Raw genomic sequence first — 57,671 nt, forward strand, 5'->3', positions numbered from 1 at the left:
CTTTATTTTTTAGGGACTAAGCCCAATTAAAATTGATTTTTCAATTCACGCAAAGCAGCGAAGACTTCGAGTTCGCTGTTTAATTTTCGTCCGCTCAATTCTTCGGCGCGTACCTGAACTTTGGGCAGGTGTATGCGGAAAAACGGGTTGACTTTGCGTTCGTGCGCCAGGCTGACAGGTAATGTCGGCGTGTGTTTGGCTGCGGTCAAGGCCGTCTGAATGTCGGCGTTGTCCGGCTCGATATGCAGGGCGAAGCGCAGATTGGAGGCTGTATATTCGTGCGCCGGATAAAACAGCGTTTCTTCGGGCAGCTGGTTGAATCGGTGGAAGCTGTCGTAAAGCTGCTCGATTGTGCCGGTAAATACGCGGCCGCAACCAGCGGAGAACAAGGTATCACCGCAGAAAACGTGCAGGCCGTCTGAGTTTTCCAGCAGATAGCTGATGTGGCGGTCGGTATGGCCGGGGGTTGCCCAAACGGTAACCAAGCCTTCGCCAAACGGGAACTGCGTACCTGCGGTGACGGTATGCGTTGCTACGTCGATGTCGCTTTCGCCATAGATTGGGGATTCCAAAAAGCCGTGGAACAGGCTTTTTGCGCCGCCGGTATGGTCGGGGTGCGGATGGGTAATCCATGTTTGCGCCAGCATCAGGCGGTTGTGGACGAGGAATTTCAAAACGGGCGTGGCATCGGACGGATCGACGCAGGCGGCATGGTTGCCTTCTTGAATCATCCAGATGTAGTTGTCGTTTAGGGCTTGGATTGGCGTGATTTTCATATGCTTTCTTCTGGTTTGGGGTTTCAGACGGCCTCTAAATAATCTTTGATATTCGGGCTTTGGCCGAACACAGCTTCATGGGCTTGATAGATGCACAGTCGGTTGAACAGCAATCTTTGGGTTTGGTCGCCGTCGATAATCCGCACTTGGCCTTGCAGTTTGGGCGCGTCGTGATGAAAGGTATTCTTAAACGCGTGCCAACGGTCGGTTTGCAGATGGACGACGGCAAACATATCGTGCGAGATATTAACGCCGACGCTGAATAGCTTGGCCGAGGCTTGCAGGCAGAAACTGCTGTCGCCAAACAGGCACAGCCCCGTGTTTTCCGGATAGCGGAACAATTCGATTTTCACGGCTTCGGGTTCGGCAAAGATGTTGCAAAACAGCCGTTCAAACAACGACGGCTGCGCCACGCCTTCGCTCAACATACCGTAAAGTCCGCCCAGCCAATCGACATAGCCGAGAAAAGTGAAACGGTAGTCCTGCATAATGGCTTCGATGCGCTTGGGGTCGCGTTTGCTGATCAAGCGGACAAATTCAAAACCGACTTCCGGCAGCCGCGCCCGCAGTGTTTGGTGCAGGCGGTGGGCAAACAGGTTTTTATGGTTGTGCGGATTGCGCAGAATGCCGAGGAACTTCAGCCGCAATATCCGCCACAAGGCATCCGGTACTTTGACGGTATCGGCATTTGCCGTAGTTGTTTTCAGACGGCCTGCAGGTAAGGTGCGCAGATGATTGCAGGCCTCTTCGTAGCCGCTTTCATGACGGTTGAACCAGCTTTCCAGATTGTATTGGTTGGCGGAGTCTTCGACAAAGGTCAGCGTATAGAGGTTTTTCGCCGCCAAGTTGCCGATGATGTTGACGCTTATCGCTTCGCTGCGGTTTTGTTCTTTGCCACGGGCTTTTTCGCCAGTATGGAACATAGACAGCGGTAAGCGATAAACGTTTTGATTTTGCGGGCTGACCTGCGGATTATGCGAATGTTGCCGCTGCTCGGTTTGGGCGATGAAGTGGTGTTCCTTCGTCGGATTCGCGGTCAACAGGGCGTAAGGCTTTTCACCGCATTCGGAAAATTCGCAATCGCTGAGGATAAAGGCTTGTCGAGTCATAATGTCGGGAAAGGCCGTCTGAATATGTCGATTATAGTTTAAAAGTGGGAATTATACAGAATGACGGCGACGGGTTTGGTCTTTATACGCAAAAGGATGCAAAAAGGTCGTCTGAAAACAGATAGAGCGGGGTTCGCTAAATTATTTTCAGACAACCTTAAATAAACGGACTGTTCAACACTATCTATTCTTCTCTTTGGAAAACGTGGTTGCGGTGATACTCGAAATATTTTTGGCTTTCAGGTTCGATTTTTAATTTCATATCGGGAGAAATCCCAAGCCGCTTTTGATTTTCCAGATCGATTTTCGGACTGATTTTTATCGTACCGTCGGCATCAAACGTAATCAGTCCACTATCGAATAATGCGTCGATATTGGGGGCGAGCATCAGACCATTGAAGGGATCTAACCTCTCTTCATTATTGCACTTGCTCCAAGGTTTGATATGGCTGGCAATAAGTAAAGACCGAACATCTAGATCTGTCAGTGGGCAGCTCGAATACAGTTCGAGTAGTTTTTGCCGGAATCTGCCTTGCCCTTGACGGGCTTTTATTAAGGTTTCGATTTCGGTTCGTTTTTCTGGTTCAATTTCAGATGCTAATTGTTCTTTGAGTTTACCGAGATCTTGTTCCAAAGATTGGGTTGAGTTTATTTGAAAATTTGTTGGTTTGTATAATTCAAATATTCCTCCTTTTTTCCACCATAAAAAGTCTTGGTGCATTGATTCGTGATAATGCTTCCTTGAGTTTGAATTAACACTAAGTACATACAAAGAAGCACGTGTATCATCATTATAGTCAGGAGTAATCTGCCATTGGTTTTTTAGTTCTTCAATCTGTTCATCTACATCTTTTACCTTAAATTGTGTTTTGCCCATATCATGCAGATGTAAGACGATTCTTTTTATAATTTCTATTGTCCCATCAATATGTTCTCCATTGATCCGTGCGGAATATTTTGTTTTTGCCATTTAAGTCTTCCTACCAAAGTTAAGTTTTCTAATTTAATTATTTGGGGTAATGCATTGATTTTCCTATGACCGTCATTCCCGCGTAGGTGGGAATCCAGAAGCTTGAATTTACAGTAGTCTTTGAGTATTTCTGAAATGCAGGGGGCTGGATTTCCGCCTGCGCGGGAATGACGGCGGTTGGTTCGGTATTATGCGCAAAAGAACATATAAAGGTCGTCTGAAAATAGATATAGCAGAATCCGCTAAATCGTTTTCAGACGACCTTTCTCTTTAAAGCCTAATCAAATCAGCCTGTCGGTTAACCCAACGCCTTCCTCGCTCCGGCGAAGAGGCGGTACCAGCCGGACAGTTCCGTCCAGTCTTCCGGTTTCCAGCTCATTTGCACGGCACGGTATACGCGTTCCGGATGCGGCATCATGATGGTCACGCGGCCGTCGGTGTTGGTCACGCCGGCAATACCTTGCGGCGAGCCGTTAGGGTTGAGCGGATAAGTTTGGGTCACTTGGTTTTGACCGTCTACATATTGCAACGCAATACCCAAATCGGCAGAAATGTTGCCGCCGTGAAGCGCGAAGTCGGCGCGGCCTTCGCCGTGGCTGACGACGACGGGCAGGCTGGAGCCTTGCATTTCGTTCAGAATCAGGGAGGCTGATTTGGGGACGTGAACCATGCTCAGGCGCGCTTCGAACTGTTCGCTCAGGTTGCGTTTGAACTTCGGCCAGCCTGCCGTGCCGGGGATGATTTCGGCAAGGTTGCTGACCATTTGACAGCCGTTGCACACGCCCAATGTCAGCGTGTTCGGATCGGCAAAAAAGGCGGCAAATTGGTCGCGCAGAGCAGGGTGGAACAGAATCGATTTCGCCCAGCCTTCGCCTGCACCGAGTACGTCGCCGTAGCTGAAGCCGCCGCACGCCGCCAGCATTTTGAAGTCGGCAAGGTGGACGCGGCCTGCCATCAGGTCGGACATATGCACGTCGTAGGCATCGAAACCGGCTCGGGTAAACGCGGCGGCCATTTCGATTTGTCCGTTTACACCCTGTTCGCGCAGGATGGCGATTTTGGGTTTCGCGCCGCTGTTGATGAATGGCGCGGCGATGTCTTCATTCACGTCAAACTTCACGTCGGCAAACAATGCGCTGCGTTCGTTGTCGCCAATCAGGGCGAACTCGCTGTCGGCGCAGGCAGGATTGTCGCGCAGTTTTTGGATGGCGTGGCTGGTTTCTTGCCATGCCCGTTGCAGGTCAATCAAACTGAAAGTTTCTATTTTTTCATAATTTTTGTCAGCTTTATGAGGGTGCAGATTAACATCCCTATATAAATTTATTTTGTCAGAATTATTAATTGTTCCAATAATATGGACAGATTGTTTCCTTAAAAAATCCTCTCGTATTATGTTAAATGGGCTTTTTAATAAACCTGATTGATTCAGCAACCTTTCAACATCTTGATAATCGGATTTCTTAATTTGTAAAACAGCACCTAATTCTTCATTAAATAATACTCTATTGATAATATTTTTTTCCAAATTAGAGTTTGGGAGTGAGTAGCCAGGCCAACGTTCATCTATACAGACTTCTGATAAAGTAGTCTCAAATATACTAGTCAAATCAATATCTAAACCTAAACGGCTGGCAAACGCCATTTCTACCAAAGTGGCAAACAAGCCGCCATCGCTGCGGTCATGGTATGCCAAGAGTTTGTCTTCGGCAACAAGCTGTTGAATCACGCTGTAAAAGGCTTTCAGACGGCCTGTATCGTCCAAATCAGGTGCATCGCCTGTCATGTTGTTGTAAACCTGACCGAATGCAGAGCCGCCCATGCGCGCTTTGCCGTTGCCCAAGTCAACCAGCAGTAATACGCTGTCTTCGACGTTTTTCAACTCGGGCGTAACGGTTTTGCGTACGTCTTCCACTGGCGCAAACGCAGAAATAATCAGGCTTAAAGGTGAAACGACGGATTTTTGTTCGCCATCCTGCCAAACGGTTTTCATCGACAGGCTGTCTTTACCCACGGGAATGCTCAAATCCAATGCCTGACAGGCTTTGGAAACCGCTTCGACGGTGCGGTAGAGTTTTTCGTCTTCGCCCTCGTTGCCACACGCCGCCATCCAGTTGGCGGAAAGTTTGATGTTGCCGATGTCGCCGATGTTGACCGCCGCGATGTTGGTAATGGCTTCGCCGACGCACATTCTGCCCGAAGCAGGCGCGTCAAACAGGGCGACGGTCGGTTTTTCGCCCATAGACATCGCTTCGCCGCGATAGGTGTTGAAGCCCATCATGGTAACGGCGCAGTCGGCTACGGGGGTTTGGTATTTGCCGACCATTTGGTCGCGGTGGGTCATGCCGCCGACGCTGCGGTCGCCGATGGTAATCAGGAAGTTTTTGGCGGCTACTGTAGGCAGACGCAAAACGCGGTAGGCGGCTTCGGTAATATCGATATTGCCCGCGTTAAACGGTTTTTCAGACGGCGTAACCGTTTTGTCGGTACGCGTGGTTTTGGGCGGTTTGCCGAGCAAGACGTTCAGCGGCAAATCGACGGGATTGTTGGAGAACAAGTCGTCGCGTACTTTCAAATGGCCGTCGTCGGTCGCCGTGCCGACTACGGCAAACGGGCAGCGTTCGCGTTCGCAGATGGCGCGGAAGGTCTCCAAATCTTTTTCCAAAATCGACAACACATAACGCTCTTGTGATTCGTTACACCAAATCTGCAATGGATTGAGGCCGTGTTCTTCCAGAGGCACTTCGCGCAACTTGAATACCGCGCCGCGTCCGGCATCATTAACCAATTCGGGGAAGGCGTTGGACAAGCCGCCTGCGCCGACGTCGTGGATGGAGATAATCGGGTTTTGGTCGCCGAGCTGCCAGCAACGGTCGATGACTTCTTGCGCGCGTCGTTCGATTTCAGGGTTGCCGCGTTGTACGGAGTTGAAGTCCAAAGACGCGTCATTTGTACCGGTATTCATGGAAGAAGCCGCGCCACCGCCTAAACCGATAAGCATACCCGGGCCGCCCAGTTGGATCAGCAATGCGCCTTCGGGGATTTCGTCTTTGTGTGTTTGTTGTGCCTGAATGCTACCCAAACCGCCTGCAATCATAATTGGTTTGTGATAGCCGCGAACCTGACCGTCGAACTTCTCTTCAAAAGTGCGGAAGTAGCCCAAGAGGTTCGGACGGCCGAATTCGTTGTTGAACGCTGCGCCGCCGATCGGGCCTTCAATCATGATGTCTAAAGGGGAAGCAATATGGCCGGGTTTGCCATAGGCTTGTTCCCAAGGCTGCTCCAAGCCAGGGATATTCAGGTTGGAGACGGTAAAACCGGTCAAGCCCGCTTTCGGACGTGAGCCTTTGCCCGTTGCGCCTTCGTCGCGGATTTCGCCGCCCGCACCCGTTGCCGCGCCTGCAAACGGCGCGATGGCGGTCGGATGGTTGTGCGTTTCCACTTTCATGATGATATGGGTGTCTTCTTCGTGGAAACGGTAGCCTTGGTTTTCCGCCGCATTCGGATAGAAACGCTCGACTTTTGCGCCTTTGATTACGGACGAATTGTCTTTATAGGCAACGACTGTGCCTTCGGGATGTGCGTTGTGTGTATCGCGAATCATGCCGAAAAGGGATTTCGGTTGTTTTTCGCCGTTGAGGATGAAGTCGGCGTTGAAGATTTTGTGGCGGCAGTGTTCGCTGTTTGCCTGAGCGAACATCATCAATTCAACATCGGACGGATTGCGGTTTAAAGCCTGATAGTTTTCAACCAGATAATCGATTTCGTCGGCTGAAAGCGCCAAACCCATTTCGGTATTGGCTTTGACCAATGCCTCTTTACCGCCGCCCAATACATCTACGCTGGAGAAGGTTTCCGATTGGATGTGGTGGAACAGTTGCGCCGCTGCATCGATGTCGGTCAACACGCTTTCGGTCATGCGGTCGTGCAACAGGGCTGCCCATTGTTGTTTTTGCCCGTCGGTAAGCGCACCTTCCAACCATACGGCTATGCCGCGTTCAATACGCTCAATGCCTTCTAAGCCGCAGTTTTCGGCGATATTGGTTGCTTTGGAAGCCCAAGGCGAAATGGTGCCTAAACGGGGCGTTACCAAAAATAAATGCAAGCCCTCGCGCGCTTTGGGCGTTTGTTCAACGCTTTGCGCTGCCAGTAAGGCTTGCAGTTTTTCGACTGTCGCGGCATCAAGTGTTTTTTCGCTACCGACAAAATACCAAAATTCGCTGCTTAATTTGACTTCGGGCAGGCCGAGGGCGGCTGCTTTTTGGAAGAGTTTTTCAACACGGAAATCGGAAAGGGCGGTTACACCGCGCAAGGGCAGAACAACAGACATGGATTCAGCTCACAAAATGCAGTTGGGGAATCCATTATTATACCTGAAAAATGCAATTTTGCTTGTGAATTTATACTTCAAGTGTTGACAATTTTTGCTTGTAAATTGAAGGGGAATAAGGCAATCGTGCCGCCTAGTTTTTTATTTTGTACCTGATTATTAGATTATTTTTGTTTATTTTTGAAGAATCGGGAGGAATGGGAATAGATGGGTGTAAAGGGATAAAGTAAAAATTATTTGATTGTTGTCTTTGACATTTTGCTGACAATAAGGCCGTCTGAAACCTTACTTTCAGACGGCCTTGCTTTATCCTTTTCTTTTGTTTCCCAGCATATCCAGCAATCCTGCTAAATTACTTTTTCCTTCTTCCTTGCTCACAATCGGCTCGCCGCCTTTGCGGCCTAGGATTTTGATGTCTTCCTGCGGCATTTCGTCTATGAAGCGGCTCGGTTCGGGGAATTGCCATGTGCCTTGCTTTTTACGTTTGAGGCAGTGGGTCAGTGTAAGTTGGCGTTTGGCGCGGGTAATGCCGACGTACATCAGGCGGCGTTCTTCTTCGACATTGTCTTCTTCGATGCTGTCATTATGCGGCAAGATACCTTCTTCGCAACCGACAAGGAAAACGTAGGGGTATTCCAAACCTTTGGAAGCGTGCAGGGTGGAGAGTTTGACGGCATCGACTTCTTCTTCGCTTTTGCCTTCCAAAAGCGTCATCAGGGCGATGGTTTGGGCAAGCTCGATGATGTTTTTGCCGTCCTGCTCGCCTTTGCGTTCCAGCCAGCCGGTCAGGTCGGTAACGTTACGCCATTTGATTTCGCCTGCTTTGCCTTCTTCGTTGGCCAATAGGTGGTTTTCGTAGTCGATTTCTTTCAGCAGGTTATGAATAAGCTCGCCTGCTTCGCTGGTTTCGGCTCTGGCGCGGTAGTTTTCAATCATATCCATGAAGGCTTGCAGGTGTTGGCGGTTGGTATTGTTCAACAGGGCAAGCGCTTCTTCGGTTTGCGCGGCTTCATACAGGCTGCATTCGTGTTCGTTCGCGTAGGTGTTGAGCTTGCCTAGTGTGACGTCGCCGATGCCGCGTTTGGGCGTGGTGACGGCGCGTAGAAAAGCAGGATCGTCGTTGGGGTTGGCAAGCAGGCGCAAGTAGGACAAAACGTCTTTGATTTCAGCTTTGTCGAAAAAGCTTTGTCCACCGGAAAGCTGGTAGGGAACGCGTGCGCTGCGCAAGGCTTCTTCGAAAATCCGCGCCTGATGGTTGCCGCGGTATAACACGGCGAAATCGGCGTATTGGGTTTTGTCGCCGCCGACCAGCTTCTGCTTGACGATTTGGCTGACAACCCAGTCGGCTTCGTGCTGCTCGCTTTGACAAGCAACGACTTTGACGATTTCGCCTTCGCCGAACTGCGACCAAAGTTTTTTGGTAAAGAGTTTGGGGTTGTTTTCGATGACTTTGTTGGCGATTTTGAGAATCCGCGCGGTGGAGCGGTAGTTTTGCTCCAGCTTGATGATTTTCATTTGCGGATAGTCTTCCTGCATTTTACGCAGGTTTTCCATGTTCGCGCCGCGCCATGCGTAGATCGACTGGTCGTCGTCGCCGACAGCGGTAAACATGCCTTCCGCGCCGGTCAAGAGTTTCATCAGCGTAAATTGGCAGGTGTTGGTGTCCTGACATTCGTCAATCAACAGATAACGCAGCCGCCGCTGCCATTTGTTGCGCACTTCGCTGTTTTGCTGCAAGAGTACAGCTGGCAGGCGGATTAAGTCGTCAAAATCTACTGCTTGATAGCTTTGCAGGGTTTCCTGATAACTCGCATAGACGCGCGCTGTTTGTTGTTCCCATACATTAGCGGCCGTCTGAACGACATCTTCAGGCGTTTTTAAATCGTTTTTCCAAAGGGAAATTTGATGCTGCGCTTTGAATATGGCTTCTTTGCCCGTACCGCCCAAGAGCTCGCCGATGATTTTGGCGCTGTCGGTAGAGTCGAGGATGGAAAAGTTTTTTTTGTAACCGATTTGATTAGCTTCTTCACGCAAAATCTTCATGCCCAAAGAGTGGAACGTGCAAATCGTCAGCCCGCGCGTTTGCGATTTGGGCAGCATTTTGGCGACGCGCTCCTGCATTTCCGTGGCGGCTTTATTGGTGAAGGTAATCGCGGCAACGGTATGCGGCAGATAGCCGACATTGACAATCAAATGTTTGATTTTTTGCGTAATCACGCCGGTTTTACCGCTGCCAGCGCCGGCAAGCACGAGTAGGGGGCCGCCTAGATATTTGACTGCGGCTTGCTGTTGGGGGTTGAGTTTCATTGAAGGGGAAGACGGGTAATGTGGGGAGCAATTATACAACAAGGCCGTCTGAAATTTTCAGACGGCCTTGGGCGTTTTTTAGAGTAAACCTTATGAAAAATATTTCAATTTGCCTTTGAAGTCTTCCAGTTTTTCGTAGCCTTTTTGCGCCATGATGGCTTTTAATTCAAGGGAAACCCGTTCAAAAATGTCCACACCTTGCTGGTGTAGTGCCGTGCCGATCTGCACCATGCTTGCGCCGCACAAGATGTGTTCAAAAGCATCCCGGCCGCTGTAAACGCCGCCTGTGCCGATAATTTGGATAGATGGATCCAGTCTTTGATAGAACGCGTGGACATTGGCGAGCGCGGTCGGTTTAATGTATTGGCCGCCTATGCCGCCGAAGCCGTTTTTCGGGCGGATCACGACGGATTCGTCTTCGATATACATGCCGTTGCCGATGGAGTTGACACAGTTGACGAATTTTAGGGGATAGCGGTTGAACACTTTCGCCGCTTGATCGAAATGGGCAATATCGAAATACGGCGGCAATTTGATGCCCAAGGGCTTGTCGAAGTAGGTAAAGGCATTATCCAAAATCATCTCGGTGGTTTCAAAGTCGTAGGCAATTTGCGGTTTGCCGGCGACGTTTGGGCAGGATAGGTTGAGTTCGGTAATACCGTTAAACCCGCTATTTTGCACCTTTTCCAACAGGATATGTGTTTCGCCGGGCGACAGGCCGACCAGTGATAGGAAAAATGTCCGTTCCGGCTGAGACTCTTGAAGGGTAAGCAGGTAATCCAGATAGTAATCGATGCCTTGATTCGGCAAGCCCATCGAATTGATGCTGCCGAGAGGCACGTCCCGATAACGCGGCTCGGGGTTGCCTTGACGAGGGGTAAGCGTTGCGGTCTTGGTAATGAAAGTGCCTGCCGAAGACTGTCTGACCGCTTCCAATTCCTCAACAGTCATACATGACACACCTGCCGCATTCATCAGGCAGTTGTCAAAAGAAAAACCGGCGATTTGGGTTTTCAACGATACCATCTCCTGCTCCTTTTCTTCGTAAAATCAAATTGTTTGCCAAGCGTAACACGAAGAGGCGGTACGATTTTTAACAAACATCAAATGACAAAGCATGTAGGCGGATGTTGTTTTCAATATTGAAAAAGGCCGTCTGAAAAAACTCAAACGGTCTTTCAGACGTCCTTCACTATATGGCATCAATTAGGAACAAAAGCTGTCGGCTGATTTGGCTATTTGGTTTTAAAAATCAGGCCAACCATTCGGCCAAGGCTGCTTCAAAACGTTTCAAGCCTTCGGCCATGTCTTCATCGTTCAGCAGCAGGCTGGGGGCGAAACGCACCACATTGGCACCGGCAACCAGTACCATCAGGCCGTGTTTCAAAGCGGCGGCAGTAATTTCCGAAGCCTTGCCTTCGTATTCGTCTGCCAACACGCAGCCGAGCAGCAAGCCCATGCCGCGGACTTCTTTAAATACGCCGGTCTTTTCGCCTATTTCACGCAAGGCCGTCTGAAGTTTTTGGCCTTGTTGTTTAACGTGTGCCAATGTTTCGGGCGCATTGATGATGTCAAATGCACGGCTGCCGACCGCACACGCCATCGGATTGCCGCCGAAGGTTGAGCCATGTGTTCCGGGGCCGAAGGTTGGGGCGATTTTATCGGTGGTCAGAATCGCGCCAATCGGGAAGCCGCCGCCCAAGGCTTTGGCGGAGCTGAGAATATCGGGTGTTACGCCGTAATGCTCGTAGGCAAACAGTTTGCCCGTATGACCCATGCCAGTTTGTACTTCGTCCAAAATCAGCAAAGCACCATGTTTGTCGCATAAACGGCGTGCGGCTTGCAGATATTCTTGAGTGGCAGGCAGAATGCCGCTTTCACCTTGAATCGGCTCGATAATCACGGCGCAGGTTTTGTCGCTGACGGCTGCTTCCAATGCGGCAATATCATTAAATGGAACATGGGTAATATCTGACGGCAGCGGCGCGTAGTCTTTGCTGTATTTGGGCTGGCCGCCGACGGATACGGTAAACAGGGTGCGGCCGTGGAAGCTGTTGAGGCAGGAGATGATTTCGGTTTTGTGTTTGCCAAAATGATCGCGAGCGTATTTGCGCGCCAGTTTTAGCGCGGCTTCATTGGCTTCTGCGCCGGAATTGCAGAAAAACACTTTGTCGGCAAAGGTGTTTTCGACCAATTTTTTGGCCAATTCTTGCGCCGGTTGGGTGGTATAGATATTAGAAATGTGCCAGAGTTTTTGCGATTGTTCGGCCAAGGCTGCGACCAAATCGGGATGGCAATGCCCCAGCGCGTTCACGGCAATACCGCCTGACAGGTCAATGTATTCTCGTCCTTCAGTATCCCAAACCCGGCTGCCGAGCGCACGTTCCGGAATCATGGGAGCGAATGAGAAATTGGGCGTCAGGTAGTTTTGCATGTTCTTTTCCTTTTGATATTGTCAACAATTTCTTGAATTATGCACCTATTGATTCAGAGATTCAATATGGCAATCAGGCCGTCTGAAAACTGGCTTTCAGACGGCCTGATGCTTATTTATGCTTGATTTCCCAACATTGATGGATTTTTTTGTTGCGGAAATCGTCGGGAACGGACTGTTTGGAAATGTCTTTGACAGCGTATTGTTCCGCGACCGAATCGTCCAACACAAAGCTGCGCAGGTTGTTGGAGAAATACAGAATGCCGTCTGAAGCGAGCAGGCTCATTGCACCATCAATCAGCTTTTTATGGTCGCGCTGGATGTCGAGGATGTCGAGCATCTTTTTGCTGTTGGAAAAGCTGGGTGGATCCATGACGATCAGGTCGAACTTTTTGCCTTCGTCTACGGCGTTTTGCAGGTATTGGAACACATCGGCACGGACGATTTTGTGTTGTTCGGGGTTGATGCCGTTGAGTTCGAAATTGCGTTTTGCCCATTCGAGATAAGTGTTGGACAAATCAACAGTTTCGCTGGATAACGCGCCGCCGGTTGCGGCATAGACGGTGAAGCTGCCTGTGTAGGAAAACAGGTTGAGGAAGCGTTTGCCCGCTGCGGTGTCGCCGACTTTTTTGCGCGTGTTGCGGTGATCGAGGAAAAGGCCGGTATCGAGGTATTTGTCGAGGTTGACCCAAAACTTGCGGCCGTTTTCAGTGATGACGAAATCGTCGCCGGTTTTGCCGGTTTTCTCGTATTGCTGTAAACCTTTTTGGCGTTCGCGGCGTTTGAGGTGGATTTGTTCGGGCGCAAAGCCGGTCACAAAACCAATAGCTTCCAATACATCGGCAAGCCATGCTTCGTATTCTTCGGGCTGCATCAGCCAGCCGGTATCGTATTCCTGAAGATGGATTTGGTCGCCGTAAACATCGACGGCAAAGGGAAATTGGGGAATATCGCGGTCGTAAATGCGCCAGGCTTCGATATTGTTGCGTTTGGCCCATTTCATAAGATGTTTGATGTTTTTGCCCAAGCGGTTGGCAAAGGGGGTAATGTCGGTCATGGTTTCAGACGGCCTTATTGGGGAAGTTTCCAGAATTGATCAGCAGGGACGTAGGCGTGGCGGTCAAGCATATAGAGAATTGTATCGTCAGGCGCAACCATGGTGGCACGGTCGGCCTTGCCTTTAAACGGGAACACGATTCGTGCTTCCGAGGCGTTTTTGATGTCGATGCCGTAGCTGGTTCTGCCGCTTTCTAATTTGTATTGGTTTTGAGTGTATTCGTAAACGGCTTCTTTGCCTTTTTCGTCTTTGACGGTAAAGCTTTTTTCGGCAAAAGTGATTTCGGCTTTGCTGCCGTCGGATGCAACGGCCTTCCATTCGCCGCGATAACTCTCCGAGCCACTGCACGCGCCAAGCAACAGGGCGGCAGCAAGTGCAGGTAATAAGGCGGTTTTGAAAAACTTCATGTCGGATTCATCCGTGCTGATTCAATAAAACGGCATTATAGCTTGATTTTGCACTCGCAGCCTGTTTTGCTTGACCTGGGCGGTTTTCTCCTTTATTATCCGCCGTTCGCCTTTTGATACGAAGCCATCGTCATCCAACCTAAACCGCCGTTTCGGGCGTGTTTCTTTTATTGCTTGCATATTTGCAAAGCCTTTTCTGTGCAGGTTGTCGTCGATGTTAACCACAAGCAAGATGCTTGCGACAACCCTGTAACTTCACATTCCCCGTATCGTTACTTTCCTTTGCTTCAGGTCGTCTGAAATTGTTCAGGCGTGCGCGTTGTTGTCTCTTAGGATAGATATGTCTATTAAATTTGCCGATTTGAACCTTGATAAAAACATTTTGTCTGCCGTACGCAGCGAGGGTTATGAAAGCCCGACCCCGATTCAGGCGCAAGCGATTCCGTTTGCTTTGGACGGTCGCGATATTATGGCTTCGGCACAAACCGGTTCAGGCAAAACCGCAGCCTTCCTGCTGCCGACTTTGCAAAAACTGACCAAGCGCAGCGAAAAACCGGGCAAAGGCCCGCGCGCTTTGGTGTTGACCCCGACCCGCGAACTGGCGGCGCAAGTGGAAAAAAACGCGCTGGCGTATGCTAAAAATATGCGTTGGTTCCGTACTGTCAGCATTGTCGGCGGCGCATCTTTCGGCTACCAAACCCGCGCCCTGAGCAAACCGGTTGACCTGATTGTCGCCACTCCGGGCCGTCTGATGGACTTGATGCAAAGCGGCAAGGTTGATTTTGAACGTTTGGAAGTTCTGATTTTGGACGAAGCCGACCGTATGTTGGACATGGGTTTTATCGACGACATCGAAACCATCGTAGAAGCAACGCCGACTGACCGTCAGACTTTGTTGTTCTCTGCCACTTGGGACGGAGCAGTGGGCAAACTGGCGCGCAAACTAACCAAAGACCCTGAAGTCGTCGAAGTCGAGCGCGTGGACGACCAAGGCAAAATCGAAGAGCAGCTGCTGTACTGCGACGATATGCGCCATAAAAACCGCCTGCTCGACCATATCTTGCGCGATGCCAATATCGATCAATGCGTGATTTTCACGTCCACCAAAGCCATGACCGAAGTCATCGCGGATGAATTGTACGAAAAAGGTTTTGCCGCCAACTGCCTGCACGGCGATATGCCGCAAGGCTGGCGTAACCGCACGCTGATGGACTTGCGCAAAGGCCGCTGCAAAATTTTGGTTGCCACCGACGTTGCCGCACGCGGTATCGACGTACCAACCATTACCCACGTTATCAACTACGACTTGCCCAAACAGGCTGAAGATTACGTTCACCGCATCGGCCGTACCGGCCGTGCAGGCCGTACCGGTATTGCGATTACTTTTGCCGAAGTGAACGAATACGTCAAAGTACACAAAATTGAAAAATACATCGGCCGTAAATTGCCTGAGCTGACCATCGAAGGCATGGAGCCGACACGCAAACGCAAATCTGCCGGCGGCAAACCGAAAGGCAAAGGAGGCTGGGGCGATCGTAAATCCGGCGGCTGGCGCGGCGATAAGAAACCGGCTAAAGAAGGCTTTAGCGGCAAATCACGCGGCGAAGGCCATAAAAAAGACGGTTTCAAGAAAGATGGCTTTAAGAAAGACAGTTTCAAGAAGTCTGACGGTTTCAAAAAAGGCGGCGAAGGCTTTAAAGGCAAGCGCAAGTCTAACGACAGCTTTGGCGGCAAACACAAAAGAGGTTGATTGCTTCAATCTTAAGGCCGTCTGAAAAGACATAAGGGCGTGTGAAGACACGCCCTTTTTTATGGTTTCAAGTTTTCGCATATAAAAAAAGCGTGGGATTGGTCCGATGCTTTTTTCAGACGGCCTCTTACAAAGCAGCCAATACGGCATCGCCCATTTCGGAGCAGGAAACCAGTTTGGTACCTTCTTCATAAATGTCGCCGGTACGCAAGCCTTGTTGCAGTACTTTTTGTACAGCGTTTTCAACTTGTTGAGCGCGTGCTTCGTCGTTCAGGCTGTAACGCAACAACATGGCAAGAGACAATACGGTCGCCAGCGGATTGGCTTTATTTTGACCGGCAATGTCAGGAGCGGAGCCGTGAGACGGTTCGTACAGGCCTTTGCCGTTTTCGTCCAAAGAAGCAGAAGGCAACATACCGATGGAGCCGGTCAGCATGGAGGCTTCGTCAGAGAGGATGTCGCCGAAGATGTTACCGGTGGCAATCACGTCAAATTGTTTGGGCGCGCGTACCAACTGCATGGCGGCATTGTCGACGTACATATGGGAAAGCTCGACGTCAGGGTATTGTTTGCCAACTTCTTCAAAGATTTCGCGCCACAGTTCGGTGGTTTCCAAAACGTTGGCTTTGCCTACGGAGCAGACTTTTTTGCTGCGTTTTTGGGCGGATTGGAAGGCAACGTGGGCAATACGGCGGATTTCGCTTTCGCTGTATTTCATGGTGTTGTAGCCTTCGCGTTCGCCGTTTTCTAACACACGGATGCCGCGCGGTTCGCCAAAGTAAATATCGCCGGTAAGTTCGCGTACGATGAGGATGTCGAGGCCGGCGACGATTTCCGGTTTCAGAGTGGAAGCATTGGCCAGCTCTTTATACAAAATGGCAGGGCGCAGGTTGGCAAACAAATTCAAGTCTTTGCGGATGGCCAACAAGCCACGCTCAGGGCGCAGCGGACGGTCGAGATTGTCGTATTGAGGAGAACCGACTGCACCAAGCAGGACCGCATCGGCTTTGCGGCAAAGGTTTTGCGTGAATTCTGGATAAGGATGGCCGTATTCGTCATAGGCTTCGCCGCCCAAAGGCGCGTATTCGTAGCTGACATCCAAACCTTGTTCGATAAGTTTGTCGAGTACACGGACGGTTTCTGCAACGATTTCAGGGCCGATGCCGTCGCCGCGCAAGATAGCGATATGTTTGGTCATTTCGGGTTTCCTTATGGGAAGGTTTTAGGTAAAGGGCAGGTCGTCTGTTTTTCAGACGGCCTTAAATCAATTTGCTCTGAAAACGCTGATTGTACCATTATGGTACTGGTAAAGCTGGGTAGAAATCGCGTAGGCAGAGTCTTCAAATGCCTGCAGGGCGATATTTGCCATTGCCTGCAAAGCCTCTTCATCGGACGGGCTGCAAAAGAGCAGGGCGTTGCGTGCCGGGACTGCAAAAACAGGGTTGGCCGGCAGCATAGGATCATCTTTAAGTACTTCGTCCAAAAGCAAAATCAAGGAAGCATCATAGTCGTTGTCCAAATGGATTTGGGTCAATGACCAACCTTCGGCATGATGAATTTGGACACGTCCATTCATCCGTTGGCGCAGATTATCCATGGCGGTACGATACAAGGCGTCCTCATCTTCAATACCGGCCTCTTTCATATGTTCACGATTGAGCGTATGCATGGATTCTTCCGTATCCACCATATAAAGCAACATGATATCGCCGGCAATCGGTTTGTATGCCAGGTAATCGGCAGGTTCGGCTTGGTCCGTATTTGTAATCAGTCTAGCGTTTTCCAGATAAATCGTATTTTTAATCGTCGGAAGAATTTGTTGTGCCGAAACACTGGCATCAGTGTCTTGAATCTTATAGATAACCGCTAAATTGGCTGCAACAATAGCCTCCAAGGCCTCGGGATTTTGCAGATAACTTGTGTAATGGTTGCTCAAATATGTACTGAACGATGCTTCATCGTCTTTGGAAAACTGGACAATGATGGGCGAAGAAGCAATATTTTCGCCCCAGTCGATTTTCGCCTCAAGATCCAATTCTTCTTGGATGCGACGGGCAAAGTATTCGACAAATTCCTGCCAAGTCATTAATTTAGGTTTGGAGCGGAACAACCTGCTGAAAAAAGACATATTGTGTCCTGAATAAGGGGATAAGGCCGTCTGAAATATTATAGACGTTCGGTTTCAATACGGATTTTAAAAACAACTTTGCGTATGTTCGGTCTGTCGCCGACCAATGGAGCATGCGCATCATTCGGGAAAAATAGCGCAAATTCGCCGGGCTCCAAGGTCAGCCAAGTTTCCGGCTCGCAGTCGAAAAACTCGATATCGCGCTTTTCGTTGTAGCCTAAACCGTTTTTCAGACGGCCTCTGTCTATCCAGCCATATATTTCGTTACCATCAATCGGCGTTTGAATATCAATATGTTTTAAGTGCGCTTCAGGCTGAACTTCGCCTTTAGTCCTCATCGGCTCACTGCCGATAAAAATACGGATATTGGGATTCTCGCATGGCACTTGGCCGTCTGGCAGCTTGGCAAAATCCAAGGTCTGCAACAGATGGAAGGCTTCGGCAAAGTCGGGATGCAAGGCAGCGTAGCGGGTGGCATTGCTTATGGTGTCGGTAATCATGGTGTGGTTAGGTAGAAATTAAACTTCAGGATGTGAAGAATACGTTTTAAGGACGCTTTATTGAGATTATGACAACAAGGCCGTCTGAAAGGGCTTTTTATGGAGTTGTGTTTTGCAGATTCAAAGTGGAAGCATAATGTTCAGCAATAGGAATACGCTTGAGGCTGACTTGGTTTATATCGCTGCCTTCTTCAGTCCATAAAAACGGAAAGAACGTGTAAACGCTGTCGCCATTCAAATCATGGATTTCTTCGCGCCAATTTTCCCAACGCAGGTTTTCGTAAAACAACTGTAAATCGCCGGTCAATGCCCAATTTAAGAAGTCGCCATAACCTTTACCGCAATCTTCCCATTCCAGTGTATCCGGTGGTAGGTAGAAAACATTACCTACTTTGCCATTCAATCCTCCGCCATTAATCGCAAAATAGCCTCCAGCAACATCATCGGCAAACAGATAATAGGGAGCAGGGCCTGCTGGCTCGGATTGTGTACGGCTTAGATTCCAACTTCCCAAGCCACGAGGTAGCTTCGCGCTGCCAGAACCAAGTATCCGTAACCAACCGTCATCGATAAGGATACCGCCGGTTTCATAAACGACAGCACCCATAAACGAACGTATCGTTACTTGGGTTTTGACAAGTTCTTCCTTTGCCTTTTCAAGCGTACGTGGCAGAACTTCAACGCTGTTTACCGCTTCTGTAAGCCACTCTTGAATCAATGGCCACGCAGGGTCTTGGGTTTGGATTAATTCGTCGAATGATCTCATGGTCTATCCCAATACATTCAGTAAAGGCCGTCTGAAACACTTAAATTTTTCAGACGGCCTTTTGTATATCAACCGTTAAACAGCCAAGGCTGGCTTTGGCGGCGTTTTTCTTCAAAGGCGTGAATTTCGTCAGCGTGTTGCAGGGTCAGGCCGATTTCGTCCAAGCCGTTTAAGAGGCAGTGTTTGCGGTGTTCGGTAATGTCGAATGTGAATGTTTCGCCGCTTGGTGTGGTCAGGGTTTGCTCGGCAAGGTCGATGGAGAGCTGATAGCCTTCATTAGCTTCAACTTCTTTGAAAAGCTGGTCAACCTGTTCTTCTGTCAAAACGATAGGTAAAAGGCCGTTTTTGTAGCAGTTGTTGAAGAAGATGTCAGCGAAGCTGGGGGCGATGACGGCGCGGAAGCCGTAGTCGTCCAATGCCCAAGGGGCGTGCTCGCGTGAAGAGCCGCAACCGAAGTTTTTACGCGTCAACAGGATTTGTGCGCCTTGATAGCGTGGCTGGTTCAGGGAGAAATCCGGATTCAACGGGCGTTTGCTGTTGTCCATGCCTGGTTCGCCGTGGTCGAGGTAACGCCATTCATCAAAGGCATTGGGGCCGAAGCCGCTGCGTTTGATGGATTTCAGAAATTGTTTGGGGATAATGGCATCGGTGTCGACGTTGCTGCGGTCGAGCGGGGCAACGATGGCGGTAATTTTGGTAAAGGCTTTCATGTCAGATTCTTATAGTAATAATGGGAAATTATTTTATGGCTATTCGGGTTAGCGTGTGCTGTGCAAACCGATTCGGTTGCCTTCTGTGTCTTCGATAAATGCTGCAAAGCCGTTGGCAATGCGGAATTTCTCTTGTAACAGTTTGCCGCCTGCTTCAACGGCTTTTTCTGCTGTTTCGGCGCAATTCGGGCAATTAAAGAAAATGGTTGTACCGCCGTGGCCGGGCTGGGCATTGCTGTCGTGCCAAATCATGCCGGCCGTACCGTGTTGGGTGTAATCGGCTGGGAAAATGATGAAACGGAATCCGTTGCCGCCAACGTCTTGTAGGGGCTTGCCGAATACGGATTCGTAAAAGGCTTTGGCGCGATCCAAATCATGAGCGTGAATACCAAACCAGCTTGACGGATTACTCATTGTTTCTTCCTTTGCTTGGATTCGTGAAAATGTCTGAAAAATTAATAATGTATCAGGCCGTCTGAAACGGAGTCAGGAGCTTCAGACGGCCTGATTTACCGAATTATTCGGTAGCGGCTTCGATTTTTTCTCCAACATGGCTCATGCCGCGGCCTACTGCATTACCGCCTTTTTTAACGGCTTCTCCGGTTTTATCGGCTACGCGCTCGGCAGTCTCTTTGGTTTTGTCCCAATTGCGGTTGGTATCGTCTTTTGCGCCGGACCAAGTGCTGGAACAAGCTGACAGGATAAGGGCTGCGGCAGCCAATGCAAACAGTTTTTTCATACTAGATTCCTTTCAAGTTATCAATGATTAAGAAGGTTTTCGGACGTTTTTCGCAATATAATAAGAAAACTTGCTTGAGCAAGGTATTGTTTCAGACGGCCTGATGAATAAAGGCCGTCTGAAAATACTTTAAGCCATAGTGCGGATGTCGGTAAAGTGGCCGGTAACCGCGGCTGCGGCTGCCATGGCAGGGCTGACGAGGTGGGTGCGTCCGCCGTTGCCTTGACGGCCTTCAAAGTTACGGTTGGAAGTGGAGGCGCAACGTTGTCCCGGGGTCAAGCGGTCGGCATTCATGGCGAGGCACATTGAGCAGCCCGGCTCGCGCCATTCAAAACCGGCTTCGATAAATACTTCGTGCAAGCCTTCTTTTTCTGCCTGCTCTTTAACCAAACCGGAGCCAGGGACAATCAATACGCGTTGTACATTGTCCGCTTTTTTGCGGCCTTTGGCGATAGCGGCAGCTTCGCGTAAGTCTTCAATACGGCTGTTGGTGCAAGAACCGATAAAGACGATATCGACAGGGATTTCGTTTAATGGCGTACCGGCTTCCAAGCCCATGTATTCAAGGGCGCGTTCCATGCCGCTGCGTTTGACCGGATCGGCTTCTTCGGCAGGATTAGGCACTTTGCCGCTGATGTCTAAAACCATTTCAGGCGAGGTGCCCCAAGTTACTTGAGGCTCGATGTCTTCGGCTTTGAAGTGGTATTCTTTATCAAATACGGCACCTTCGTCAGACACCAGCGTGCGCCAGTATTCGACGGCTTTGTCCCATGCTTCGCCTTTAGGTGCGAAAGGTTTGCCTTTTACATAGTCGATGGTGGTTTGGTCGACGGCAACCATGCCTGAGCGCGCACCGGCTTCAATCGCCATATTGCACAAGGTCATGCGGCCTTCCATGGAAAGGCTGCGGATGGCTTCGCCGCCAAATTCAATGGCGTAGCCTGTACCGCCTGCCGTACCGATTTGGCCGATGATATAAAGCGCCACGTCTTTGGCGGTAACGCCGGGTTTCAGACGGCCTTCAACGGAAATCAGCATGGATTTGGATTTTTTAGCGGTAATACATTGGGTCGCCATGGTGTGCTCGACTTCGGAAGTGCCGATACCGTGCGCCAATGCGCCGAATGCGCCGTGAGTAGAAGTGTGCGAGTCGCCGCAGACAACGGTCATGCCGGGCAGGGTAGCACCTTGCTCCGGGCCCATAACGTGCACAATGCCTTGACCTTTATCCATGAACGGGAAGTAGGCGAGTGCGCCAAACTCTTTAATGTTTTTGTCCAAAGTGTCGACTTGCAGTTTGGAAATCGGATCTTGGATACCTTTGTCCCAGTCGCCTGTCGGGGTGTTGTGGTCGGCTGTGGAGACTACGCTGTCAATACGCCAGAGTTTGCGGCCGGCCATTTTCAAGCCTTCAAATGCTTGCGGGCTGGTTACTTCGTGAACCAGGTGTCGGTCGATGTAAAGCAGGACAGTGCCGTCTTCTTCTTCGCGGACGACGTGGCTGTTCCAAAGTTTATCGTAAAGGGTTTGTGCGCTCATGATGAGTATTCTTTGCTATTGGTAGGTATGAATGATGGTTTGCGTTTATGGGCGGATTTTAGGCTTTTTATAGGGGCTGCGCAATAGGAATTTGTCCAATTTTTAAAATTTGTTGCAAAGTTTCAAAAACACTTGTCAAAAATTAGACAAATTGTAGAATTGTTGACAAAAAGATGCATCTTATCTGAAAGAATACTTGTCGAAATGCACTAAAAAGTTCTATCATTCTCACTCAACATCCACACTTACCAAGAGGTATAAAGAATGAAATTACCGGTAATGGCTCCTGAGCATCTGACTCAATTACGGGAATTTGAGAAAAAAGTCCTTGCCAATCATGCCAAAATCGAAGCATGGTTCCGTTCGCATTGGAACGAACACCGTCCACCATTTTATGGTTCGGTTGACATCCGTAATGCCGGTTACAAAATTTCATCTATCGATATGAACCTGTTTCCGGGCGGCTTCAATAATTTGAATCCCAACTTTATCCCGCTGGCGGCGGTTGCCGCGCAAGATGCGGTACAGCGTGCCTGTGAAACGGCAAAATCCGTATTGATTATTCCTGAAAACCACACACGCAACACATTCTATCTGCAAAACGTTTACGCACTCAGCGAGATTTTGCGTTCGGCAGGATACGAAGTGCGCTTGGGCAGTTTGAATCCTGAAGTGACTGAGCCAACCGAGTTTGAAACCGCGTTGGGCGACAAAATTTTGCTTGAGCCTTTATTGCGTACCCGTGAGCGTGTACATCTCGCAGACGGTTTCTCGCCTTGCGTTGTTTTGTTGAACAATGACTTGTCTGCGGGTGTTCCTGAAATCCTTAAAGACATCAGTCAAACCGTATTGCCTCCATTGCACGGCGGCTGGACGACTCGCCGTAAAACCGAACATTTCGGCGCGTACAACCAAGTTGCAGCCGACTTTGCCAAGTTGATTGACATCGACGAATGGCAAATCAATCCTTATTTTGAAAAAATCAGTGGTTTGGACTTCCAAGAGCGTGAAGGTGAGGATGCGTTAGCGGAAGCAGTAGAACGTGTGCTGGCGAAAATTCAAGCCAAATACGACGAGTTGGGCATTACCGACCAGCCTTTCGTTATTGTGAAAGCCGACGCAGGTACTTATGGCATGGGCGTAATGAGCGTTAAATCTGCAGATGAAGTACGCGGATTGAACCGTAAAAACCGCAATAAAATGGCGAAAGTCAAAGAAGGTTTGGAAGTCAGCGAAGTCATTGTCCAAGAAGGTATTTATACCTACGAAACCATGGATGGCGCCGTGTGCGAACCCGTTGTGTATATGATGGACCGTTTCGTAATCGGCGGTTTCTTCCGTGTACACGAAGGCCGTGGCGTGGACGAAAACCTCAACGCCGGCGGTATGGTATTTGTCCCGCTGTCCAACAGCATCCCCACCGGCAGCGGCGACAATTCCCAAGAAGCCCCCGAAGCCTGCAAGCGCGTATTTGAACAATGGGACTCGCTCGGCATGCCACGCTCTGAAAAAGACTGTGATGTGGACAACGAACACAACCGCCTCTACGTTTACGGCGTAATGGCGCGCCTGTCCTTGCTTGCCGCTGCATTGGAGTTGGAGAAAACCGCGCCCCAAGCCTAATAAAGCGTTGATCGATATTGTCAGGCCGTCTGAAAATTAGTTTTCAGACGGCCTTTTCTGTCTGTACAATTCATTCTAACTAAAAAAACATGATTTATTTTTATGAGCAAACCAGCCAATCCAGTTGAAATAACCGACAATCTGCAAGACCAAACCATGAAGCGCAGCAATACCGACAATGCGCCGCGTTCTGCTATCCATCAAACCTTGTATTCCGCCGATACCTTTGCTCAGCATGATTATCTTGCCGGAAAAAACTTGCCCGATATTGTCCGTCCGCAAGAAGGCCAAATCAACTGGCTACATTTTGTCGGTATCAATGATGTTGCCTTGCTCAAGCACGCGCTTGAGCCTTATGGCATTCATGAGCTGGTTATTGAAGATATTCTCAGTCGTAAGCAGCGTCCGAAAATTGAAGATTACGGCAACTATGTTTTTACTGCCGCACAGGTTTACCACTATACCTCTACGGGCAAACTCCATTCTGACCAAGTGTATGTGATTATCGGCAAAGATTTTGTGTTGTCTTTCCAACAAAAACCGCTGGGCTTATTCAGCCATCTTCGCCGGCAGATGCACGAGAATCCGCACAATATTTTGAACAAAAATACAGCGTTTCTTGCTTATTGCCTGCTCGACCGTATTGTGGACGACTATTTCATTGTTTTGGAGTCGTACAACAACCGTGTCGAAGTAATAGACAAGTCGCTGTTTAAAAATGAAAACAGCGATATTCTCAGTAAGATTCACCGACTCAAACGCGATGCCGTCCGTCTGCGGCGCACACTTTTGCCATTGCGCGATGTGTTCTACCAACTGGCCGTACGCGGCGATTTTGCCATTTTCAAAGGCGAATCGACCGTCTATCTGCGCGATGTGTACGACCACAATATGCAGCTTATCGAATCGCTTGATGCCTCGCGTGATATGGTGTTGAGCATGATGGACATTTATCTTTCCTTCCAATCCAACCGCATGAACCAGCAAATGCGCGTGTTGACGGTTATCACCATCATCTTTATGCCGCTGACCGTCATCACCGGTATCTACGGCATGAACTTCGACAATATGCCCGAGCTGCATTGGCATTACGGCTATTTCATGGTTTTGGGTGTGATGCTGTGCATTATTATCGGACTGCTGATTTTCTTCTCACGTAGAAAATGGCTGTAAACAGGAAGGCAATGGGTTGAAATTCAACGATTAAAAACGGTAGAATGATTTTGCACACGTGCAGTCTGAAGTTTTCAGACAATTTTAAAATAAATATCAAAAGGAGAATAAACGATGAAACCGGAACGCCAACTACCTTCCCATGAACTGATTATGTCCGAACTGATGATGCCTTATACGGCAAACTTCAGCGGAAATGTTCACGGCGGCGATCTTCTGCGCCTGCTCGACCAAGTAGCATATTCCTGCGCCTGCCGTTACAGCGGTACCTATTGCGTTACTCTGTCTGTTGATAAAGTATTGTTTAAAGAGCCTATTCATGTCGGTGAGTTGGTAACCTTTTACGCCAGTATCAACTATACCGGCCGTACTTCTATGGAAGTCGGTATCCGTGTGGAGGCGCAAAACATCCACACAGGCGAAGTGCGTCATACCAACAGCTGCTACTTCACCATGGTTGCCGTTGAAGACGGTAAGCCGGTTCCTGTACCACCTTTGGAAATCAATACACAGCGCCAACGCTGCCGTTATGAAAGGGCTAAAAAGCGTAAAGAGTTGAGTTTGCAGGCTGCGAACGAAGATTCTGGCTGCAACTAAATTAAATTTATTAAATAACGAAGGCCGTCTGAAATCCTGTTTCAGACGGCCTTCACGCAAAAGCCATAAACCGCTTGTTTTGTGGTAGAATCAACAAGATTTTTGCCATACGAAATTACAGATAATCATGACCGACGCAACCATCCGCAACGACCATAAATTTGCACTTGAAACCCTGCCTGTCAGCCTTGAAGACGAAATGCGCAAGAGCTACCTCGATTACGCCATGAGCGTGATTGTGGGACGAGCCCTGCCGGATGTCCGCGACGGTCTCAAGCCGGTACACCGCCGCGTGTTGTACGCGATGCACGAGTTGAAAAACAACTGGAATTCCGCCTATAAAAAATCGGCGCGTATCGTCGGCGACGTTATCGGTAAATATCACCCCCACGGTGATATAGCCGTTTACGACACCATCGTCCGCATGGCGCAAGACTTCTCCATGCGTTATGTACTGATTGACGGTCAGGGCAACTTCGGTTCTGTCGACGGCTTGGCCGCAGCAGCCATGCGTTATACCGAGATCCGCATGGAAAAAATTTCCCATGAAATGCTGGCGGATATTGAAGAAGAAACCGTCAACTTCGGCCCCAACTATGACGGCAGCGAACATGAGCCGCTGGTATTGCCGACCCGTTTCCCGGCTCTGTTGGTAAACGGTTCGTCCGGTATTGCCGTCGGTATGGCAACCAATATCCCGCCGCACAATTTGGGCGATACCATTAATGCCTGCCTGCGCTTGTTGGACGAGCCTGAAACTGAAATCGACGAGCTGATCAATATCATCCAAGCGCCCGATTTTCCAACAGGCGCAACTATTTACGGTTTGAGCGGCGTTCGCGAAGGCTATAAAACCGGCCGTGGCCGTGTAGTGATGCGCGGTAAAACCCATATCGAGCCTATCGGTAAAAATGGCGAACGCGAAGCCATCGTTATCGATGAAATCCCATATCAAGTAAACAAAGCCAAGCTGGTTGAGAAAATCGGCGAGTTGGTGCGCGAAAAAACGCTGGAAGGCGTATCCGACCTGCGCGACGAGTCCGACAAATCCGGTATGCGTGTCGTGATTGAATTGAAACGCAATGAAAATGCCGAAGTCGTTTTGAACCAACTCTACAAACTAACCCAGTTGCAAGACAGCTTCGGTATCAACATGGTGGCCTTGGTTGACGGCCAGCCGCGTTTGCTGAACCTGAAACAAATCCTGTTCGAATTCCTGCGCCATCGTCGCGAAGTCGTTACCCGTCGTACTTTGTTCCGCCTGAAAAAAGCGCGTCATGAAGGCCATATTGCCGAAGGTAAAGCAGTTGCCTTGTCTAATATCGACGAAATTATCCGCCTGATTAAGGAATCTGCCAATGCGCCGGAAGCCAAAGAAAAACTGCTGTCCCGCCCATGGCGCAGCAGCTTGGTTGAAGACATGCTCAGCCGTACGGATTTAGACCTGCACATGATGCGCCCTGAAGGTTTGCCAGAGAATTTGGGTCTGCACAGCCAAGGCTATTATCTAAGCGAATTGCAAGCCGATGCCATCCTGCGCATGAGCCTGCGCAACCTGACCGGCCTTGATCAGGAAGAAATTGTCGGCGAATATAAAAACCTGATGAGCAAAATCATTGATTTCGTGGATATTCTTTCCAAACCTGAACGCGTTACCCAAATCATCCGCGAAGAATTGGCAGACATCAAAGCCAACTTCGGCGATGAGCGTCGCAGCGAAATCAATCCGTTTGGTGGCGATATTGCAGATGAAGACCTGATTCCGCAACGCGAAATGGTCGTTACCCTGACTCATGGCGGCTACATCAAAACCCAGCCGACAACCGATTATCAGGCGCAACGTCGCGGCGGCCGCGGCAAACAGGCAGCGGCAACCAAAGACGAAGACTTTATCGAAACCCTGTTTGTTGCCAACACGCATGATTATTTGATGTGCTTCACCAATTTGGGCAAGTGCCATTGGATTAAAGTGTACAAACTGCCGGAAGGCGGCCGCAACAGCCGCGGACGTCCGATTAATAACGTTATCCAATTGGAAGAGGGCGAAAAAGTCAGCGCCATCTTGGCCGTGCGCGAGTTCCCGGAAGACCAATACGTTTTCTTCGCCACTGCACAAGGCATGGTGAAAAAAGTCCAGTTGTCTGCGTTTAAAAACGTCCGCAGCCAAGGCATCAAAGCCATCGCGCTTAAAGAAGGCGATTACTTGGTCGGCGCAGCGCAAACCGGCGGTGCGGACGACATTATGTTGTTCTCCAACTTGGGCAAAGCCATCCGCTTTAACGAATATTGGGAAAAATCCGGTAACGATGAAGCAGAAGATGCAGATATCGAAACCGAAAACGAAGATTCAGACGGCCTGGATGATGAAAATGCCGAAAACGCATTACCAAGCGGCAAACACGGTGTCCGTCCGTCCGGTCGCGGCAGCGGCGGTTTGCGCGGTATGCGCCTGCCAGCCAATGGCAAGATTGTCAGCCTGATTACCTTCGCCCCTGAAGCCGAACAAAGCGATTTGCAAGTATTGACCGCTACTGCCAACGGCTATGGCAAACGCACCCCGATTGCCGATTACAGCCGTAAAAACAAAGGCGGTCAAGGCAATATCGCCATCAATACCGGTGAGCGCAACGGCGATTTGGTTGCCGCCACTTTGGTTAGCGAAACCGATGACCTGATGCTGATTACCAGCGGCGGTGTCCTGATTCGTACCAAAGTTGAGCAAATCCGCGAGACTGGCCGTGCAGCTGCAGGTGTCCGCCTGATTAATCTGGATGAAGGCGAAACCTTGGTCAGCTTGGAGCGCGTGGCCGAAGAGGCTGAAGATGAAGCCGCTTTAGAAAGCGATGCAGCTGAAAACCAAGTGGTAGAAGCTGAAGATACTCTGTCTCAAGAATCTTAAACGTCAATGAAAAAGGCCGTCTGAAAAGTTTTCAGACGGCCTGCTTATTCCAAAAGAAAATCCCGTGAGCGCAACCGAACCGTTCGATTTACCTCTTTTTCTGAAAAATCTGCCCAATCTGCCGGGCGTGTACCGTTTTTTTGACGAAGACAACAATGTTTTATATGTCGGTAAAGCGGTCAATCTCAAGCGGCGCGTTTCCAGCTATTTCCAAAAAAACGACCATTCGCCGCGCATCGCATTGATGGTAAAACAGGTTCACCATATCGAAACCACCATCACGCGTTCCGAAGCCGAAGCGCTGATTCTCGAAAACAACTTCATCAAAGCCTTGTCGCCGAAATACAATATTCTTTTCCGCGATGACAAAAGCTATCCTTATTTGATGCTCAGCGGCCATCAATATCCGCAAATGGCGTATTACCGCGGCACGCTGAAGAAACCAAATCAATATTTCGGCCCGTATCCTAACAGCAATGCCGTGCGTGACAGCATTCAAGTATTGCAAAAAGTCTTTATGCTGCGTACCTGCGAAGACAGTGTATTCGAGCACCGCGATCGTCCTTGCCTGCTTTACCAAATCAAACGCTGCACCGCGCCTTGTGTCGGCCACATCAGCGAAGAAGATTACCGCGACAGCGTACGCGAAGCCGCGACTTTCCTCAATGGCAAAACCGATGAATTGACGCGTACCCTGCAACACAAAATGCAAACCGCCGCTGCCAATCTGCAATTTGAAGAAGCCGCGCGTTACCGCGATCAAATTCAAGCACTCGGCATCATGCAGAGTAATCAGTTTATCGACAGCAAAAATCCGAACAATCCCAACGATATCGATTTGCTTGCGCTGGCGGTTTCAGACGGCCTGGTTTGCGTACACTGGGTCAGCATCCGCGGCGGACGGCATGTAGGCGACAAAAGCTTTTTCCCCGACACCAAAAACGATCCCGAGCCAGACGGACAAGATTACGCAGAAGCCTTCGTCGCCCAACACTATCTGGGCAAAAGCAAACCCGACATCATCATCAGCAACTTTCCCGTTCCCGATGCGCTGAAAGAGGCTTTGGAAGGCGAACACGACAAACAAATGCAGTTTGTCACCAAGACCATAGGCGAACGCAAAGTCTGGTTGAAAATGGCGGAACAAAACGCACAAATGGCGATTGTACAACGCCGCCTGCAACAAAGCAGCCAGCAACACCGTATTGATGAACTGGCTAAAATCCTCGGCATGGATTCAGACGGCCTCAACCGCCTTGAATGTTTCGATATCAGCCATACACAAGGCGAGGCCACTATTGCGTCCTGTGTTGTGTACGATGAGCAAAACATCCAGCCTTCACAATACCGCCGCTACAACATCACGACTGCCAAACCCGGCGACGACTACGCCGCCATGCGCGAAGTGTTGACGCGCCGTTACGGCAAAATGCAGGAGGCCGAAGCCAACGGCGAAAGTGTCAAATGGCCAGATGTCGTGTTGATTGACGGCGGCAAAGGGCAAATCGGCGTAGCCGTATCAGTATGGGAAGAACTCGGGCTGCACATTCCTTTGGTCGGTATCGCCAAAGGCCCCGAGCGCAAAGCTGGTATGGAAGAACTCATACTGCCTTTTACCGGCGAAGTCTTCCGCCTGCCGCCCAACAGCCCGGCTTTGCATTTATTGCAAACCGTACGCGATGAGTCGCACCGCTTTGCGATTACAGGCCACCGCAAAAAACGCGACAAAGCACGCGTTACTTCCTCACTCAGCGAAATCCCCGGTATCGGTAGCAAACGCCGTCAAGCATTGCTTACCCGATTCGGCGGTCTGCGCGGCGTGATTGCGGCCAGCCGCGAGGACTTGGAAAAAGTGGAAGGCATCAGCAAAGCCTTGGCAGAAACCATTTATGAGCATCTGCACTGATTGGCTTGAAGAGCAAAAAGGAACAATATGAAACCTGTCATCATCAAAAATATCGAGATCGGCAAAGGCCTGCCTAAAATTGCCGTACCGCTGGTGGCCGCCAATACGCAGGAATTGGAACAGGCTTTGCGCGTATTGAAAGATACGGCTTTTGACATTATTGAATTTCGTGCGGATTTTTTTCAAAAAGCGCTTGATGCCGATTTTATTGCCGAACAATTAGGCATTGTCCGACAGGCTTTTCCTGACAAGCCTTTACTGTTTACGTTTAGAAGGGCGCAAGAGGGCGGCAACACGCCTTGTGCTGACGACTATTATTTTGAATTATTGGAAAAAATTATCTGTTCCAAACAAGCCGATATTATCGATATCGAGCTTTTTGCCGAGGAAAGCGGCGTAAAACAAACCATTGCTTTGGCGCATGAGTATCAAACTGCCGCCTTACTTTGCAATCACGATTTCCAAGCCACACCGCCTCTGGCAGACATTACAGGCCGTCTGAAAACAATGGCCGAGTGGGGCGCGGATATCTGCAAAATTGCCGTCATGCCGCAATCGCCGCAAGATGTATTGACTTTATTGCAGGCAACATATGATGTTTCACAAATTATCGACCGCCCGATTATTACTATGTCCATGGGTAAAACCGGAGCCGTCAGCCGCTTGGCCGGCTCGACTTTCGGCTCAGCTGTTACCTTTGGCGCGGCACAAAAAACGTCGGCACCCGGCCAAATTGATGCTAATGAATTGAGGAAAATCTTGGCAATTTTGGGATAGTTTAATTATTAATATTCAAGGCCGTCTGAAAAATATTTTTCAGACGGCCTGATTTTTTTAAATTTATTTCTTTTAATTTTAAATAAAACCTGTAACAATGGGTTTCCTATTTCTAATAACTAGAGGAGAAATAAAATGACTACTACTAAAGAAAACCTGGCGAACCCAGGTCCAGTAGGCCTGTGTGGCTTTGCATTGACAACTTGGTTGCTCAGTCTGATTAACGGCGGCTTTTTTACTGCTCAAGAGGGTGTCGGCTTAGTTTTGGGCATGGCTCTCGCCTTTGGTGGTATCGCCCAAGTTATTGCCGGTATGTTTGAATTCAAGAAAGGCAATACGTTTGGCTTTACCGCTTTTATCAGCTATGGCGCCTTCTGGTGGACATGGGCTTTGTTTACCATCTTTTTTAAAGGTGAAACAGCCCCGGCATTTATCGGCTGGTATCTTTGCGCATGGGGTATGTTTTCGCTGATGATGTTTGTGGCCACCTTGACTAAGCCTAAAGTATTGAGCGGTATTTTCTTTTTCTTGACACTGACTTTCTTTGCCCTGGGTATTGGCGATGGTATGGAAAATCATAGCATCGTCCATATCGGCGGTTTCTTAGGCTTGGTAACTGCACTTGGTGCGTTCTACTTGGCAGCGGCAGAGGTCATCAACGAATCTTTCGGCCGTACTGTTTTGCCGATTGGCGAACGTAAATAAGCTTGACCATACAAAATGCCGTCTGAATGGTGGAAATGAAATCAAAGATTTCGACCGCAATGTTCAGACGGCATTTTTTATTTGTCTTCAAATAAATCGACATCAAATAAATCCGGCTCTTTAATTCGCTCCCGACAATCAAGCTTGATGTCTTCGGTAACCCGACAGCAGCACGGCAAAATTTCTCCGGGCGCGACAAAAGCGAGCGGAAAATTATCATAAGAGACTTTCCCATCCAAGATTTTGACCCGGCATGAACCGCAATAGCCGCTGCGACATTGGTATTCAACCTCGTGTCCGGTGCGCTCCAAGCCCTCCAATAAGGTTTCGCCTTGTTGGAGTTGGAAGGTTTTGTCGTGTGTGCTGATGAGTGCCATATGATTTGTTTGGATTGGAAAGGCCGTCTGAAACGGTGTAAAGACGAAATCAAAGATTTCTGCCACACCGTTCAGACGGCCTTGATCATAAAACCGAATGTTCGATTACAGCTCGAAATCGCCTAAATCGTCGGCATTGACTTCCGAATCAATCTGACCAATCAGGTAAGAGGAAATTTCTACTTCCTGTGGCGCAACCTGTACATTGTCAGAAGACAACCATGCGTTGATCCAAGGAATCGGATTTTGAGTCGCACCTTCAAATCCGGCAGGAAGGCCAACCGCCTGCATACGCAGATTGGTAATGTATTCAACGTATTGAGCCAGAATTTCTTTATTCAGGCCAATCATTGAGCCGTCTTTAAACAGATAGGCAGCCCATTCTTTTTCCTGCTCGGCTGCTTTTTTGAAGAGGTTGAAGCACTCGTCCTGCAATTCATCGGCAATTTCAGCCATTTCAGAATCATCGGCACCGGCACGCATCAGGTTGAGCATATGCTGGGTACTGGTCAGGTGCAGGGCTTCGTCACGGGCAATCAGCTTGATGATTTTGGCGTTGCCTTCCATCAATTCGCGCTCGGCAAAGGCGAAAGAGCAGGCGAATGAAACGTAGAAGCGGATGGCTTCCAATACGTTGACGCACATCAGGCAGAGATAGAGCTTTTTCTTCAACTCACGCAAAGACACGGTAACAAGTTTGCCACCGATATTGTGCGAACCTTCGCCCAACAGATTGTAATACTGAGTGTATTCAATCAAATCATCGTAATAGCAGGCAATGTCTTCAGCACGGGCGATGATGTATTTGTTTTGCACAATATCATCGAACACGACTGAAGGATCATTCACGATATTACGGATGATATGAGTGTAGCTGCGTGAGTGGATGGTTTCGCTGAAGCTCCACGTTTCAATCCAAGTTTCCAGCTCGGGAATAGACACCAAAGGCAAGAACGCAACATTCGGGCTGCGGCCTTGGATCGAATCGAGCAGGGTTTGGTATTTCAGATTGCTGATGAAAATATGTTTTTCGTGTTCGGGCAGATTGGCGTAGTCGATACGGTCGCGCGATACGTCGATTTCTTCCGGGCGCCAGAAAAACGACAGTTGCTTTTCAATCAGTTTCTCAAATACTTCGTATTTCTGCTGGTCATAACGGGCGACATTTACCGGCTGACCAAAAAACATCGGCTCTTTAAGTGCGTCGTTTTTGGTTTTGGAAAAGGTGCTATATGACATGGTTAGGTGTTCGCAGGACATGGCTGTTTTCTCAGATTAATTTAAATTTAGCATTTTTGATTACAGACAACCTTTTAGATTTAATTGAAGGTCGTCTGAAAAAATTAGTACAGATCTGGGACTATATCTTAAAGTCTATTCATATCAATATCGAATCCTGCTGCTTTTAACTCTTTGGCAATTTTGTATTTCCATTGGTCAAAATCATTTGCTGGTATATAACCTAAACCTTGAATATCTGATGGAAATTCAACATTTTTACTGACTAAGCAGCAAACTCTTTTTCTCCCCAATTTCGCCATCAAATAACCATGTTCAAGCACTACATTTTGTCTTGCGCGGGGTTTAAGCTCTCCATCTTCTAATTTCAGACGACCTTCATCGCATGGCGTATAAAGAACAATACCAAAACCTACATCTGTACATTCTTCAATTTTTTCAATAATTGTTTTTCCGATATTGGCTTGCTCTTGCAAAATAATTGGTTCTAGTCCTAATGCTCTTAGTACATTCTCTACTTGCGTGCGGAGAAGAGTATCTCGACCATGAACGATAAAAACTTCATTAGAATAAGTATGTATCTCTTTTTTATATTTTGGAACAGTAGTTGTTAATAAGTTCTGGCCTTCCTCTAAAAGTTCATCAGTTATATTTTTTGTATATCTCTCATCTCTTGATACCTCTTCTTTTGAATATATCCATATAGCCACTACATTAGAGTTTCGTTGCCGATCATCCCATTTATCCTGTAGGATTTTTTTAATTGATGTAGTCTCTAAGTCAGATTGTGTTACAACAAATCGGCAAATATCTTTTATGATATAACCATCTATTCTCAATGGCTGTTCTTTTAGATACGGTATTACAAACTTTTCTAATACCTTAGCTTTATCTTGTATATCAAGTTCATGATATTGTCTATTTCTGCCATTTTTATCTTTTTCATTAGTTTCTACCAATACATGATAAAACATTATTTTTCCCTTTAGTATTACTTTCTTAATATTTTTCAGATGCCCTTTAAAACGCTATAAAGTCGTTTGAAAATCCCCCTTATCAAATCTTACAAGCCCCGCCCACGCAACCATCATCTTGAATATCGGTTTGAGTATCATCCGCGCCGTCGCGGGTGTTGTGGTAGTACAGGGTTTTGACGCCGTATTTATAGGCAGTCAGAAGGTCTTTCAGCATTTGTTTCATGGAAACTTTGCTGCCTTCAAATTTGTTCGGGTCGTAGGCGGTATTGGCGGAAATCGATTGATCGACGAATTTTTGCATTACGCCGACGAGTTTCAGGTAGCCTTCGTTGCCGGGAAGCTGCCACAGGGTTTCGTAGGCATCTTTCAGGGTTTCAAATTCCGGTACGACTTGTTTCAAAATACCGTCTTTTGATGCTTTAACGCTGACCAGGCCACGTGGGGGCTCGATGCCGTTGGTGGCGTTGGCAATTTGCGAGCTGGTTTCAGACGGCATGAGTGCGGTCAGGGTTGAGTTGCGCAGACCGTATTTGACGATGTCGGCGCGCAGGCTTTCCCAGTCGTAGTGCAAAGGCTCGTTGCACACAGCGTCCAAGTCTTTTTTGTAGGTGTCGATGGGCAGTTTGCCTTGCGAGTAAACGGTTTGGTTGAAGAGCGGGCATGCGCCGTATTCTTTGGCAAGGTTTACCGATGCTTTGAGCAGGTAATACTGCATGGCTTCAAAGGTGCGGTGGGTCAGGCCGAGGGCGGAGTCGTCGCTGTAACGTACGCCGTTTTTCGCCAGATAGTAGGCGTAGTTGATGACGCCGATGCCGAGTGTGCGGCGGTTCATGGTTGCGGTGCGTGCTGCTGCAACCGGATAGTCTTGATAATCCAGCAGGGCATCAAGTGCGCGAACGGTCAAATCGGCAAGCTCTTCCAGTTCGTCCAAGTTGTTCAATGCGCCCAAGTTGAAGGCAGACAAGGTACACAAGGCAATTTCGCCTTCTGCGTCGTTGATGTTGTCCAGCGGTTTGGTTGGCAGGGCGATTTCCATGCACAAGTTGGACTGATGAACAGGCGCAACGCGCGGATCAAACGGGCTGTGCGTGTTGCAGTGGTCAACGTTTTGGATGTAGATACGACCGGTACCGGCGCGCTCCTGCATCAGGGTGGAGAACAATTCTGTTGCCGGTAAAGTGCGTTTGCGGATGTTTGGATCTTGCTCGTATTGAGTGTAGAGACGCTCGAATTCGTCTTGGTCGGCGAAGAAGGCATCATATAAACCCGGAACTTCATTCGGCGAGAACAGGGTAATGTTGCCGCCTTTAATCAAGCGGGTGTACAGCAGGCGGTTGATTTGCACACCGTAGTCCAGTTGGCGGATACGGTTGTCTTCTACGCCACGGTTGTTTTTCAATACCAACAGGCTTTCGGCTTCGATGTGCCACAATGGGTAGAACAAGGTTGCCGCTCCGCCGCGTACGCCGCCTTGTGAGCAGGATTTAACGGCCGCTTGGAACATTTTGAAGAATGGGATACAGCCGGTGTGTTGCGCTTCGCCGCCGCGGATTTCACTGCCCAAGCCACGGATACGGCCGGCGTTGATGCCGATGCCTGCTCGTTGGGAAACGTATTTCACAATCGCGCTGGTGGTGGCGTTGATGGAGTCGAGGCTGTCGTCGCATTCAATCAACACGCAGCTTGAGAATTGACGGGTAGGCGTACGCACGCCGCTCATGATAGGCGTAGGCAGCGATACTTTGAATGTGGAAACGGCGTCGTAAAAGCGTTTGACGTAATCCAAACGGGTCTCTTTCGGGTATTTGCTGAAGAGACACATCGCTACCAAAATGTATAAGAACTGCGGTGTTTCATAAATTTGGCGAGTAACGCGGTTTTGAACCAGATATTTGCCTTCCAGCTGTTTCACGGCAGCATAAGAGAAGGTCATGTCGCGGCTGTGGTCGATATAGGCATTCAGCTCGTCGAATTCTTCGCGGCTGTAATCTTCGATGATGTGGCGGTCGTATTTGCCTGCCTCGGTCAGTTTTTTAACGTGATCGTAGAGGTGAGGCGGTTCGAACTCGCCGTAAGCAATTTTGCGCAGGTGGAAAATGGCGAGGCGGGCGGCCAGATATTGATAATCGGGCGTGTCTTGTGAGATCAGGTCGGCTGCGGCCTTGATGATGGTCTCATGGATGTCGTCGGTACGGATACCGTTGTAAAACTGAATATGTGATTTGAGCTCGACTTGCGATACGGAGACGTTTTGTAAGCCTTCCGCCGCCCAAGTAACAACACGGTGGATTTTGTCTAAATCGATATCTTCCAAGCGTCCGTCGCGTTTGGTTACTTTAATATTCGTTGCTGCATTCATTATTCAGTCTTCCCATTAAAAAACACAAGATACGGTATTTGATTGCTTTGAACGGCACAATATAATGTATTTTTCTTTGTTTAACTAGACTTGACAATGCGCTTTTTTCGGGGGTTGATTAAAGAGGGGAATGGCTCAGGCTAGGTTTTATGTGGGTTTGTGGCGGTCAGGCATTATTTTGTGTTTGCATCACATTTGTTCAAAAATTTTCTAGAGGCTTATGAAATAAAGAGATTTATATTTAGATTTCGTCTAAATGGAAGGTGTGTTAAATTTTGCAAAGCAAGTAGTATGATGTAGTAATTAACCACATTTTTTATCATATAAAAAATGGGCGTTTTGCCAGTGCTCAGGCGAAACATATAATGGAAAAACTATTTAGGAGAAGAATCATGTTGATGCTGAAAAATTTAGGTTCCGCACTGGCGGCGATTGCCATATTGAGTTTGGGTGCTTATTCTGCCGAGGTGGCGGCCAAGCCGCATGGCCCTCATGTGAGCAAACACCAGCCAGCGAAGAAAAACAAATTGCATCCTGCCTGCAAGCAATACCTTGAGCGCCGTGCCGCTTGGTATCGCTACAAGGGCAACAAGGCCGAGTTGAGGGAAAACCGTAAAGCGGCAAAAGCGTTCCGTGGTTTGCCTTATGCCGAGCAAAAAATCCAATGCCAAGCCGCTTATCGGGCATTTGATGATTTTGATCACGGCAAATTCCGACGCCGTTAATCGGCTGATTTGAATAAAGGCCGTCTGAATATTTCAGACGGCCTTTGATATTTATTTCTCAACGATGATTTTGTTTTCGGCTTGAGGCTCGTATTGAGTGGATTCATCACCGTAATACAACACGCCCAGCTTGATGGGGATGCGGCCTTGCGATTTGCGGTGGGCATTGGAGTCGCGCAGGGAGTAGGCGCATCCGCAGTATTCTTGTTGGTAGAAATGTTCGCGTTTGCTGATTTCAATCATGCGTGCGCTGCCGCCGCCTTTGCGCCAGTTGAAATCCCAATAAACCAAGTCATCGTACGGCTCGGCGGCGCGATGGCCGCAGCCATTAATTTGTTTCATGTCTTTCCAGCGTGAAATGCCCAGTGAGCTGGTGAAAACATGAAAGCCGTTTTCATGGGCGTATTGCGCTGCTTTTTCAAAACGCATGTCGAAACACATGGTGCAGCGGATACCGCGTTCAGGTTCAAATTCCATGCCTTTGGCTTTGGCGAACCATTCTTTACGGTCGTTTTCGTAGTCGTCGTCTTTATCGACAAAGGGGATGCCGAATTTGTCCGCAAAGCGCATGTTTTCTTCTTTGCGCAACATATATTCTTTGTGCGGATGGATATTGGGGTTGTAAAAATAAATGGTGTAGTCGATACCGCTGGCAAGCATGGCTTCCATCACTTCGCCGGAACATGGGGCGCAGCAGGAATGCAGCAGGACTTTTTTATGGCCGCCGGGCGGAACGAGAATAGGGCGGTCAATATCGGTAACGATGGGAGTGTTTAATTCGGTCATGGTTGGATTCTATTTATTGTTAAGTGTTTCAGACGGCCTTAGGTATTGAGGCCGTCTGAAATATAAGATGAAGTGTATATTATTTTAACAGAGCTACACTTTATGGAACAGTTTGCTCCTGCTTTTCTTTTTCGTTCAATAGCTTGAATTCTTGCGCATCAGGAGGTGGGGCTGCGAAGATGGTGTCTGGATTGGGGTGTGCCGCAAATTCTGCCAGTAGGTTGCGATAGTCCAGCGACTGCTTCATCAGTTCGGCGGCAGCGGTGCGTAGGTTGTCCACGTCTTCCGGCGGCAGATAGAAGCTGGTCGGAATATTCAATACCTTATCCCTCAGCCGGGATGGCGGAAGGTCTTTGAGATTGAGGCTGACGAAAGAGAAATAGATGTCTTCGTTCCGCTTGTCTTTGTTCCATTGGTCGACAAAGGCCCTGAAGCGGCGCAAAGATTCTTGCGAATGTTGGTCGATCGGGATATTCACAATGGCAGAAACGACATCGCGGAAACCGGGTACGGCCGCGCTTTTATCCAAATTGCTGCTGACTTCGTTTTGGGCATTGACGTTGATGACGACAATATGGCGGATTTTGTTTTGTTTGATTTTATGCGTCAGGATTTTTTCCGGATACATCTCCGTCATGTCCAAAAGGCTGCGCATGCCCAGATTGTCGGTTAAGCCGCCGTCGATAAGGTGGATGTAGGGACGGTTTTTGCTGTTGCTGTATTTTTGGAAACGCTCGAAAAATTCTTTTCGGGTTTGCAGCTGTTTTTTACCTGCTTCGCTGTCGGAGACAAGTTGAAGCGGCAGTGTATATTGGCAATGGCCGCCGTTGTTATTAAGCGTAATTGGTGCAAACACCATGGGCACGGAGCTTGAAGCGGCGACGGCACGGGCAAGTCGCAAGTCGCCCAAGTCGATACACATCGGGTCGAAATATTCCTGTGTGAAATTGAAACGCTCGCCTATGCCCATATCGGTGGCGGAAATGATGGCAAACGGGCCTTTGGCATTTTTTTCCAAATCGCGGAAAGTGGTTTTACCGAAAAGGTAGTTTTCAAACTGCTCCTGCAACAGATCGCCGCGTCCGTATTCAGGCGAGGCCAGTCGGGGCAGATTGGACATGGAAAATGCTTGTTTGACGACTTGGCGTTGGAAGTTTTGGTGTAGGAAACGTTTATAAAACAAAGGAATGGTTTCTTCGCCCTTGAGTGCAAAATAAGCTGCCAAAACCGAGCCGCCGGATACGCCGACCACCACATCGACATTCGACATCAAAGACTGTTTTTTGCCGCCGATGGTAATCTGTTGCTTATGAAGCTGCTCCAACACACCATAACCCAAAGCCGCCGCACGCGTACCGCCGCCGGAGAACATCAACACAACAAGCGTATCGTCTTCGTCGTTGCGCTGAAGCCGGCTGGTTTCAAAGCGGTAGCCGCGTTGCAGGTCGACCGTATCAATACCGGCGATAGGTTGATATTTCACCAGCGAGCAGGCGGATAATTAGGGCTGCGGAGAGCAGGGAAAGGGCAGATTTAAAAGAGAATTTCGGCATAAACACAGGAAAGTCGGTTGTTTATTCAAAACGGATTATAAAGGTTTTCAGACGGACTTTATAGAAGGCAGACTTTCAGACGGCCTTTTTGCGTCGATTTTCCGTTATAATCGACACAATCTTTATCTTTCCAAACCCTTATGGCGCAACCAAACCGCATCAACCACGAACCTATCTTTCTGCTTGCTTCCGCCCCTTGGCGCGAGAGCAGCTTGTGGGTGGAGGCTTTCAGCCGCCGCTATGGGCGGGTGGCTTTGTTGGCCAGAAGCGCGCGCAAACGGCAGAGTGAATTGCGCGGCGTGTTGGTGCCGTTTGTGCCGGTGAGCGCGTCTTGGTATGGTTCTCAAGAGTTGAAGACCCTGCATCGCGCCGAATGGATAGGCGGTTGGCCGCAGCCGCAGGGCAGGGCTTTGTTCAGCGGATTGTATGTGAACGAGTTGATGCTGAAATTGACCGTCCGCGAAGATCCGTTGCCTGAGCTATACGATGTTTTAGCAGAAACCATGAAAACCATTTGTTGCAAGGTCAACCATATTGCCGCTTTGCGCCGTTTTGAATGGTCGCTGCTGACACGCTTGGGCTTTGCCCCCGATTTGTTCCATGACGGCAACGGAAATGAAATCAACGGTGAAGAAACTTATTGGCTCACACCGGAAGAGGCTGTGGTTCCCCTGGCCGAGGCCGACCGTTTCCATGTGCTCAATAAGGGCGTTGCCGTATTGGGCGCGACGTTAATTGATTTGAGGGAAGGCAGTTTCGTTCATCAGGAAAGTCTGGGGCAGGCTTTGAAAGTGACGCGGCTTTTGATTGACAACCTTCTGCCCGAGGGCATCAAGTCTCGGCAGGTTTTGCAGCAGTTGCAGCAGTTTGGCTTGGGCAGTTGAATTTTTTCAGACGACCTGTGATATGAGCAGGCTCAGGCCGTCTGAAACTTTAATGAAAGGACATTATTATGTTGTTAGGCGTAAACATCGACCATATTGCCACCGTCCGCAATGCGCGTGGTACGATTTATCCCAGCCCTGTCGAAGCGGCGCTGATTGCAGAAACCCACGGCGCAGATTTGATTACCATGCACTTGCGTGAAGACCGCCGCCATATTAAAGATGCGGACGTGTTCGCCGTTAAAAACGCCATCCGCACGCGCCTGAATTTGGAAATGGCGCTGACGGAAGAAATGCTGGAAAATGCGCTCAACGTCATGCCAGAAGATGTGTGCCTCGTGCCTGAAAAACGTCAAGAAGTAACTACCGAAGGCGGTTTGGACGTATTGGCGCAACAGGATAAAGTGGCCGAGTTCACCAAAATCTTGACCGACGCAGGCATCCGCGTGTCCTTGTTTATCGATGCCGACAACGCGCAAATCCAAGCCGCTTATGATGTCGGCGCGCCCGTTATAGAGTTGCACACCGGTGCATATGCCGATGCGCACAGCCACGCCGAGCAGATGAAACAATTCGAGCGCATTCAAAACGGCGCGCATTACGCCAGCGATTTGGGTTTGGTTGTCAACGCCGGACACGGCCTGACCATTCACAACGTAACGCCGATTGCCCAAATTCTCGCTATCCGCGAGTTGAACATCGGCCATTCGCTGATTTCCCAAGCACTCTTCCTCGGCCTGCCTGAAGCGGTCCGCCAAATGAAGGAAGTCATGTTCAGAGCCAGAATGCTGCCTTAACGGCATCAGCCATACAGGCTAAAGCGGTTTGCTTTGGCCGGTATCCACACTTTCAGACGGCCTGACTATTTAAACAAGGAGCAGACCCATGATTTACGGAATCGGTACAGACATTGTTTCCCTCAAACGCATTATCCGCCTGAACAAAAAATTCGGACTGGCATTTGCGCAACGCATTCTCAGCCCGGAAGAGCTGTTGGAGTTTCCACAGGCAGGCAAGCCGGTCAACTATCTTGCCAAACGCTTTGCCGCCAAAGAGGCTTTTGCCAAAGCCGTCGGTACGGGCATACGCGGCGTGGTGTCCTTCCGCAATATCGGTGTCGGACATGACGCATTGGGCAAGCCTGAATTATTTTTTGCACCTGCTTTGACCAAATGGCTGGAAGAACAGGGTATCCGAAGCTGCCATCTCAGTATGAGCGATGAAGAGGATACCGTCATGGCTTTTGTCATTGTGGAAAAATAAGGCCGGATTTAAGGATTCTGAAATAGAGCATCCTTTTCAGACGGCCTGAAAGTATTAGGTATTTGTTGAAGGTCGGGCGTATAGGCCCGACATCGTTTTTGTACGTATAAATCGGCAGGTGTCGCTGCCTGCCGCATATAAGAATAAGCTCATGATGACTGAAGACACACGTCCATTGGTGCAAGTGGTTGCCGGAATTTTGCTCGACCAAAACGGCCGCTACCTGCTCAGTTCCCGCCCCGAAGGAAAACCGTATGCCGGCTATTGGGAATTTGCCGGAGGCAAGGTTGAGGCAGGCGAAAGCGATTTTCAAGCCTTGCAGCGCGAGTTTGAAGAAGAACTCGGCATCCGTATCCTTGCCGCTACGCCGTGGCTGACGAAAGTCCATTCCTACGAACACGCACATGTACACCTGCATTTTTTATGGGTAGAAGCCGACCAATGGACAGGCGAAATCCAATCTAGGGAAGGGCAAAAATGGGCATGGCAAAAGGCAGGGGATTTTACCGTTGCGCCGATGTTGCCTGCCAATAGCGCATTATTACGTTCCCTCTCTATTCCGCGCCAGCTTCAAGGCCGTCTGAAAAGCGGCTTGAGCGGTCAAAACAGCATGGGTGAATATTATGTTGTGCCATATCTGTCGGCTCAGCATCAAACCGCATCTGCCGTATTGTTGGAATTTGCCGATTGGCAGCAAGGCAAGCCGATAGAAGCATCCAGCGTGTGGCCAATCATTGAAAATGCCGAACAATGGCAGCAGGTGCAAAATGCGGATGCTGTAGTATGGAAAGTGGCGAATGAAGCGGCAGCCAAGCAAGTTATGGATATTTTGGCACAAGGCGTGGCGATGCCGCTGATTGTGGCAGCTCCGGAAAGTATGGTTTCCATTTATCGCGAACAGTGGCAGAGCATGGGTGCGCACGCCGTTTTGACCGATAATGACATTGAGGCCGTCTGAAATGAGTAAAAATCAAAAGCTTCTGATTGCCGCTGTTTTACTGATTGTATTCGCGGCGGCCAAACTGCTGCTCTTGGATTGGTGGCAGCGGCAACAGACAAAAGCGAATGTAGTCGAATGTAGTTTGACACAAGGCTGCGTCCTGCCTGACGGTTCAAAAGTGCGAGCGACCTCTATCAATACACACGAGCCTTTTGATATTGTGGTAGAAAATGTGCCGAAGAATACGGGCTCGGTCAGTATCAGTTTCAGTATGAAAAACATGGACATGGGCTTCAACCGCTACAACCTGACGCAACAATCGCCACAAAGTTGGCAGGCTGCGCAAATCCGCTTGCCGTTTTGCGTCGAAGGTCGCCATGATTACACTGCCGACATTACCATTGGCAAGCAGACTTTTCAGACGGCATTTAGTGCAGAGTAGTCATCATGCAAAGGCCGTCTGAAAATTTAAAGGCAAAAAATTTTAATTTTTTCAGAAGGCATATTTAAAAGTTCTTTATAAATGAATCAATTATAAATTATTTTTAGATAGATTGTTTACAATTATTCTGACTATCAGCCAAAAACACAAAACGGACAGAAGCTAGGCAACACAAGGGTTTGATGTGGTACAGCCTGTCCGTTTTTTACATTTGTTGTGAAAAAATCGTTTATTAATAACTGAATTTTTTATAATTTTTTTGAAAAAAGTGTTTGACAAGACCGGTTTTATTTTTTAAATTTGTTTCCATAAATAAAAACTACATCGCACTACAAAGGAACATCATCATGAATCTGTATCAAACCACTCTCTCTTGTTATAGATTTTCTCCCATCTCTGCCGCTCCCGTCGCTGCCAGCTTATTGGCAGTCGCAACGGTCTGAAGGCTCTCGACCCGAATCCAGTTTCCGCATTCCTACAAACGTTTCGGGTTTTAAAATATCTGCATCTCCAATCGAATTCATATTTTGATTAATAAAAATTAAAAAACGTACGCCTCCGCTTCAGCCTTATTGTATTTATTGGTTTTGATAACTATTTGTATTTATTGATTTTAAATTTTCAGATGGTTGATGATTGAAATTTTACAGGCCGTCTGAAAACAGTTTTTAGAACGATTGTTTCTTTTTAAACGGGTCGTTTCAAGTTGTGAAAAAACGAGCCGTCCGATTAATACTGAAAAAAAGTCTATAAAGGAGAAATATGATGAGTCAACACTCTGCCGGAGCACGTTTCCGCCAAGCCGTGAAAGAATCGAATCCTCTTGCCGTAGTCGGTTGCGTCAATGCTTACTTTGCACGATTGGCTACCCAAAGCGGTTTCAAAGCAATCTATCTGTCTGGCGGCGGCGTGGCGGCCTGCTCTTGCGGTATCCCTGATTTGGGCATTACCACAATGGAAGATGTGCTGATCGACGCACGACGCATTACGGACAACGTGGATACGCCTTTGCTGGTGGATATTGATGTGGGTTGGGGCGGTGCATTCAATATTGCCCGTACCATTCGCAACTTTGAACGCGCTGGTGTTGCAGCGGTTCACATCGAAGATCAGGTAGCTCAAAAACGCTGCGGCCACCGTCCGAACAAAGCCATTGTTTCTAAAGATGAAATGGTCGACCGTATCAAAGCTGCCGTAGATGCGCGCGTTGATGAGAACTTTGTAATTATGGCGCGTACCGATGCGCTGGCGGTAGAAGGTTTGGATGCCGCTATCGAACGCGCTCAGGCTTGTGTCGAAGCCGGTGCGGACATGATTTTCCCTGAAGCCATGACCGATTTGAAAATGTACCGCCAATTTGCAGATGCAGTGAAAGTACCTGTATTGGCCAACATTACCGAGTTTGGTTCTACTCCGCTTTATACTCAAAGCGAGCTGGCTGAAAACGGCGTGTCGCTGGTGCTGTATCCGCTGTCATCATTCCGCGCAGCAAGCAAAGCCGCTCTGAATGTTTATGAAGCGATCATGCGCGATAGCACTCAGGCGGCGGTGGTTGACAGTATGCAAACCCGTGCCGAGCTGTACGAGCATCTGAACTATCATGCCTTCGAGCAAAAACTGGATAAATTGTTTCAAAAATAAGTAACCGCTTTCAGACGGCCTTTCAACAAATCCGCATCGGCCGTCTGAAAAATAAATCCCATAAAAATACAAAGGAGAAATACCATGACTGAAACTACTCAAACCCCGACTTTTAAACCTAAAAAATCCGTTGCGCTTTCTGGCGTTGCGGCCGGTAATACCGAATTGTGTACCGTTGGCCGTACCGGCAACGATTTGAGCTATCGCGGTTACGACATCTTGGATTTGGCACAAAAATGCGAGTTTGAAGAAGTCGCCCACCTGTTGATTCACGGTCATCTGCCCAATAAATTCGAGCTGGCCGCTTATAAAACCAAGCTCAAATCCATGCGCGGCCTGCCTATCCGTGTGATTAAAGTTTTGGAAAGCCTGCCTGCACATACCCATCCGATGGACGTGATGCGTACCGGCGTATCCATGCTGGGCTGCGTTCATCCTGAACGTGAAAGCCATCCGGAAAGTGAAGCGCGCGACATTGCCGACAAACTGATCGCCAGCCTCGGCAGCATCCTGCTGTACTGGTATCAATATTCGCACAACGGCAAACGCATTGAAGTTGAAAGCGACGAAGAGACCATCGGCGGTCATTTCCTGCACCTGTTGCACGGCAAATGCCCAAGCGAATCACACATCAAAGCCATGCACGTTTCACTGATTCTGTATGCGGAACACGAGTTCAACGCTTCTACCTTTACCGCCCGCGTGATCGCCGGTACAGGCTCTGATATGTACTCCAGCATTACCGGTGCAATCGGCGCGTTGAAAGGTCCGAAACACGGCGGTGCAAACGAGGTGGCTTACGATATTCAAAAACGCTACCGCAATGCCGACGAAGCCGAAGCCGACATCCGCGAACGCATCGGCCGCAAAGAAATCGTGATCGGTTTCGGTCATCCGGTGTACACCATTTCCGACCCTCGCAACGTTGTCATTAAAGAAGTGGCACGCGGTTTGAGCAAAGAAACCGGCGATATGCGCCTCTTTGACATTGCCGAACGCTTGGAAAGCGTGATGTGGGAAGAGAAAAAAATGTTCCCGAATCTGGACTGGTTCTCTGCCGTTTCCTACCAAAAATTGGGCGTACCGACCGCTATGTTCACACCGCTGTTCGTAATTTCCCGTACAACCGGTTGGAGCGCACACGTTCTCGAGCAACGCAAAGACGGCAAAATCATCCGTCCGAGCGCAAACTACACAGGCCCTGAAGATTTGGCATTCGTGGAGATTGAAAACCGCTAATACGCGTAACAGCAGGGTGGGCCGCCTGCCCGCCCCATCTCGAAATGTCGTTTGAAAACAATGAATAAATGATGTTTTCGTTTTTCGACGGCCTAGTGCAGTATGCGAGAGAGAGAGCCGGCCGTTTGGAAAACATGCTGCTCTGCTGTCGTCATTCCCATACAGGCAGAAATTCAAAAGTTGAAATATTCTGCTGTAAAGAGTGCTGAAAGATTTAAGTTTGGATTTCCGTCTATACGGGAATGATGGTAGCGGAGCAGCAATTTTTTTTCATACCGCGAATAGATTTCAGACAACAAGCAATAAAACAGAATTTATGGTTTTAGACGGCTTTAAGGTCCGAATCAACAGGCCGTCTGAAACCCAAAACCAAAAAAAGAATAGATTTTAGGAGAACCGACATGACTGCCAACCAACGCTACCGCAAAGCTTTACCCGGTACGGATTTGGAATATTACGACGCGCGTCAGGCGTGTGAAGACATCAAACCAGGCTCTTACGACAAGCTGCCTTATACAAGCCGTATCTTGGCTGAGAACTTGGTCAACCGCGCAGACAAAGTCGACCTGCCTACGCTGCAAAGCTGGTTGGGCCAGCTGATTGAGGGAAAACAGGAAATCGACTTCCCTTGGTATCCGGCGCGCGTGGTGTGTCACGATATTCTGGGTCAGACAGCGTTGGTGGATTTGGCAGGCCTGCGCGATGCGATTGCCGAAAAAGGTGGCGATCCTTCCAAAGTGAATCCGGTGGTGCAAACCCAGCTTATCGTTGACCACTCTCTGGCCGTTGAATGCGGCGGCTACGATCCTGATGCCTTCCGTAAAAACCGCGAAATCGAAGATCGACGCAACGAAGACCGTTTCCACTTCATCAACTGGACAAAAACCGCATTTGAAAATGTGGATGTGATTCCGGCGGGCAACGGCATTATGCACCAAATCAACTTGGAAAAAATGTCGCCGGTTGTCCAAGTTAAAAACGGCGTAGCTTTCCCTGACACCTGCGTCGGTACTGACTCACATACGCCGCACGTCGATTCACTGGGCGTGATTTCCGTAGGCGTGGGCGGTTTGGAAGCCGAAACCGTGATGTTGGGTCGTGCCTCCATGATGCGTCTGCCTGATATTGTCGGCGTTGAGCTGACAGGCAAACGCCAGCCGGGCATTACTGCCACCGACATCGTGTTGGCACTGACCGAATTTTTGCGTAAAGAGCGCGTGGTTGGCGCATTTGTCGAATTTTTCGGTGAGGGCGTAAGAAGCCTGTCTATCGGCGACCGTGCCACCATTTCCAATATGACCCCTGAGTTCGGCGCGACTGCTGCGATGTTCGCTATTGATGAGCAAACCATTGATTATTTGAAACTGACCGGTCGCGACGATGCGCAAGTGAAATTAGTGGAAACCTACGCCAAAACCGCAGGCTTGTGGGCAGATGCCTTGAAAAACGCCGTTTATCCGCGCGTATTGAAATTTGATTTGAGCAGCGTAACGCGCAACATGGCAGGTCCAAGTAACCCGCATGCCCGTTTTGCGACCGCCGATTTGGCCAGCAAAGGCTTGGCAAAACCTTACGAAGAGCCTTCAGACGGCCAAATGCCTGACGGTGCAGTGATTATTGCCGCGATTACTTCGTGTACCAATACTTCCAATCCGCGCAACGTTGTCGCCGCCGCGCTGTTGGCACGCAATGCCAACCGTCTCGGCTTGAAACGCAAACCTTGGGTGAAATCTTCATTTGCCCCGGGTTCAAAAGTAGCCGAAATCTATTTGAAAGAAGCAGGCTTGCTGCCTGAAATGGAAAAACTCGGCTTCGGTATCGTTGCCTTCGCCTGCACCACCTGTAACGGCATGAGCGGCGCGCTGGATCCGAAAATCCAGAAAGAAATCATCGACCGCGATTTGTACGCCACCGCCGTATTGTCAGGCAACCGCAACTTCGACGGCCGTATCCATCCGTATGCGAAACAGGCTTTCCTCGCTTCGCCCCCGTTGGTTGTTGCCTACGCGCTGGCAGGCAGCATCCGTTTCGATATTGAAAACGACGTACTCGGCGTTTCAGACGGCCGCGAAATCCGCCTGAAAGATATCTGGCCGACCGATGAAGAAATCGATGCCGTCGTTGCCGAATATGTGAAACCGCAACAATTCCGCGACGTGTATGTGCCAATGTTCGACACCGGCAAGGCGCAAAAAGCACCAAGCCCACTGTACGATTGGCGTCCGATGTCCACCTACATCCGCCGTCCACCCTATTGGGAAGGCGCATTGGCAGGGGAACGCACATTAAGAGGTATGCGACCGCTGGCGATTTTGCCCGACAACATCACCACCGACCACATTTCGCCGTCCAACGCGATTCTGGCGGCGAGTGCGGCAGGCGAATATCTGGCGAAAATGGGTTTGCCCGAAGAAGACTTCAATTCCTACGCCACCCACCGCGGCGACCACCTCACCGCCCAACGCGCCACCTTCGCCAATCCGAAACTGTTTAACGAAATGGTGAGAAACGAAGACGGCAGCGTGCGCCAAGGCTCGCTCGCCCGCGTCGAACCCGAAGGCGAAACCATGCGCATGTGGGAAGCCATCGAAACCTATATGAACCGCAAACAGCCGCTCATCATCATTGCCGGTGCGGACTACGGACAAGGCTCCAGCCGCGACTGGGCGGCGAAGGGCGTACGGTTGGCGGGCGTGGAAGCGATTGTTGCCGAAGGCTTCGAGCGTATCCACCGCACCAACTTGATCGGCATGGGCGTGTTGCCGTTGCAGTTCAAACCGGGTACCAACCGCCACACCCTGCAACTGGACGGTACGGAAACCTACGATGTTGTCGGCGAACGTACACCGCGCTGCGACCTGACCCTCGTGATTCATCGTAAAAACGGCGAAACCGTTGAAGTTCCGGTTACCTGCCGTCTCGATACCGCAGAAGAAGTGTTGGTATATGAAGCTGGTGGCGTATTGCAACGTTTCGCACAAGACTTCTTAGAAGGAAATGCAGCGTAAGGTAAATCGGGTATCGTCAAAATACCCGGACTACGCTCAAAAAGGTTTTTAGACGGCCTTGAATGTTTGAGAGGCCGTCTGAAAAAACCATACTAGAAATACAAAGGAGAACTCAAAATGCCGCAAATTAAAATTCCAGCCGTTTACTATCGCGGCGGTACGTCTAAAGGCATTTTCTTCAAACGTACCGATCTGCCGGCCGCTGCGCAGGAAGCAGGCGAGGCACGCGACAAAATCCTCTTGCGCGTACTCGGCAGCCCAGACCCGTACGGCAAACAGATTGACGGTTTGGGCAATGCCAGTTCGTCCACCAGCAAAGCTGTGATTTTGGACAAATCCGAACGCGCCGATCACGATGTCGATTACTTGTTCGGGCAAGTTTCCATCGACAAACCTTTTGTCGATTGGAGTGGCAACTGCGGTAATTTGACCGCCGCCGTGGGCGCATTTGCCATCGAGCAAGGCTTGGTCGATAAATCCAAAATCCTTTCAGACGGCCTGTGTACCGTCAAAATCTGGCAGAAAAACATCGGCAAAACCATTATTGCCCATGTGCCGATGCAAAACGGCGCAGTTTTGGAAACAGGCGATTTTGAGCTTGACGGCGTAACGTTTCCGGCAGCCGAAGTACAAATCGAATTTCTTGATCCGGCCGACGGCGAAGGCAGTATGTTCCCAACCGGCAATTTGGTCGATGAAATTGATGTGCCGAATATAGGCCGTCTGAAAGCCACGCTTATCAATGCCGGCATTCCAACCATTTTCCTGAATGCCGCAGATTTGGGCTATACAGGCAAAGAGTTGCAAGACGATATCAACAACGATGTCGCGGCTCTGGAAAAATTTGAAACCATCCGCGCGTATGGTGCGCTGAAAATGGGTTTAATCAGCGACGTATCTGAAGCCGCCACCCGCGCCCATACTCCGAAAGTCGCTTTTGTCGCCCCTGCTGCCGATTACACCGCTTCAAGCGGTAAAACCGTCAAAGCTGCCGACATTGACTTATTGGTACGCGCGCTGAGCATGGGCAAATTGCACCATGCCATGATGGGTACCGCTTCAGTTGCCATCGCTACCGCCGCCGCCGTGCCCGGAACGCTGGTCAACCTTGCAGCTGGAGGCGGAGCGCGTAAAGAAGTCCGCTTCGGTCATCCGTCAGGTACACTGCATGTCGGTGCCGCCGCCGAATGTCAGGACGGACAATGGATGGCCACCAAAGCGGTCATGAGCCGTAGCGCACGCGTGATTATGGAAGGACAAGTCCGAGTGCCGGAAGATTGCTTTTAAGTTTTCAGACGGCCAAGCCATTAAACAAGGCCGTCTGAAAACCAAATAAGCAGATTTTAATCAGGTAGCGATACCTGCAATGGAGATTAGGATTGGGCATGAAGCCTGACTAAACACCAAACCAAAGGCAATCTGGAAAGCTCTCAAATGTTTTTGCTCTTTTCAGACGGCCTGAAGCCAAAAAAAACAATCAAAATTCAAAGGAGAAACACCATGTCCAACCAACTCATTCTTGTTCTGAACTGCGGCAGCTCTTCACTCAAAGGTGCCGTTATCGACCGTAAAAACGGCAAAGTTCTCTTAAGCTGTCTCGGCGAACGTTTGGGTACGCCCGAAGCAATAATCACGTTCAGCAAAGACGGCAAAAAATGCCAAACTGCTTTGACCAGCCGTAACGACCACGCCGGTGCAGTAGGCATGTTGCTGAAAGAACTGGAAAAACACGGCCTGCACGACCAAATTAAAGCCATTGGTCACCGTATTGCCCATGGCGGCGAAAAATACAGCGAATCTGTTTTGATCGACCAAGCAGTAATGGACGAACTCAATGCCTGCATTCCGCTCGCTCCGCTGCACAATCCTGCCAATATCAACGGTATTTTGGCTGCGCAAGAGCACTTCCCGGGCCTGCCCAATGTCGGCGTGATGGATACTTCGTTTCACCAAACCATGCCGGAGCGTGCCTACACTTATGCTGTTCCGCGCGAATTGCGCAAAAAATACGCTTTCCGCCGCTACGGTTTCCACGGTACCAGTATGCGTTACGTTGCCCCTGAAGCCGCACGCATCTTGGGCAAACCGTTGGAAGACATCCGCATGATTATTGCCCACTTAGGCAACGGCGCATCCATTACCGCCATTAAAAACGGCAAATCCGTTGACACCAGTATGGGCTTCACGCCGATTGAAGGCTTGGTGATGGGTACCCGTTGCGGCGACATCGATCCGGGCGTATACAGCTATCTGACTTCACATGCCGGTTTGGATGTTGCCCAAGTTGATGAAATGCTGAACAAAAAATCAGGATTGCTCGGTATTTCCGAACTCTCCAACGACTGTCGTTCTTTGGAAATCGCTGCGGATGAAGGCCATGAAGGCGCACGCTTGGCCCTGGAAGTAATGACTTACCGCCTTGCCAAATATATTGCTTCGATGGCTGTGGCTTGTGGCGGCGTTGACGCACTCGTGTTTACCGGCGGTATCGGCGAAAACTCGCGTAACATCCGTGCCAAAACCGTTTCCTATCTTGATTTCTTGGGTCTTCACATCGACACCAAAGCCAACATGGACAAACGCTACGGCAACTCCGGTATCATCAGCCCGACAGGTTCTATGCCGGCTGTTTTGGTGGTGCCAACCAATGAAGAGCTGATGATTGCCCACGATACGGCTCAGTTGGCCGGCTTTATGGAAGAAGTAGGCTAGGGCAGTGTAAACAAAAAAGTGCGGACTCATCATCCGCACTTTTTTAATTACATCTCAAATCAAGCCACTTGGGTTTGATGTTCGTCGCCGTTGCGCTCACGAATAACGCCCAAACGGTAAACGGTTTCGCCTTGTTCGCTCAAGAATGCTTGTACTGCATCGGCATCTTCTTTAGCAATGATAACGACCATGCCGATACCACAGTTGAATGTACGATACATTTCTTGGGTTTCCACATTGCCTGCTTTTTGCAGCCATTGGAACAGTTTAGGCAATTCCCACGCTTTGGCATCGATTTGTGCAACGGTATTTCCAGGCAAAACGCGAGGTACGTTTTCGGTAATGCCTCCGCCGGTAATATGGGCCATGCCTTTAATGGTGAATTTTTCCAAAGTGGCAAGGATAGGTTTCACATACAGGCGGGTAGGGGCGATGATGGCTTCGCGCAAGGTTTTGCCGTTGTCAAATTCCGCGTCCAAATCGGGATTGTCGCGCTCGATGATTTTGCGTACCAACGAATAGCCGTTGGAGTGTGCGCCGTTGGAAGCCAAGCCCAAAACAACGTCTCCGGCCTGAATGCTGCGGCCGTTGATGACGCGTTCTTTTTCAACTACACCGACGGCAAAACCGGCCAAGTCGTATTCGCCTTCGGGATACATGCCCGGCATTTCGGCTGTTTCACCGCCAATCAAAGCGCAACCGGATTCTTCGCAGCCTTGGGCAATGCCTTTAATCACATCAGTCGCGCGGGCAACATCCAGCTTGCCGCAAGCGAAATAGTCCAAGAAGAACAAAGGTTCCGCACCTTGAACCAAAATATCGTTGACGCTCATGGCAACCAAATCGATGCCTACAGTATCGTGTTTGTCCCAGTCGAAAGCCAGTTTCAGCTTGGTACCGACGCCGTCCGTACCGGAAACCAATACCGGGTTTTTGTATTTTTTGCCGATTTCGACCAAAGCGCCGAAACCGCCCAAATCACCCAACACTTCAGGGCGCATAGTACGCTTGGCAAAAGGTTTGATGTTTTCGACCAGTTGATCGCCTGCGTCGATATCCACGCCTGCGTCACGATAGCTCAAAGAAGTGCTCATTGGATTTCCTTATTCGGGTATGGGTAGATTGTCGGAGCGTATTTTATCTTAAATTGGAGGATTCAGGCTGAATTTTTTGGCATTATTGTCAACAATTTTTATTTTATCTTAATAGCCGTCTCGCTTTCAGACGGCCTTTGTGAATCTGTTATACTGCTTATTTATTTTGAAAACCTTAAGCATCAATTGGGGAACACCTTTTTATGTATCAAAAGAAAACGCGCGGCGCAAAACCGTGGATTATTATGGCTTGCGTCATCGCAGCCTTTATTTGGCTTTTATATGCCTTGGGCGATGTTTTGACGCCGTTTATTGTGGCCGCCGTTTTGGCCTATGTTTTGAATCCATTGGTCGAGTGGCTGCAATTGAAGCGTATCCGCCGCGCGCCGGCCTCTATGATTATTATGGCGTTTGCCTTGCTGGTATTGCTGTCGTTGGTACTGATTATCGTGCCTATGTTGTTGAACCAGTTTAACAATCTGGCCGAACGCCTGCCACAAATCGTAGGCTTTGTTCAAAACAAACTGCTGCCGTGGCTCAACAGCGTCAGCGGTGATTATATTCAAATCGATCAAGAATCAATCATCGCATGGTTGCAGTCGCATACGGATGAGTTGAGCAATACGCTTAAAGCATGGATTCCTACCTTGATGCGTCAAAGCGGTAATGTGATCAGCGGCGTCAGCAATTTGGTGTTGCTGCCTTTGTTGCTGTATTACTTCTTGTTGGATTGGAAACGCTGGTCTTCCGGAATCAGCAAGTTGGTTCCACGCCGTTTTATCGAGACCTACACGCGTATCAGCGGCAATATGGATGAAGTTTTGGGCGAGTTTCTGCGCGGCCAGCTGATGGTTATGATGATTATGGGCTTGGTCTATGGCTTAGGCTTGATGCTGGTCGGTTTGGATTCCGGCTTTGCCATCGGTATGATTGCCGGTATTTTGGTATTTATTCCGTATTTGGGTGCATTTACCGGCCTTTTGCTGGCAACAGTTGCCGCGCTTTTGCAATATGGCTCATGGCAGGGCTTGTTGATGGTCTGGGCTGTATTCGGTGTCGGACAATTCTTGGAAAGCTTTTTCATTACGCCCAAAATCGTCGGCGACCGCATCGGTTTGTCGCCTTTCTGGGTAATTTTCTCGTTGATGGCTTTCGGACAACTGATGGGTTTTGTCGGTATGCTTGCCGGCCTGCCGCTTGCCGCTGTAACGCTGGTTCTATTGCGTAAAGGCGCATCTGCCTATTTCGGCAGCCATTTTTACAAACATAAATAAATCGATAATATTAAGGCCGTCTGAAATCCAAGTTTCAGACGGCCATTGACAACAAAGGAAGTTTTATATGTTAGCCATTATCGGCGGCAGCGGTTTGACCAAACTGCCGGAACTTGAAATTACTGAACGAAAAATCGTACGCACTCCATACGGCTTAACCAGCAGCCCTATTTTGTTCGGCAGGTTGGGGCGCTTGGATATTGTTTTCCTTGCACGACACGGCTTCAGTCATACCATCGCGCCGCATGAAATCAACTACCGCGCCAATATCTGGGCGTTGCACTCTTTAGGTGTCGAAAATATCATTGCTATTTCCTCAGTCGTCGGTATCAATCCTGATTTTGAAAACGGCAGTTTGGTGTTGCCGGACGATTTAATCGACTATACCTATGGCCGTAAAGATACTTTTTTTGAAGGCCAAGAATGTCCGGTTGTCCATACCGATTTTTTCAACCCTTATTGCGATGAATTGCGACAAGAATTGTTGAATATCACGAAAGCGCACAATGTGCCGATTTATGATTCCGCTGTTTATGGTTGCCTGCAAGGCCCACGCCGTCCAACCCGCGCAGAAATCGCCCGTTATCGACGTGACGGCGTAGATGTACTCGGTATGACCGGCATGCCCGAAGCCGTTTTAGCTAGAGAGTTAAAAATGGCCTATGCCCACTTTTGCAGCGTCAGCAGTATTGATTGCTTTGATAGCGGAGTAGGGACTGTGGGCTGTAATGAACAGACTTCTATGGCGATGACGAAAATCCGACAATTATTGAATGGTTTGTAACTGATAATGCCGTCTGAAATGATGTTTTCAGACGGCATTGTTTTATTTAAGAAGCTGTTTCCCGCGCCCAATGGGGCAGGGAGGCTTTTTGTTTGCGGAACGAGGCAAGTTTCATACCCTGACATTTTTCAAAAATCAATTCGACCCCGCTTTGCAACTGCAAAATTAAATTGGTATGCGTTTCCGTTTTAATAAAATCGATATTGCGTTGCACCAAGCGCTGAATGACGGCATATACATCAAGGCAGCCATTTGCAAAAAACCACGGATTCAACTTTACCCAACGGCCGCCGCTTAATGCAGTATTAGGCTGAAAATCAGCACGAATCTGAGTCAGCCGATTGTCGGAGAAATGCAGTTCAATATCGCCATAAAGCCAAATATTCCAGCCTTTTTGTACCAACAAGCCTTTAGGGACGCAATCAGGCGCAGGAAACATCTGCAAAATAGACTCTGCTGATTGTCCGATTTCCAGATAATCAAACCGGCCAGTATACAAAAAATCATAAATATCAACGGCAATAGGAAAGTGGTAACGCATGGTAACAACCATAGAAAAGCGATTAACCAAGCTATCTTAAACTTAAAATATAATGAAATCAATTCTTATTACTATTTATTTATATAAGAAAGGCCGTCTGTTGTTCAGACGGCCTTGTATCTTTGGTTTAAACCGATATTGGTTCACTCAGCCTTTAAATCCATCACGCATTGCTTATCGCGAGCCTCAAAAGCTTCCGCGCCACCCAAGAGCTTGAGTTGCTCCTCTGGGCTGATTTTGCCGAAGTTTCGGATTTGCTCGTCAGAGAGTTTGCTTAAAGGCTGATCCCACATGCAGACACAATAGTCTTGAGCCAATTTCTCGTTTTGTGCATCCAAACCTTTTGCTTTCAAATCAGCTTGCCATTTTTCAGCAAAAGGAATGTTTTTCACACAAGATTCTACCACATTTTGTTTCATCTGCGGCTTGTTCATGGCGCATTGTGAGAGCAGGGCAGTCAGAGCCAGCAAAGACAAAATAATCCATGCCCAAATACGGATGGTGCGGATTTTTGCCTTGGCTTTCTTTCTGGCCGCCAGTTGCTCTTCAGACGGCCTTTCCGTTTGTTGCTCAGTCATGCAAGCTTTCCATGCGGATCATGGTGATCGGAGCATCCACGCAGCTCAATGCCTCAATCGCTGCGATAGCGCGTTTGACGTTGTGTTCCACTGTGGTGTGGGTCAGAATCACAATTTCAGCAGTGCTTTGATTAATCACGCCTTTTTGAATCAAAGCTTCGATAGAAACATTTTCTTTGGCCAAGAGTGCGGCAATTTGACCCAAAGTGCCCGGTTCGTCAGTTGCTTGAACGCGCAGATAGTAGCTGCTGGTGATTTCATCCATAGACAGAATATTTTGCGCTTGAACTTGTGAAGGTTGGAATGCCAAGTGAGGAACACGATGGTCAGTTTCCGCTTCAATCAGGCGGGCAATATCAATGATGTCGGCAACCACGGCAGAGGCAGTCGGCAATGCGCCGGCACCCGCACCGTAATACAAGGTTTCACCAACCATATCGGCATTGACGCGGACAGCATTCATCACGCCGTTAACGTTAGCCAGCAGACGGCTTTCAGGAATCAGAGTAGGGTGTACACGCAACTCGATGCCTTTGTCGGTTTTACGGGTAATACCCAACAATTTGATACGATAGCCAAGCTCTTCAGCGTATTTGATATCGCGGCTGTCGAGTTTGCTGATGCCTTCCAAATAGCAGGCAGAAAAGTTCATCGGCGTACCAAATGCCAATGCGCTCATAATGGTAATTTTATGGCCGGCATCATGACCTTCGATATCAAAAGTAGGGTCAGCTTCTGCATAGCCCAAAGCCTGAGCTTCTTTCAAGACGTCTGCAAACGCGCTGCCTTTTTCACGCATTTCAGTAAGAATGAAGTTGCTGGTACCATTAATAATACCGGCAATACTGCGGATTTGGTTCGCAGCCAAGCCTTCACGCAAAGCCTTGATAATAGGGATACCGCCGGCAACAGCAGCTTCAAACTGTACCATGACATTTTTTTCTTCTGCCAAAGGAAAAATTTCATTGCCGTATTCAGCCAGCAGTTTTTTATTGGCAGTAACAATGTGTTTACCGTTTTCAATCGCTTTCAATACCGCATCTTTGGCAATACCGGTGCCTCCAAACAATTCAACAACAACATCAACATCTTGATGTTGAACCAGCTCAAACGGATCTTTGATAAAAGCAGCATTCGGGCAAATTTGTTTGGCTTTTTCTTCGCTCAAATCACAAACAGCAGAAATACGGACTTCACGTCCCAAACGGCGGCTGATTTCCGCAGCGTTGTCCTGCAATACAGTAGCAGTACCGCCACCGACTGTACCCAAACCTAAAAGACCGATATTTACTGGCTTCATTGTGTCTCCTTTTGAGCCGATACTTTAAAATAATCACGAAAAACCAAGGCTTGTTATAATCGCTTGCAATCGTAAATTCAGAGCAAAGCATCAATGCACAAGGTTAAACGTTGAATCCTACCTGATATTGCTTGATTTTGCACCTTTTTTTGCAAGTTTCCCAAGGCCGTCTGAAAAATCGTTCTACCATAAAAACAGGAATTGCCATGAAAATCACAGAAAACCATATCGATAAAGCCACATCATTTTTTTCATCCTCACAAGGCATATTGCAAATCGGTGAACAAACATATTCAGAACTAATTTGCTGGCAAGATGGCAAAGTAAGCATCATTCCTCAAACAACCATCGAAGAATTAAACGAACAAATTTTTATTTCAGTAATTGAAACAGCAGAAAACTGTCCAGAAGTCATTATCATAGGTACAGGAGCAAAACAAAAATTTCTGCATCCCAAAATTGCTGCAGTTTTATCAGCCTACGGCATCGGCTTCGAATGCATGAACACAGCTTCAGCTTGCCGAACTTTAGTTTTACTGCAAGGAGAAGGCCGAAGCACATGGGCTTGGTTATGGCCATAATTTGTAGAAAAGACTATTGCATCATGCTAGTCTAAGTTCGCATAATTTATATTATGTTAAATTCATAATACTAGTATTTTAGCCTGCCAACTCCTGTTTCTCTTATTAAAGAAGAACTTCTACGTTCACAATGAGATTCCTGCCTCCAGATTTAAAAAAATCACATCTTGCAACT

49 protein-coding genes and 1 pseudogene are annotated in these 57,671 nt (G+C 48.9%); 22 read left to right on the plus strand and 28 right to left on the minus strand.

The features are described from left to right. Positions 1–26: 26 nt before the first annotated feature. From gloB to ACTHR7_RS02575, 10 genes are all read right to left on the minus strand, one after another. Positions 27–776, minus strand: coding sequence for a hydroxyacylglutathione hydrolase (gloB, locus tag ACTHR7_RS02530; RefSeq protein ID WP_070583951.1), 750 nt, complete (start codon positions 774–776; stop codon positions 27–29). Positions 777–799: 23 nt separating this feature from the next. Then, positions 800–1,885, minus strand: coding sequence for a hypothetical protein (locus ACTHR7_RS02535; RefSeq protein WP_440370263.1), 1,086 nt, complete (start codon positions 1,883–1,885; stop codon positions 800–802). A gap of 184 nt (positions 1,886–2,069) precedes the next feature. Further along, entirely contained in the window at positions 2,070–2,855 is a 786-nt protein-coding gene (locus ACTHR7_RS02540) for an HNH endonuclease (protein WP_083297181.1), read from the minus strand. 298 nt (positions 2,856–3,153) lie between these two features. Then, positions 3,154–7,182 carry a phosphoribosylformylglycinamidine synthase gene (gene purL / locus ACTHR7_RS02545; protein ID WP_440370264.1) on the minus strand — a complete coding sequence of 1,343 codons (4,029 nt, stop codon included), beginning with the start codon at positions 7,180–7,182 and terminating at the stop codon, positions 3,154–3,156. A 306-nt stretch (positions 7,183–7,488) separates the two neighbouring features. Beyond that, positions 7,489–9,489: a DNA helicase Rep gene (gene rep / locus ACTHR7_RS02550; RefSeq protein ID WP_440370265.1), complete on the minus strand. Its 2,001-nt coding sequence runs from the start codon at positions 9,487–9,489 to the stop codon at positions 7,489–7,491. A gap of 90 nt (positions 9,490–9,579) precedes the next feature. Beyond that, positions 9,580–10,515, minus strand: coding sequence for a dihydroorotate oxidase (locus ACTHR7_RS02555; protein ID WP_004520335.1), 936 nt, complete (start codon positions 10,513–10,515; stop codon positions 9,580–9,582). A 226-nt stretch (positions 10,516–10,741) separates the two neighbouring features. Continuing rightward, the gene (locus ACTHR7_RS02560; RefSeq protein WP_440370266.1) at positions 10,742–11,923 is read right to left on the minus strand and encodes an aspartate aminotransferase family protein; all 1,182 of its coding nucleotides are present in this window, start codon (positions 11,921–11,923) and stop codon (positions 10,742–10,744) included. A gap of 112 nt (positions 11,924–12,035) precedes the next feature. Continuing rightward, the gene (locus ACTHR7_RS02565) at positions 12,036–12,980 is read right to left on the minus strand and encodes a class I SAM-dependent methyltransferase (protein ID WP_440370267.1); all 945 of its coding nucleotides are present in this window, start codon (positions 12,978–12,980) and stop codon (positions 12,036–12,038) included. Between the two features lie 14 nt (positions 12,981–12,994). Next, a complete protein-coding gene (locus ACTHR7_RS02570) occupies positions 12,995–13,387 on the minus strand; it encodes a hypothetical protein (protein WP_049335231.1) in 393 nt (130 codons plus the stop codon). A 21-nt stretch (positions 13,388–13,408) separates the two neighbouring features. Then, the gene (locus ACTHR7_RS02575; RefSeq protein ID WP_141747906.1) at positions 13,409–13,612 is read right to left on the minus strand and encodes a hypothetical protein; all 204 of its coding nucleotides are present in this window, start codon (positions 13,610–13,612) and stop codon (positions 13,409–13,411) included. A 115-nt stretch (positions 13,613–13,727) separates the two neighbouring features. On the opposite strand from ACTHR7_RS02575, the gene ACTHR7_RS02580 reads away from it, so the two are divergent. Further along, a complete protein-coding gene (locus ACTHR7_RS02580) occupies positions 13,728–15,137 on the plus strand; it encodes a DEAD/DEAH box helicase (RefSeq protein ID WP_440370268.1) in 1,410 nt (469 codons plus the stop codon). A 127-nt stretch (positions 15,138–15,264) separates the two neighbouring features. On the opposite strand, the gene leuB is transcribed toward ACTHR7_RS02580, so the two are convergent. The 8 genes from leuB to leuC form a co-directional block, all read right to left on the minus strand. After that, positions 15,265–16,335, minus strand: coding sequence for a 3-isopropylmalate dehydrogenase (gene leuB / locus ACTHR7_RS02585; RefSeq protein ID WP_440370269.1), 1,071 nt, complete (start codon positions 16,333–16,335; stop codon positions 15,265–15,267). Positions 16,336–16,401: 66 nt separating this feature from the next. Next, positions 16,402–17,265, minus strand: a complete 864-nt coding sequence (locus ACTHR7_RS02590; protein WP_440370270.1) for a DUF1444 family protein — start codon at positions 17,263–17,265, stop codon at positions 16,402–16,404. 38 nt (positions 17,266–17,303) lie between these two features. Beyond that, positions 17,304–17,765 (minus strand): YhcH/YjgK/YiaL family protein, encoded by a 462-nt coding sequence (locus ACTHR7_RS02595; RefSeq protein WP_107697346.1) that lies wholly within the window; start codon positions 17,763–17,765, stop codon positions 17,304–17,306. Between the two features lie 97 nt (positions 17,766–17,862). After that, positions 17,863–18,531, minus strand: coding sequence for a DUF2625 domain-containing protein (locus ACTHR7_RS02600; protein WP_114926218.1), 669 nt, complete (start codon positions 18,529–18,531; stop codon positions 17,863–17,865). 68 nt (positions 18,532–18,599) lie between these two features. Further along, positions 18,600–19,241, minus strand: coding sequence for a 3-isopropylmalate dehydratase small subunit (gene leuD / locus ACTHR7_RS02605; RefSeq protein ID WP_003677355.1), 642 nt, complete (start codon positions 19,239–19,241; stop codon positions 18,600–18,602). A gap of 48 nt (positions 19,242–19,289) precedes the next feature. Continuing rightward, positions 19,290–19,655, minus strand: a complete 366-nt coding sequence (locus ACTHR7_RS02610; RefSeq protein ID WP_049335221.1) for a VOC family protein — start codon at positions 19,653–19,655, stop codon at positions 19,290–19,292. Positions 19,656–19,758: 103 nt separating this feature from the next. Next, positions 19,759–19,980, minus strand: coding sequence for a hypothetical protein (locus ACTHR7_RS02615; protein WP_004520349.1), 222 nt, complete (start codon positions 19,978–19,980; stop codon positions 19,759–19,761). A gap of 129 nt (positions 19,981–20,109) precedes the next feature. Beyond that, positions 20,110–21,519: a 3-isopropylmalate dehydratase large subunit gene (gene leuC, locus ACTHR7_RS02620; protein WP_049343582.1), complete on the minus strand. Its 1,410-nt coding sequence runs from the start codon at positions 21,517–21,519 to the stop codon at positions 20,110–20,112. Positions 21,520–21,783: 264 nt separating this feature from the next. On the opposite strand from leuC, the gene gshA reads away from it, so the two are divergent. The 7 genes from gshA (at position 21,784) to ACTHR7_RS02655 (ending at position 31,199) form a co-directional block, all read left to right on the plus strand. Beyond that, positions 21,784–23,142, plus strand: a complete 1,359-nt coding sequence (gshA, locus tag ACTHR7_RS02625; protein ID WP_070644804.1) for a glutamate--cysteine ligase — start codon at positions 21,784–21,786, stop codon at positions 23,140–23,142. A gap of 102 nt (positions 23,143–23,244) precedes the next feature. After that, a complete protein-coding gene (corA, locus tag ACTHR7_RS02630) occupies positions 23,245–24,315 on the plus strand; it encodes a magnesium/cobalt transporter CorA (protein ID WP_070644802.1) in 1,071 nt (356 codons plus the stop codon). Positions 24,316–24,429: 114 nt separating this feature from the next. Further along, positions 24,430–24,912 carry an acyl-CoA thioesterase gene (locus ACTHR7_RS02635; RefSeq protein WP_003686444.1) on the plus strand — a complete coding sequence of 161 codons (483 nt, stop codon included), beginning with the start codon at positions 24,430–24,432 and terminating at the stop codon, positions 24,910–24,912. A 127-nt stretch (positions 24,913–25,039) separates the two neighbouring features. Next, positions 25,040–27,811, plus strand: coding sequence for a DNA gyrase subunit A (gene gyrA / locus ACTHR7_RS02640; protein ID WP_440370271.1), 2,772 nt, complete (start codon positions 25,040–25,042; stop codon positions 27,809–27,811). Between the two features lie 64 nt (positions 27,812–27,875). After that, on the plus strand, positions 27,876–29,717 hold the full coding sequence (uvrC, locus tag ACTHR7_RS02645) for an excinuclease ABC subunit UvrC (protein WP_440370272.1): 1,842 nt from the start codon (positions 27,876–27,878) through the stop codon (positions 29,715–29,717). A gap of 27 nt (positions 29,718–29,744) precedes the next feature. Beyond that, positions 29,745–30,494: a type I 3-dehydroquinate dehydratase gene (gene aroD / locus ACTHR7_RS02650; protein WP_440370273.1), complete on the plus strand. Its 750-nt coding sequence runs from the start codon at positions 29,745–29,747 to the stop codon at positions 30,492–30,494. Positions 30,495–30,629: 135 nt separating this feature from the next. Beyond that, positions 30,630–31,199 carry an acetate uptake transporter gene (locus ACTHR7_RS02655; RefSeq protein WP_440370274.1) on the plus strand — a complete coding sequence of 190 codons (570 nt, stop codon included), beginning with the start codon at positions 30,630–30,632 and terminating at the stop codon, positions 31,197–31,199. A 77-nt stretch (positions 31,200–31,276) separates the two neighbouring features. Here the strand turns inward: ACTHR7_RS02655 and yfaE are convergent, their stop codons facing one another. The 4 genes from yfaE to nrdA form a co-directional block, all read right to left on the minus strand. Beyond that, positions 31,277–31,576 (minus strand): class I ribonucleotide reductase maintenance protein YfaE, encoded by a 300-nt coding sequence (gene yfaE, locus ACTHR7_RS02660; protein WP_003686421.1) that lies wholly within the window; start codon positions 31,574–31,576, stop codon positions 31,277–31,279. A 105-nt stretch (positions 31,577–31,681) separates the two neighbouring features. After that, positions 31,682–32,815 (minus strand): class Ia ribonucleoside-diphosphate reductase subunit beta, encoded by a 1,134-nt coding sequence (gene nrdB, locus ACTHR7_RS02665; protein WP_107867326.1) that lies wholly within the window; start codon positions 32,813–32,815, stop codon positions 31,682–31,684. A 128-nt stretch (positions 32,816–32,943) separates the two neighbouring features. Further along, entirely contained in the window at positions 32,944–33,789 is an 846-nt protein-coding gene (locus ACTHR7_RS02670; protein WP_107867327.1) for a TIR domain-containing protein, read from the minus strand. A gap of 82 nt (positions 33,790–33,871) precedes the next feature. After that, positions 33,872–36,151 carry a class 1a ribonucleoside-diphosphate reductase subunit alpha gene (gene nrdA, locus ACTHR7_RS02675; protein WP_440370275.1) on the minus strand — a complete coding sequence of 760 codons (2,280 nt, stop codon included), beginning with the start codon at positions 36,149–36,151 and terminating at the stop codon, positions 33,872–33,874. Between the two features lie 392 nt (positions 36,152–36,543). Here nrdA and ACTHR7_RS02680 point away from each other — a divergent pair, with 392 nt between their 5' ends. Further along, complete coding sequence (locus tag ACTHR7_RS02680; RefSeq protein WP_049349442.1) at positions 36,544–36,876, plus strand: hypothetical protein; 333 nt, start codon at positions 36,544–36,546, stop codon at positions 36,874–36,876. Positions 36,877–36,927: 51 nt separating this feature from the next. Here the strand turns inward: ACTHR7_RS02680 and ACTHR7_RS02685 are convergent, their stop codons facing one another. Then, positions 36,928–37,662 (minus strand): epoxyqueuosine reductase QueH, encoded by a 735-nt coding sequence (locus ACTHR7_RS02685; protein WP_004464372.1) that lies wholly within the window; start codon positions 37,660–37,662, stop codon positions 36,928–36,930. A gap of 100 nt (positions 37,663–37,762) precedes the next feature. Further along, a pseudogene (locus ACTHR7_RS02690) lies at positions 37,763–39,215 on the minus strand (patatin-like phospholipase family protein). 140 nt (positions 39,216–39,355) lie between these two features. Between ACTHR7_RS02690 and recO the strand changes: the two are divergent. The 10 genes from recO (at position 39,356) to ACTHR7_RS02740 (ending at position 51,344) form a co-directional block, all read left to right on the plus strand. Beyond that, on the plus strand, positions 39,356–40,099 hold the full coding sequence (gene recO / locus ACTHR7_RS02695; RefSeq protein ID WP_293206029.1) for a DNA repair protein RecO: 744 nt from the start codon (positions 39,356–39,358) through the stop codon (positions 40,097–40,099). 68 nt (positions 40,100–40,167) lie between these two features. After that, positions 40,168–40,896, plus strand: a complete 729-nt coding sequence (pdxJ, locus tag ACTHR7_RS02700) for a pyridoxine 5'-phosphate synthase (RefSeq protein ID WP_070589100.1) — start codon at positions 40,168–40,170, stop codon at positions 40,894–40,896. A gap of 88 nt (positions 40,897–40,984) precedes the next feature. Further along, positions 40,985–41,362, plus strand: coding sequence for a holo-ACP synthase (acpS, locus tag ACTHR7_RS02705; protein WP_293206036.1), 378 nt, complete (start codon positions 40,985–40,987; stop codon positions 41,360–41,362). A gap of 154 nt (positions 41,363–41,516) precedes the next feature. Beyond that, complete coding sequence (locus tag ACTHR7_RS02710; protein WP_293206070.1) at positions 41,517–42,320, plus strand: NUDIX domain-containing protein; 804 nt, start codon at positions 41,517–41,519, stop codon at positions 42,318–42,320. Between the two features lies 1 nt (position 42,321). Next, entirely contained in the window at positions 42,322–42,744 is a 423-nt protein-coding gene (locus ACTHR7_RS02715) for a hypothetical protein (protein WP_293206039.1), read from the plus strand. A gap of 765 nt (positions 42,745–43,509) precedes the next feature. Then, the gene (gene prpB, locus ACTHR7_RS02720; protein ID WP_440370276.1) at positions 43,510–44,385 is read left to right on the plus strand and encodes a methylisocitrate lyase; all 876 of its coding nucleotides are present in this window, start codon (positions 43,510–43,512) and stop codon (positions 44,383–44,385) included. Between the two features lie 84 nt (positions 44,386–44,469). Beyond that, positions 44,470–45,624, plus strand: a complete 1,155-nt coding sequence (prpC, locus tag ACTHR7_RS02725) for a bifunctional 2-methylcitrate synthase/citrate synthase (protein ID WP_107867336.1) — start codon at positions 44,470–44,472, stop codon at positions 45,622–45,624. A 401-nt stretch (positions 45,625–46,025) separates the two neighbouring features. After that, a complete protein-coding gene (gene acnD, locus ACTHR7_RS02730) occupies positions 46,026–48,632 on the plus strand; it encodes a Fe/S-dependent 2-methylisocitrate dehydratase AcnD (protein WP_440370277.1) in 2,607 nt (868 codons plus the stop codon). 117 nt (positions 48,633–48,749) lie between these two features. Next, complete coding sequence (prpF, locus tag ACTHR7_RS02735) at positions 48,750–49,919, plus strand: 2-methylaconitate cis-trans isomerase PrpF (RefSeq protein WP_440370278.1); 1,170 nt, start codon at positions 48,750–48,752, stop codon at positions 49,917–49,919. Positions 49,920–50,132: 213 nt separating this feature from the next. Beyond that, positions 50,133–51,344 (plus strand): acetate kinase, encoded by a 1,212-nt coding sequence (locus tag ACTHR7_RS02740; RefSeq protein ID WP_440370279.1) that lies wholly within the window; start codon positions 50,133–50,135, stop codon positions 51,342–51,344. 59 nt (positions 51,345–51,403) lie between these two features. On the opposite strand, the gene purM is transcribed toward ACTHR7_RS02740, so the two are convergent. Then, complete coding sequence (gene purM, locus ACTHR7_RS02745) at positions 51,404–52,438, minus strand: phosphoribosylformylglycinamidine cyclo-ligase (RefSeq protein ID WP_440370280.1); 1,035 nt, start codon at positions 52,436–52,438, stop codon at positions 51,404–51,406. A gap of 203 nt (positions 52,439–52,641) precedes the next feature. Between purM and ACTHR7_RS02750 the strand changes: the two genes are divergently transcribed. Continuing rightward, the gene (locus ACTHR7_RS02750; RefSeq protein WP_371489651.1) at positions 52,642–53,712 is read left to right on the plus strand and encodes an AI-2E family transporter; all 1,071 of its coding nucleotides are present in this window, start codon (positions 52,642–52,644) and stop codon (positions 53,710–53,712) included. Positions 53,713–53,779: 67 nt separating this feature from the next. After that, on the plus strand, positions 53,780–54,496 hold the full coding sequence (locus tag ACTHR7_RS02755) for an S-methyl-5'-thioinosine phosphorylase (RefSeq protein ID WP_070609003.1): 717 nt from the start codon (positions 53,780–53,782) through the stop codon (positions 54,494–54,496). Positions 54,497–54,542: 46 nt separating this feature from the next. On the opposite strand, the gene ACTHR7_RS02760 is transcribed toward ACTHR7_RS02755, so the two are convergent. From ACTHR7_RS02760 to ACTHR7_RS02770, 3 genes are all read right to left on the minus strand, one after another. Then, complete coding sequence (locus tag ACTHR7_RS02760) at positions 54,543–55,037, minus strand: hypothetical protein (RefSeq protein WP_440370281.1); 495 nt, start codon at positions 55,035–55,037, stop codon at positions 54,543–54,545. A 143-nt stretch (positions 55,038–55,180) separates the two neighbouring features. Then, positions 55,181–55,615, minus strand: coding sequence for a hypothetical protein (locus tag ACTHR7_RS02765; protein WP_440370282.1), 435 nt, complete (start codon positions 55,613–55,615; stop codon positions 55,181–55,183). Continuing rightward, positions 55,608–56,915, minus strand: a complete 1,308-nt coding sequence (locus tag ACTHR7_RS02770) for a homoserine dehydrogenase (RefSeq protein WP_049343858.1) — start codon at positions 56,913–56,915, stop codon at positions 55,608–55,610. The genes ACTHR7_RS02765 and ACTHR7_RS02770 overlap by 8 nt, the downstream gene beginning before the upstream one ends. Positions 56,916–57,121: 206 nt before the next feature. Between ACTHR7_RS02770 and ACTHR7_RS02775 the strand changes: the two genes are divergently transcribed. Then, positions 57,122–57,496, plus strand: a complete 375-nt coding sequence (locus ACTHR7_RS02775) for an Mth938-like domain-containing protein (protein ID WP_293206064.1) — start codon at positions 57,122–57,124, stop codon at positions 57,494–57,496. Positions 57,497–57,671 lie beyond the last annotated feature (175 nt).

This window comes from Neisseria sp. P0007.S010 (assembly GCF_051962875.1).
Classification (GTDB): Bacteria; Pseudomonadota; Gammaproteobacteria; order Burkholderiales; family Neisseriaceae; genus Neisseria; species Neisseria subflava_A.

Excerpts from the sequence above, each read along its gene's own strand:
- gyrA (WP_440370271.1), top strand. The coding sequence starts at position 25,040 with ATGACCGACGCAACCATCCGCAACGACCATAAATTTGCACTTGAAACC.
- ACTHR7_RS02770 (WP_049343858.1), bottom strand. The coding sequence starts at position 56,915 with ATGAAGCCAGTAAATATCGGTCTTTTAGGTTTGGGTACAGTCGGTGGC.
- ACTHR7_RS02685 (WP_004464372.1), bottom strand. The coding sequence starts at position 37,662 with ATGACCGAATTAAACACTCCCATCGTTACCGATATTGACCGCCCTATT.
- rep (WP_440370265.1), bottom strand. The coding sequence starts at position 9,489 with ATGAAACTCAACCCCCAACAGCAAGCCGCAGTCAAATATCTAGGCGGC.
- purL (WP_440370264.1), bottom strand. The coding sequence starts at position 7,182 with ATGTCTGTTGTTCTGCCCTTGCGCGGTGTAACCGCCCTTTCCGATTTC.
- acpS (WP_293206036.1), top strand. The coding sequence starts at position 40,985 with ATGATTTACGGAATCGGTACAGACATTGTTTCCCTCAAACGCATTATC.
- ACTHR7_RS02595 (WP_107697346.1), bottom strand. The coding sequence starts at position 17,765 with ATGATTACCGACACCATAAGCAATGCCACCCGCTACGCTGCCTTGCAT.
- ACTHR7_RS02555 (WP_004520335.1), bottom strand. The coding sequence starts at position 10,515 with ATGGTATCGTTGAAAACCCAAATCGCCGGTTTTTCTTTTGACAACTGC.
- ACTHR7_RS02775 (WP_293206064.1), top strand. The coding sequence starts at position 57,122 with ATGAAAATCACAGAAAACCATATCGATAAAGCCACATCATTTTTTTCA.
- ACTHR7_RS02610 (WP_049335221.1), bottom strand. The coding sequence starts at position 19,655 with ATGAGTAATCCGTCAAGCTGGTTTGGTATTCACGCTCATGATTTGGAT.
- nrdA (WP_440370275.1), bottom strand. The coding sequence starts at position 36,151 with ATGAATGCAGCAACGAATATTAAAGTAACCAAACGCGACGGACGCTTG.
- nrdB (WP_107867326.1), bottom strand. The coding sequence starts at position 32,815 with ATGTCATATAGCACCTTTTCCAAAACCAAAAACGACGCACTTAAAGAG.
- ACTHR7_RS02535 (WP_440370263.1), bottom strand. The coding sequence starts at position 1,885 with ATGACTCGACAAGCCTTTATCCTCAGCGATTGCGAATTTTCCGAATGC.
- leuC (WP_049343582.1), bottom strand. The coding sequence starts at position 21,519 with ATGAGCGCACAAACCCTTTACGATAAACTTTGGAACAGCCACGTCGTC.
- aroD (WP_440370273.1), top strand. The coding sequence starts at position 29,745 with ATGAAACCTGTCATCATCAAAAATATCGAGATCGGCAAAGGCCTGCCT.
- corA (WP_070644802.1), top strand. The coding sequence starts at position 23,245 with ATGAGCAAACCAGCCAATCCAGTTGAAATAACCGACAATCTGCAAGAC.
- prpB (WP_440370276.1), top strand. The coding sequence starts at position 43,510 with ATGAGTCAACACTCTGCCGGAGCACGTTTCCGCCAAGCCGTGAAAGAA.
- leuD (WP_003677355.1), bottom strand. The coding sequence starts at position 19,241 with ATGAAAGCCTTTACCAAAATTACCGCCATCGTTGCCCCGCTCGACCGC.
- ACTHR7_RS02750 (WP_371489651.1), top strand. The coding sequence starts at position 52,642 with ATGTATCAAAAGAAAACGCGCGGCGCAAAACCGTGGATTATTATGGCT.
- gloB (WP_070583951.1), bottom strand. The coding sequence starts at position 776 with ATGAAAATCACGCCAATCCAAGCCCTAAACGACAACTACATCTGGATG.
- ACTHR7_RS02765 (WP_440370282.1), bottom strand. The coding sequence starts at position 55,615 with ATGACTGAGCAACAAACGGAAAGGCCGTCTGAAGAGCAACTGGCGGCC.
- ACTHR7_RS02540 (WP_083297181.1), bottom strand. The coding sequence starts at position 2,855 with ATGGCAAAAACAAAATATTCCGCACGGATCAATGGAGAACATATTGAT.
- prpC (WP_107867336.1), top strand. The coding sequence starts at position 44,470 with ATGACTGAAACTACTCAAACCCCGACTTTTAAACCTAAAAAATCCGTT.
- ACTHR7_RS02570 (WP_049335231.1), bottom strand. The coding sequence starts at position 13,387 with ATGAAGTTTTTCAAAACCGCCTTATTACCTGCACTTGCTGCCGCCCTG.
- prpF (WP_440370278.1), top strand. The coding sequence starts at position 48,750 with ATGCCGCAAATTAAAATTCCAGCCGTTTACTATCGCGGCGGTACGTCT.
- ACTHR7_RS02680 (WP_049349442.1), top strand. The coding sequence starts at position 36,544 with ATGTTGATGCTGAAAAATTTAGGTTCCGCACTGGCGGCGATTGCCATA.
- gshA (WP_070644804.1), top strand. The coding sequence starts at position 21,784 with ATGAAATTACCGGTAATGGCTCCTGAGCATCTGACTCAATTACGGGAA.
- ACTHR7_RS02635 (WP_003686444.1), top strand. The coding sequence starts at position 24,430 with ATGAAACCGGAACGCCAACTACCTTCCCATGAACTGATTATGTCCGAA.
- ACTHR7_RS02670 (WP_107867327.1), bottom strand. The coding sequence starts at position 33,789 with ATGTTTTATCATGTATTGGTAGAAACTAATGAAAAAGATAAAAATGGC.
- ACTHR7_RS02710 (WP_293206070.1), top strand. The coding sequence starts at position 41,517 with ATGACTGAAGACACACGTCCATTGGTGCAAGTGGTTGCCGGAATTTTG.
- ACTHR7_RS02655 (WP_440370274.1), top strand. The coding sequence starts at position 30,630 with ATGACTACTACTAAAGAAAACCTGGCGAACCCAGGTCCAGTAGGCCTG.
- ACTHR7_RS02760 (WP_440370281.1), bottom strand. The coding sequence starts at position 55,037 with ATGCGTTACCACTTTCCTATTGCCGTTGATATTTATGATTTTTTGTAT.
- acnD (WP_440370277.1), top strand. The coding sequence starts at position 46,026 with ATGACTGCCAACCAACGCTACCGCAAAGCTTTACCCGGTACGGATTTG.
- ACTHR7_RS02715 (WP_293206039.1), top strand. The coding sequence starts at position 42,322 with ATGAGTAAAAATCAAAAGCTTCTGATTGCCGCTGTTTTACTGATTGTA.
- leuB (WP_440370269.1), bottom strand. The coding sequence starts at position 16,335 with ATGACCAAACATATCGCTATCTTGCGCGGCGACGGCATCGGCCCTGAA.
- ACTHR7_RS02740 (WP_440370279.1), top strand. The coding sequence starts at position 50,133 with ATGTCCAACCAACTCATTCTTGTTCTGAACTGCGGCAGCTCTTCACTC.
- ACTHR7_RS02560 (WP_440370266.1), bottom strand. The coding sequence starts at position 11,923 with ATGCAAAACTACCTGACGCCCAATTTCTCATTCGCTCCCATGATTCCG.
- recO (WP_293206029.1), top strand. The coding sequence starts at position 39,356 with ATGGCGCAACCAAACCGCATCAACCACGAACCTATCTTTCTGCTTGCT.
- ACTHR7_RS02565 (WP_440370267.1), bottom strand. The coding sequence starts at position 12,980 with ATGACCGACATTACCCCCTTTGCCAACCGCTTGGGCAAAAACATCAAA.
- ACTHR7_RS02590 (WP_440370270.1), bottom strand. The coding sequence starts at position 17,265 with ATGTCTTTTTTCAGCAGGTTGTTCCGCTCCAAACCTAAATTAATGACT.
- ACTHR7_RS02580 (WP_440370268.1), top strand. The coding sequence starts at position 13,728 with ATGTCTATTAAATTTGCCGATTTGAACCTTGATAAAAACATTTTGTCT.
- ACTHR7_RS02600 (WP_114926218.1), bottom strand. The coding sequence starts at position 18,531 with ATGAGATCATTCGACGAATTAATCCAAACCCAAGACCCTGCGTGGCCA.
- ACTHR7_RS02755 (WP_070609003.1), top strand. The coding sequence starts at position 53,780 with ATGTTAGCCATTATCGGCGGCAGCGGTTTGACCAAACTGCCGGAACTT.
- yfaE (WP_003686421.1), bottom strand. The coding sequence starts at position 31,576 with ATGGCACTCATCAGCACACACGACAAAACCTTCCAACTCCAACAAGGC.
- pdxJ (WP_070589100.1), top strand. The coding sequence starts at position 40,168 with ATGTTGTTAGGCGTAAACATCGACCATATTGCCACCGTCCGCAATGCG.
- purM (WP_440370280.1), bottom strand. The coding sequence starts at position 52,438 with ATGAGCACTTCTTTGAGCTATCGTGACGCAGGCGTGGATATCGACGCA.
- ACTHR7_RS02615 (WP_004520349.1), bottom strand. The coding sequence starts at position 19,980 with ATGAAAAAACTGTTTGCATTGGCTGCCGCAGCCCTTATCCTGTCAGCT.